Origin of the sequence: Mesorhizobium erdmanii USDA 3471 (assembly GCF_000472705.1) — a bacterium.
In the GTDB taxonomy this organism is placed as follows: Bacteria; Pseudomonadota; Alphaproteobacteria; order Rhizobiales; family Rhizobiaceae; genus Mesorhizobium; species Mesorhizobium erdmanii.
On record NZ_AXAE01000012.1, the window covers coordinates 1 to 51,070 of the forward strand.

The following is a 51,070-nucleotide window of genomic DNA, read 5'->3' on the forward strand; positions in this document are numbered from 1 at the left end:
AATCTACGTCTCGGCCACGCTGGCAGGCGAGCCGATTGCCATCGAAGAGACTGAGAACGGCGAATGGGCGATGCGCTTCTATGCCCATCCGCTCGGCTTCATCGACCACAAGCACATGAAACTGGTTCGCCGAAGCGCCACACCAACCAAACCGCCTGGCGCGGCGGCGAACCCATCATAAGGGGGAGAACTGTTACCCATGTATCCGGTTCAAACTGGTACCCATCTATCGGCTGGACACAGGCGGATGAGGGGCGGCGCCGACGCTTGCCATTCATTCATGTTCTGATCATGCGATTGAAACGAAGCGACCGCACATGGCTTTGTCGCTCTTCTCCTTGCCAAATGGCAAATGCATGCTATATCTCTGCCAATAGGGTGAGCAAAATGCAGCTTGAGGCGATCGTCACAACGCCGGCCACGGTCGGGTCGGCCATTTCGGAAGAAGAGGCGGGCGCGCTCGCGCGCACCACGGTCAATCTGTTCAAGGCGTGGGGTCTCACCGACCTAGAGGCCTGCATCCTGCTCGGCGGCATGTCGGCCCGTACCTGGGCGCGCTGGAAAGAAGGTGGCATCGGCCGGATCGACCGCGACCTGCGCACCCGCATGGCGCATCTGATGGGCATCCACAAAGGTTTGCGCTATCTCTTCACCGAGCCGGCGCGCGGCTATGCCTGGATCCGCAAGCCCAATGCCACTTTCGGCGGCCAGTCGGCGCTCGACCTGATGCTGCGCGGCGAAATTTCTGATCTTGCCGCCATGCGCGAATGGCTCGACGCGGAGCGTGGTGCATGGTGAGTGGGTTCGCGGTGCGGCGCCGCGTCCACTGGCACCAGACCTTCCGCATCATCCGCTCCATCCATCCGCCGATCGACCTGTTCGAGGACATAGCCGATCCGCGCGACTGGGAGGCGCTGGCCGCGGTCGAGGAGAAGACCAACCCGCGCATCCGCCTGGAGATCGGCGACCTCGGCAAGGTCGCGGCGGCAAGGCGGGTGTCCGGCCCGGGCGCCAGCTTCGTCATGGCGCCCTTCGTGCATTGTTCCGTCCTGCGGCCAGGCCGCTTCTCCGATGGCAGCTACGGGCTCTATTATGCCGGCGACAGCGAGGATGTGGCGCTGGCCGAGACCATCCACCACCATCAGAATTTCATGCGTGCCACCAATGAGGATCCCGGCTGGACGGCTGACTTTCGCGTGCTGATCGGCAGCGTCGACCGCGACCTCGATGACGTCAACGCCGTGCCCGGCGTGCTCGACCCCGACGACTACACCGCCTCGCAGGCGGAGGGGCGGGCGCTGCGGGCGCAAGGCAGCGACGGGCTTGTCTGGAACAGCGTGCGCATGCCGGGCCGGCAATGCATCGGCATCTTCTGGCCCGACGTCATCCCCGTCCCGGTGCAGGGCCGGCATTACTCCTATCACTGGGACGGCAAGCGTGTGGATTTCGTGCGCCAGCACGATACGGGCAAGGTGCTGGCAGTCTCCTGACGGGATAGCGGCGCATTCGTTGCAGAGGCCGGCGCCCGGCGGCGCTATTTCCGGCTTCTTGCCGCTCGCAGAGATCAACGTTCTCCAATCGCCCTCAACAATGGCATGGATTTCCTGCCATATCGTCTCTACCCGATCTATATATCTGATAAGATCGATGCAGGGCGAAGATGGACAACGACATCATATTGAAGGCGCTGGCGCATCCGTTTCGGCGCGATGTGCTGGCGTGGCTGAAGGAGCCTGAGAAGCACTTCGCCGCGCAGGCGCATCCGCTCGAGATGGGCGTCTGCGCCAGCCAGTTCGACCATCGGGGCCTGGCGCAGTCCAGTGTCTCGGCGCATCTGGCGACGCTGGCTTCTGCCGACCTCGTGACGACGCGGCGGGTCGGCCAATGGGTGTTCTACAAACGCAACGAAGAAACCATCGCGGCCTTCCAGGCCGCCCTGTCCGGTCTCTGACTATCCTCCCCATCCTCCCCCCAAGTGCATGAAAGGCATTTTCTCATGGCTACCCTTTTTGATCCCCTGCGGGTCGGCGACCTGGCGCTGGCGAACCGCATCGTCATGGCGCCGCTGACGCGCAACCGCTCGCCCAATGCGGTGCCTGGCGACCTGTCAGTAACCTATTACAGCCAGCGCGCCACCGCCGGGCTGATCGTGACCGAGGCGACCGCCATCAGCCATCAGGGCCAGGGCTATGCCAACGTGCCCGGTCTCTACGGGGCCGACCAGCTTGCCGGCTGGAAGCGTGTCACCGACGCCGTTCACAAGGCCGGCGGCAAGATCGTGGTCCAGCTCTGGCATGTCGGGCGCATCTCGCACGATTCGCTGCAGCCGGGCGGCGGCAAGCCGGTGTCGGCGTCCGCGATCAGGGCAAAATCCAAGACTTTCCTCGTCAAGCCGGATGGCAGCGGCGAGTTTGTCGAAACCTCCGAGCCCCGCGCACTTGAGACGGCCGAAATCCCCGGCATCATCGATGACTATCGCCGCGCCGCCAAGGCCGCGATCGAGGTGGCGGGTTTCGACGGCGTGGAGATCCATGGCGCCAATGGCTATCTCATCGACCAGTTCCTCCGTTCGGGCACCAACCATCGCACCGACAATTATGGCGGCTCCATCGAGAACCGGACGCGCTTGCTGTTCGAGGTGGTCGATGCCGTCACGGGCGCGATCGGCGCCGGCAAGACCGGGATCAGGCTGTCGCCGGTGACGCCGGCCAACGACACGTCGGACGCCGATCCGCAGCCGCTGTTCAACCACGTGGTGGCGGGCCTCGGCAGCCGCGGCCTGGCCTTTATCCATGTCGTCGAAGGCGCGACCGGCGGCGCGCGCGACTTCAGCCAGGGCGACAAGCCGTTCTCCTATGCCGAGCTCAAGGACAGCTATCGCAAGGCTGGCGGGCAGGGCGCCTGGCTGGTGAACAATGGCTATGACAAGCAATTGGCTGAGAAGGCTGTCGGCGACGGTTATGCCGACCTTGTCGCGTTCGGCAAGCTGTTCATCGCCAATCCGGACCTCGTCAGCCGCCTGAAGCAGAATGTCGAATTGAACGTTCCGGACAATGCAACGTTCTATGGCGGCAACGCCAAGGGCTATACGGACTACCCGACGGCGGCCTGAGCCGTCCATCCGGGACAGGCGTTCGCCTGCCACAGGAGAAGAGCAGCCGGCTCCCATGCAGGGGGCCGGTTCGGTGTGTTGCCACGCGACCGGATTGAAGATCCGGCCGAGACTTTCCGGCGCGCACCGTGGTCGAGATGAGGCGCGCGGCCACGTTGCTTGCGTGGCGGAATTGGGTCCTGAGCGGATTTCTTTTGCGCTGTGACTTGCGGCGATCAGGAATTTGCCTGATCAAGTCGCCATAAGGCTGACAATCCGCAAGTGTGATCCAGATTCTGCTGACATGATGCTTCATAGGTCTCGGCGCCTGATCATGCCTGCGCGGCGCGCGCTTGGCAGTCTCGCCATTCTGCTTGCACTCGGTGTTCCCGCTTTGGCCGGCAGCCTCGAGGACTGCGCCAACGACAAGCTTGTCACCGCCCAGCGGATTGCCGCCTGCAAGAGCGTCATCGACGACAAGGCGACGACTCCGAGCAACCGGGCCCTGGCCTTCTTCAACCGCGCCAACGCATTGGCGGACAAGGGCGCGTATGATCTTGCCATTGCCGACTATGGCGAGGCGATCAAGCTTGACCCGAAAGACGCCGACGCCTTCAACAACCGTGGCCTGGCCTGGGGCCAGAAGAAGGACTACGACCGCGCCCTGGCCGACTACAGCCAGGCCATCATCCTCAATCCGCAACTCGCTGTCGCCTACGGCAACCGGGGCCTGATCTGGAACGACATCAAGCGCGACTACGTCAAAGCCATCGCCGATCTCGACAAGGCGATCAGCCTCGACCCGGCAAACAGCTCCGCCTACAACAACCGCGGCAATGCGTTTCTGCGAACCGGCGACTACGACCAGGCCATCACCAGTTACAGCCAGGCGATCTTTCTCGATCCGCAATACGCCGATCAATATTTCAACCGTGGACTTGCCTGGGCGCACAAGGGCAATGACGAGCGCGCCATCGCCGACTATGGCCAGGCGATCAGCCTCGACCCTAAGCATGTCAGTGCCTGGCGCCGGCGCGGCGATGCCTGGACCAGGAAGGGCGACCCTGATCGCGCCATCGCCGATTATGGCGAGGCCATCAGGCTCGACCCCAGGGATGGCGAGACCTTGCGACAACGCGGCGGTGTCTGGCGCGACCGCAAGGACTATGATCGCGCCATTGCGGATTACGGCCAGGCCATCGATATCGATGCAAGGGATGCTTTGGCCTATAATGATCGTGGCTGGACGTGGTCGCTGAAGAAGGACCCGGACCGCGCCATAGCGGATTTCGACAAGGCGATCGGCATCGATCCGTCCTATGCCAGGGCCTACAACAATCGTGGCCTGGCGTGGTCCGACAAGGGCGATCTCGACCGTGCCATAGCGGACTACGGCCAGGCGATCGCCATCGATCCCAAATATGCGCAGCCTTACGACAATCGCGGCCTGGCGCTGATGGACAAGGGTGAGTACGACCGTGCGATTGCCGATTACAATGTGGCGATCCTCATCGATGCCGGTTATGCGCGGCCTCACAGGAACCGCGGCGCCGCCTGGGCGCGCAAGGGCCAGTTCGGCTATGCGATGGCGGACTATGACATGGCGATCACGCTCAGCCCGGACTACGCCAGCGCCTATGTCGGCCGCTGCCGCGTCTGGATCTACGAGGCGCGATACAACCGTGCCTTGACCGACTGCGATCAGGCGATCCACCTCGACGCCAACTACGCCACCGCCTATGAGACGCGCGGCCTCGCCAATATCTACAAGAGCGCCTACAGCGACGCTTTCGCCGACTACGATGAAGCGGTGCGCCTCAGCCCGAAATATGCCGGCGCCTATCAGAGCCGGGGCATCGCGCAGTTCTATCTCGGGCCGCCGGCAAGCGCGCAGGCCGACCTCGAAATGGGCGCCCGGATGCGGCCGAAGGATGCCTATTTTGCGATCTGGGCGGATCTTGCGCGGCGTCGCAACGGGCAGCCGAGCGTTCTGCGCGACGCCAAGCTCGACATGACGAAATGGCCGGCGCCGCTGGTGCGCATGCTGCTGGGCGACGAGACGCCCGAGGCGGCGCTCGCCGCCGCCGACAATCCCGACGCGGCGAAGCAGAACGAGCAGGTCTGCGAGGCGAATTTCTACACCGCCGAATTCTTGCGGCTGCAGCACCGCGACGAGGAGTCCCTGCGGCTCTACCGGCTGGCGTTGCGCGACTGTCCCCGGGACTTCATCGAAATCACCGCCGCAACCAATGCGCTGCATGTCATGGGCAAGGCGCCGTAGAGAGGGTTCATTGCTTCGTGAGAACGCACCGCGCCGTGGCATTTGACGAAAGACATGTGGTCGATGGCGCCGTCCAAGGAGAAATGGCAGTGGCAGGCCGTCTTGTCGGCGACTGGAAAGTCCGCCGCACCATGATCGATTTCCTCGCCGGTGCGACTTACCGTTTCAGCGGCGAGGCCGTGGTCACGGCGGACGCTTTCACCGAGCATGGCACGATGCGGAGCGGTTCGCGAGAAATGCCGGCAAGCCGGCGCTATCGGCTCGAGCCGGGCGAGGGGGCGATGCGCATCCTTCATGCCGACGGCCGCGATTTCATCGCGCTCGGACCGGAGGCGGCGCAGACCGTCCGCCATCTCTGCGGCGCCGATCTCTATGTCGGGCGCTTGTTCTTTCGCGGGCCGGATGAATGGGCCGAGGCGTGGCGGGTCAAAGGCCCGCGCAAGAACTACGCAAGCCTTGGCAGGTTTTTCCGCCGGTAAGATTTGCGGCTCGCGATAACCCCGAGATCACCTGGAAGTGGTTGGAAGCAATGTTCGGCCACAGCTAGAAGCTTCAGGCGGGGGCCGGCTGAAGTACTTGGCCGGAATCGGACGGGGAGGTATTAGATGAACAGGGGCGAGTTGGTCGCGCTGGCCCGCAAATGGCGCTGGCCTATCAGGCTGGTGGTCATCGTCGCCGGGGTGGCAATCGCGCGTTTTTTCCCGGCTGACGCGAACTATACCGATTGCATCGGCCAAAAGGTCGACACCGACCGGCAGATCGAGGCCTGCACGCAAGTCATCGCGCACGATGCCGCCGACAGGCGCGGCGTCGCTTATTTTATGCGCGGCAATGTCTGGGAATCAAAGGCGGACTACGACCGGGCCATGGCCGACTTTGACCAGGCGATTGAGCTCGATCCGAAAAACGGCAAGGCGTTCTATGACCGAGGCCTGGCATGGCAGCACAAAGGCGACAATAATCGCGCGATGGCCGACTACGACCACGCAGTCAGCCTCGATCCAAAAATTGTCGATGCCTACAACAATCGAGGCCTGGTGTGGGTTGCCAGGGGTGACAATGATCGCGCCATCGCCGAGTACGACCATGCGATTGGCCTCGATCCGAGGCATGCGATTTCCTATTACAACCGGGGCATCGCATGGGCAAACAAGGGCGACAATGACCATGCTATTGCCGACGATGATCAGGCGATCAGTCTCGATCCGAAATTCGCCGCTGCCTACAGCAATCGGGGTCTGGTCTGGGCCAAGAAGGGCGACTACGATCGCGCCATTGCCGATTACGATCAGGCAATCGACCTCGATAACCGGGATGCCGTCTTCTATACGAACCGGGGCATAGCATGGGGGCGGAAGGGCGACAGCGATTACGCCATCGCCGACTTCGACATGGCGATCGGAATCGATCCGAAATCTTCGCTCGCCTATTTCAACCGCGGCTTGGCGTGGGCACACAAAGGCAACAATGACCGGGCGATTGCCGATTACAGCCAGGCGACCAGCCTCGATCCACGTTCTATAATCGAGGCCTGATCTGGGCTGCCAAGGGCGACCACGATCGCGCCATTGCCGACTATAGCCAGGCCGTGAGCCTCAATCCGAAATTCGCCAACGCCTACAACAATCGAGGCCTTATGTGGGCCACCAAGGGCGACGATGAGCGCGCCACGGCCGATTACGATCAGGCTATCAGCCTCGATCCAAAGCGTGCCATCTTCTATTCGAACCGGGGCCTGGCGTGGGCACGGAAGGGCGACAATGACCACGCCATCGCCGACTACGACAAGGCGATCAGTCTCGATCCTAAATCTTCGCTCCCTTATCTCAACCGGGGCATTGCCTTGGCAAAAAAAGGCGGCAACGACAAAGCCATTGCCGATTTCGACCAGGCGATCAGTCTCGATCCGAAAAATGAAAAAGCATTCTTCAGCCGAGGTCTGATCTGGGCTGCCAAGGGCGACCACGATCGCGCCATTGCCGACTATGGCCAGGCCGTGAGCCTCAATCCGAAATTCGCCAACGCCTACAACAATCGAGGCCTTATGTGGGCTACCAAGGGCGACGATGAGCGCGCCACGGCCGATTTCGATCAGGCGATCAGCTTCGATCCCAAGAATGCCGTCTTCTATTCCAACCGAGGCCTGGCGTGGGCACGGAAGGGCGACAATGACCAAGCCATCGCCGACTACGACAAGGCGATCAGCCTCGATCCTAAATCTTCGCTCTCTTACCTCTACCGGGGCGCGGCCCGGGCACGTAAAGGCGGCAATGACCCGGCGGTTGCTGATTACAGCCGGGCGATCAGCCTGGATCCGAAGAGTGACTCCGCCTATTTCTACCGGGGGACCGTCTATTTCTATTCCGGTGCGCCGGCCAAGGCGCGGGCCGATTTCGAACAGGCGGCCATACTCAAGCCCGACTTTGCCTATTACGCGATCTGGCTGGACCTGGCCCAGCGGCGCAGCGGCGCGGGCAGCCATCTGCAGGGCTGGATCGGCAAGGTCGACATGACGAAATGGCCGGCGCCGGTGATCCGCATGCTGCTTGGCGAGCAGACACCAGCCGATACACTCAAGGCAGCCGAAGATCCTGATGCGTCCACGAAAACCGGACAGGTGTGCGAGGCCAATTTCTATACCGCCGAACTCAGCCGGCTGCAGGGACAAAGCGACGATGCGCTGCGGCTCTACCGGGCCGCCATCAGCGGATGTTCCAAGAAATTCGACGAATACAGCGCGGCCAGGGCCGCGCTGCGCGAGTTGGGCGTATCGCAGTAGTCAACCCATGTTGCACGGTGCCGACCAGGCCGGCGGCCAGCAGCTTTGCCTGCGGCGTCAGGACGTCGAAGCTTCGGGCGCACAGGTTGAGCTGACGTGTCGCCCAGTCGTCCGTCAGCCGCAGGCTGCGCAACGTGCGGGCGGAACGGCGCGCGGCACTTTCGGGCACGATGGCGATGCCGGCGCCTTGCGCGACCAGCCGGCAGACATCGTCGAGGCCGGGCACGCGGATGCGCATGTGCAGATGGCCGCCGAGCCTGGCCGCCTGGTGGGTGACGTGCCCCTGCAGCGGATGACCGAGGCTGGCTTCATCTCACTCGGCGATCGACCTGATAACCCTCGCCGGATTTCCGCCGACAAGCGTGTTCGGGGGAACGTCCTTGGTCACCACCGACCCCGCCGCGACAACCGCGTTTTCGCCGACCGTCACGCCGCCGATGACCGTTGCACCGGCGGCTATCCAGACGTTGCGTTCGATGACGATCGGCCTTGCTGTGGTGAAGGCGCGCCGCCGCGACGGTTCGAGCGGATGGCCCGAGGTGATGAGGCTGACATTGGGCCCGATCAGCACGTCGTCGGCGATGTCGAGCCCGCCGAGATCATAAAAAGTGCAGTTCTGGTTGATGAAGACATTGCGGCCGACGCGGATGTCGGCGCCGCCGGTGGCATAGAAGGGCGGGATCAACAGAAAGCTGCCGTCGACTTGCCTGCCGATGAGTTCGCTGAACAGGGCGCGGACTTTGTCCGCGTCGTTGAACGTCAGGCGGTTGAGACGGGCGGTGATCGTCATCGCCCGTTTGACATCCGCCAGCATGGCGGCCGATTCCGGCGTTCTCCCGGGGATCATCCTGGTGCGATCCGCATACGCCATTCGTGGCTTTCCTCCGGGCACGATCGAACGAATTACCGACACATGCCGGATTCTGCCTCCGACCGCCAGGGTCTGGAGACCCCCAGCAGCGCCGCAGGCGGTTAAAGCGTTGCTATCGCCCTGGCAATCGCCGCGAAAGGCAGGACCAGCGACAGCGGCGCGTCATCGAGGCGGACCGCACCGTAACCCTCATACCAGCTCGCAGCTTGCTCACCCTTGGCATCGATAAGCAAAGCAACGCCGCCGACTTCCTCCGCGACTGCCATGCAGCGCTTCCCGGCGGCGAGCAGCAAACCGCCGCCGAGGCCGCGGCCTTGTATCGTACGATCCACCGCGAGCCGACCCAGACGGTAGACCGGCACGTCATAGCGACCAAGGCCGCGTCTGGCGATTGCCGGTGTCCGGGCGAAGTCGATCGAAGCCGGGCTGAGACAATAGAAGCCGAGGATGTGCGAAGGATCTTGCGCCGTCACGGCAACGAAAGTTTTCGCGCCACCGCTTTCATGGTTTTGGCGGGCGAAGCGCTGCAAATAGGTGTTGAGGTCCGCGTCGCCGCAGTCGAAGGCGACACGGTCATGCTGTTTGCCGATCGGCTCTTCTCGCCAAGTTGTGGCGCTCACGCGAGCGTCTGGCCGGCCTTGGCGGCGCGGATGAGGCGATTCGTCGGGGAAGGCGGGTTTTCGAGCAGATCAAGGATATGCAAGCTGTCCCGTTCCGACAGCGCAAGATGTTCCGCGCGCTCGATCGTGGTCTGGGCGTCACGCAGTGCGGAGCGCGTAATGAATTCGGTCAGGCCGACATTCGACAAGGCCGCCGCACGAGCGATCACGGCTTTCGCTTCGGGCGGAATCCGGAAATCGATTCGACCGTTGTCACCGACGTTGCGGGGCATGGGTATCTCCTTTGCCCTTGATATACAGTACGGATTGAATCCGTACAAGATCAACCCTGTCGCATTGACCATACCGCCATATGACGAGCGCGCCGGGTCAATCCACTACCGCACCACCAGTACCGGGATCGCGGTGTAGGACAGCACTTCCGCCGTCTGGCTGCCGAGAAGCAGCCGGCCCAGTCCGCGGCGGCCATGGGAGGCCATCACGATCAGGTCGCAGCCTCGCGCCTGCGACAGTTCCAGGATCGCTTCGGCGGGGCGTTTGTCCTCGACATGCACAAGCTCGGCGGACACGCCGGCGGCGTCTGCCGATGCCTTGCATTTGGCGAGCACCTCCTTGCCGTATTTGCGCGCCTCTTCCTGGTAGATGGCCAGTTCATCGCCAGCCGCGTAGCCGGCCATGGCGCCGCCCCATGCCAGCGTCGGGAATTGCTCCGAAACGGTGACGAAGGTGACGGTGGCGCCGATGCCTTTTGCCAATGCCAGGCCATGGGCAATGCCCTTGTCGGCCAGTTCCGATCCGTCGGTGGCGATGAGCAGATGTTTGTACATGATGACCTGACCTGTTGTGCGGGCTGCCTGAGCACGGCCCCTTGATGAGTATAGACCAAACATAGGTACGTCCCGCGCGCATTCATTGTGCCAATGCGGAGCGGATCAGGGCCAGCCCGACCGTTAACCGGTATCGCTGATCGGCGCGCTTTGTGGCGCCAGAAGTGTATCGTTTTAATACAATCCCCAATTGGTGGACTCGGGTGACAGATCGGCAGTTAATTTCTCCGTCGGCCGAAAAGGAGGGTGAAGGCCGCGAACCGGGAGGAAAGGATGTCGGTACAGAAAGAAGATTATCGAACGAACAGGGCCGACTTTGCGATAGCTGCAACGCGTGGCCAGGCAGTGTCCGACGATGGCGAGCGCGACGAGCCGCTGGCAATGCGCTACAAGTCGGTCTGGCCTAGAGATCGGCGATCCGCCAGATTGCCCGCAAATCCGGCGAAAAGTTCGTCAGGACCGAGAGCAGGACCGCGCCGTTAGCGCCTGTCATTCGCATGAAACCAGCTGTGCGCATGGAATAGTCCCGCCGACCGAGCACGCGGGGCGCCGCAGCGCGCCGGAGAACACCGCAAAGGTTGTCCTGCCTTACGAATTTGTATGTTCGTGGCGATGCGGCGGTAAGCTCGATATCCGACATTGGCCGCCTTTGATCGAGGCGTCCGACCGAGAATGCAAGCATGACGACTGCCACAGGCGCTCTGCGGCCACCACGGCCAACGGGTTCACAAAAGCGGTCGCCCTCCAGGTTTCGGCGTCAGTTGAACCGATGGGTGCATGCAACCAAGTGGTCGGCGCTTCAGTGGATGTTCCAGCGCGATATTGCCGCCATCCGATCCGCGCTCGGTGCTGAGCCGTTTGCCCCAATCCTTGCCCAGTATCCCAACATTGCGCTGAAGCCCGTTCGCCCGTACCTCGCGACCAGTCTGAAACGTATCCATCGCGCGATTGCCGTCGTTGGTCATTACACCGCGGCGGCGCGTCTCTTGACGGATACCGCCTTGATCGAAAGCCACACTCGGGGTCATCGTCTTTTGGCTCTGCCGACCGTTGCCGGTGAGGTCACGGTGGAACTGACGGGCCAGGCAGGTTTGCACCGAGAGGGGGAGTGGCGCCTTCTCCTCTTCCTGCAAGGCCGTCCTGTTATCGAAATGGGTCTCGCGATCGTGGACCGGCCGCTTCTTCAGCTCGGCGGCAGTGGCGAGGTTCTTTACATTGGCGCTCTGAAGTCGACGTCGACCGGTGCGCAAGGTCTCGAGGATTCCCGGATACTGACCAAGGCCGTGGAAGGTCTGCGACCGAAAACGCTGCTGCTCCTGGTCGCCCAGACGCTGGCATCCTCACTCGAACTCCGTGGCCTTGTCGCGGCATCGAACGCTGGCCACGTCTTTTCGAGCGACTATACCCTGCGCCGCCGCGTCACAGCCGATTACGACAGTTTCTGGGCAGAGTCCGGGGGTCGCCCAGTAGGTAGAACAATGTATGCCTTGCCCCTCGAGAAGGCTCAACGCGATCCGGCCGGCTACAAGCCGAACAAGCGGGCGCTGGTACGCAAGCGTCAGCGCCTCGAGGTCGAAATCGCGCGTCATGTCAGCCAGGCCGTCAGGCCGCTATTGCGGAGCTGAGCGCCTCGGCGGCGTCCTTGATGCCAATCAAAGGCCGCGGGAGGGGGAACTCAAGCCGATATCAGGGCAGTCCTCGATGTCAGGCCGGTCCTCGATATCAGGCCGGTCCTCATGGGCCAGTCAGTCGCAGCCCGCTGTCAGCCGCGCGGTCACCTGTCCGCAAACATTGCCGGACACAAACGATTGGCCGCCGAGCATGCCCGGCGGCCGATCTTGAAACGGCATGACGCCAAAGCGTAGATTAGAACGGTGTCGCGGGCAGCGCCTGGGTGCCTTCGAGTTTCACGGACTGGAGTTCGTTCGCGTTATAGCCAAGAGCCCGCAGGATGGTGGGCGCAACCTGCGTCGTCTGCACCAGGGCTGGCACCGATGCCGACTTGAGCGAAGGACTGCTGATAAGAAGCGCCACGTTGCGATCGTTCGCATTGGCGCCGCCGTGCTCGGCAATCTTGGAACCGGATGTGTAGACCACACCAGGGTTGACCGTGGCTATGAAGTCCGGCGTACGGCTGTCCGTGGCCGGATCCTGATAGGCGAGCGCGAGGGCGTTCGGCGTCTGGATCTGGGCGATGCCTTCGGACTTACTCGATTTCTCGAGATAATCCTGCGCCGCCGAGAGGTTCTTGACCCTGTCTTGCGGTTTGAGCCAGATCAGCGCGGCGTCGTCGGCGATGTGAAAGGCATAGCCCGGCGTCTTCGTGTATGGATCATCGTCCAAAGGCTGGAACGTCGCCGGATCGATGGGCGACTGGCCATGCTTCGAGGCAAGGATGATCAGGGTCGAACTGGCGAGGTGGTTGTCCTTGAGTGCGACCATCAGTTCGCCAAGAGCGCCGTCCACATAGGCGAGTTGCCCGGCGAGACCATTGCCTGGCGCACCGCTGGCATCCAGATAGCCGCCGACCAGGCCGGCCTCGTCGCCAGGGCCAGCCTTGGGAAGCTTTTGCCCCACGCTCACCGCCTGGAAATTCATCCCGAAAAGCGTGGGAACCGCCGCCGCATGCGCGCCGGTGCTGTCGAGGCCCTTGATTTCGTTGATCACCGCCTTGACCCGGGCTTCGTCAAAATCGCGCTCGGCCTTGAAGCTGCCGGTCGTCTTCACCTTCGTGCCGGGAATCAAGCTGTCCTGTTCCAGGGCGTAGAGGTCGTCGACGCCTTTGCCCGAAGGTCCGTTCAGCCATTCGTAGGCCGGATGCTTGTCGGACCAGGCCGTGTGGCCGCCATGAGCTTTCACGATTTCGAAGACGTTGTTGACCCGCACGAAATCATGCGGATAGACCACCGAGCACTTGCCGTTGACAAGCGTCATCGGCAGCTTTGCCGGGTCGATCTGGCTGCGGAAATCGCCTGGCTTGCCGCCGGCATCGAGGCGCTTCGAATCGACGTCGATGTTCTCGGCGAAGGCCACCTCCGCGCCCGCCTCGCCCTTGCAATCCGAAGCCGGCGCGAAATAGGTGCGGTCATAGCTGTCGTCGTAGAACACGCCTGTCGATTTGGGCGTACCGCCGGTCACCTGTGCGACAAAACCGGGGAATGAGTCGGACGGGGCGCTGGTGAGTGCGTTGGGATAGAAAATCCCCGTATGGGCCAGCGCGGCGAACGAGCTTTTCGGATTGGCGGCGACATAGTTCGCCAGATCGAGCGCATGAAGCCCGTCGACGCTGATCAGCAATACGTGCTTGTAGGGTGCGGCGATTGCGCTGGAATCAGACAGCGCGCCAGCCAATGCCGCCGTCAGCGTGCCCGCCGCCAGCGCCAGAGATAGTGTTTTCATTAAGTGTCCCTCGTCTCACAGTTCGCGATGGACAAACGTAGACGTGCGGACATGACAGGTTCATGAAAACGCGATGTCAGGGACCTTACGGATTGGTAAGCCAGCCGGGGGCCTTTCACTGTGCGGTGCGGCCCGTTACAGCTTGGCCAGAGACATCGAAAGGCAGCCCATGAGCAACGCATATCCGCAAATCCACCTGGTCCGGCATGGCGAGACGGCGTGGAGCCTTTCGGGGCAGCACACCGGCCGCACCGACATGCCGCTGACGCCGGCCGGCGAGGCGGCCGCGCGGGGCGTCGCGCAGCGGCTCGAGGGCCTGTCGTTTTCGGCCGTGTGGTCGAGCCCTTCGCAACGCGCCTACAACACCAGCGTGCTGGCCGGCTTCGGTGCGGCAAGCACCAAAATGGACGATCTGCAGGAGTGGGATTACGGCGCCTATGAGGGGCGAACAACCAATGAAATCCTGGCCGAGCGGCCGGGCTGGAACGTCTTTCGCGACGGCTGCCCGCAAGGCGAGATGGCCGCCGATGTCGGCGCCCGCGCCGACAGGATCATCAGGCAGCTTCGCGAAGCCGGCGGCTCGATCCTGATCTTTTCCAGCGCGCATTTCCTGCGCGTGCTCACCGCCCGCTGGCTCGGCCTGCCGCCGGAAGGCGGCGCGCTGTTCGTGCTCGACACGGCCTCCATCAGCGTGCTCGGCTACGAGCATGACCTGAGCGAGCCGGTCGTGCGCAAATGGAACCTGAAATAGGGCGGACGCACATGCATGACATTCAGGCAAAACTTCTGCTTTCCGTGCAGCGTGCGCTGCTCGGCGCCGTTTCGTCCCGGCTTCGGGCGGTCACCTGCGGCTGGGAAGGGGTTGGGATCACGCTTCGCTTCGTGTTTGACGGCGAGCCCGCCGATCTGGATTTTGAAGATGCCGGGATCGTCGCAGCCGAAGTGGCCGCCGACTTCCCGGCACCCTGGACCGTAGACGAGGACATCGCGCGACTGGACTATCCCGATGATCTGCGCCCAGGTGCGCTCGCGCTTTGGGCATTCCGGCGCAAGGAGCGCGCCATGACGGGAAATCCCCGCTGACCGGTTGGCGATGGCTGCGAGACACCAGCATTCTATCTGTCGAACTTCCGGATCGCTTCCGCCGTCACCGGCGTGAAGAAATTCACCAGATTGTCGTCGGGATCGCGGAACAAGAGCGAGCGGTTGCCCCAGGGCATGGTGGTCGGCTGCTGCACAGTCACGTTCCTGATCGTGTCCGACAGCCGGGCGAATTCGGCATCGACATCGGCGACGCGAAATTCGAGGATGGCGGTGTGGTTGTCGGCGGGGCGGGCGATGTCGCCGCCGAACAGCATCAAGGTGCGCGTGCTGCCGATCGCCAGCGTGCAGGAAGGCGTCGACAGTTCCGCGAAGTCCTGCGTGTAGACGGTCACCGGCATGCCGGTGATCTCGCCATAGAAGTGCACGAGGCGCTGAACATCCGAGGTGATGATGCGGACAGAGACGAAATTCATCGCAGGGCTCCTTGATCGCTGAAGCCGCGGCGGGCTTCCCGACCGATCTATAGGCCAGGCCTCCTGCCAGCTTTCTGTCAGGAGAGAGATTTGAGCTTCACGCTTCCGGTTCGGACCATGTGGACGGCAAGCCAAAGGCGGCGAACAGGCCGGCGCCGAGCGGGCCGACATAGACCGTCAGCGAGGCAATGGCGTCATTGGCTGGCTCGATGACGTGCAGCGACTGGGCGCGCCATTCCGGGTCTTGGTGACGCCGCGCATAGATTGCGACGGCAGGCTGGCCATTGGCCCGCGTCGGCACGGCGCGGTAGCCGGCGAAATTGCTCCACACGGTTTGGAAGAAGCCGTGGATGGTCTGGCGTCCCTGGTACCAGTCGCGCCATGGCGGCATGTGGTATGTGGCGTCCTCGCGCAGCAGGGCGATGAAGCCGTCGAGGTTGGCGGCCTGCCAGGTCCTGATATAGCGTTCGAGCAGCAGGCCTTCTTCCGGATTGGGCTGGGATCGCTGCAACGGGCGGCCCCGCGGATAGGCCGCGCCGAGTGTCGCGCGCGCCCGCTGCAAAGCGCTGTTGACCGAGGCGGTCGAGCCGCCCAGCAACTGGGCGGTCTCGGCAGCCGACCAGCCCAGCACGTCGCACAGCAGAAGGGCTGCGCGCTGCCTTGGCGGCAGAAGCTGGATGGCGGCGACGAAGGCCAGCCGCACGGCTTCACCGGTCTCGTAGCGCGCATCCGGGCCGGGCTCGCCATCGGCGATATCAGGCAATTCGGCGTCGGGGTATGGCTCCAGCCAGGAAAGCTCGGCCGCCGGTCCGGCGGCGGCCGTCCCCTCGGTCGGCGGCCGTGTGGGCTCCGCGAGAATGCGATGTGCCGATGAGCGGGATTTGATGGCGTTGAGGCAGGTGTTGGTGGCTATCGTGTAGGGCCAGCCGCGCGGCGAGCCGCGCCCGTCATATTGGGCGCGGCCGCGCCATGCCTTGAGGAACGTATCCTGCACGAGATCGTCGGCCTCATGCAGCGAACCCATCATCCGGTAGCAGTGCAGCTTGAGTTCGCGGCGATGAGCCGCCGTCAGGCGCTCGAAGGCAGGCCGGTCGAGGAACGGCCTGCCTCCCGGGCGCGGCGACTCAAGCGGGCCGGGAGCGTCTGTCATGTCGAGCCCACCATGCTCAGTTCGGCTGTCGATTTCTGCCGGCATCCTGCGCGCCTCATGCCGCTGCGGCAAGGCCGCTGCCGCTGACCGTGAAGGCGGTGCCTTGCGCCTTGCCGCCGGCGAGCGCGACCACCGCGCGCCCGACATCGGCGGGCGTCTGCACATCGGTCATGCTGCCAGGAAGTCCGCCGGGCTGATGCCGAGATAGGCCGATATGCTGGATATGCCACGCTGGCCGACGCCGGTCCCGGTCATGATGCGCATCGGCGCCAGCGCCATGAAGCGCAGGCCAAGGCCAAGCCGGTCGGCTTCTTTCTGGCTGTGGGCGGCAAGGAACATCTGCGTGCGCTTGGCGCCGGAATAGCCGCCGGAGTTCGGCGGGCCGCCACTGAATGCCGCGCCGCTGGAGATCAGCACCACGCGGCTGCCCGGTTTCATCAGGCCCCGGAGGGCGGCCCTGCAGAACAGGAACGATGCCTTGACGTCCGTCTCCCAATTCGTCGAGAAGTCTTCCCAGCTCTGGTCCTGAATGGACGCCGACGGCGCGAAAGCGCCCGCGCAGATTACCAGCACGTCCGGCTGCATGGCGGCAAACACCGCGTCGGGCGCGGTGTCCTGCGTGGCATCGGCGGCAAGCGTCTTCACGCCCGACGCCTCCCAGGCGAGCTCCTTCAAGGCTTCCGTGCCACGAGCGACGGCAAGCACGGTTGCTCCCTCGCCCAAAGCAGCTTCCACGATCGAACGGCCGACACCCCGGCTGCCTCCGACCACGACGACCTTTTGACCTTGCAACGATCCCATGGATCACCTCGCTTCTTCCGGCCCGGAGGATTCCGGCGCCTATGGATGAGGACAGCGGGAGTGGGTGGAAATCATCGGTGCGCGGTGAAGAATCTTTCTCGGTCCGCCCGTCAGGGCGCTCTCCATAAGACGCTGCGCGTTACCCCGGCTATGACCGCTGGTGTCACTGACAAGCTTTGGGAGATCGCGGATATTGTTGCGCTGATCGAAGCCAAGGAAGCTGAGAAGCCAGCTATTCGTGGCACATACCGGAAGAAAGGCGTCTCAATTGATTGATCCTAAACCCGTCACAAACGAAAATATTCTGATGGCTCTCGGCATCGCTCTTGTCGAAATTCGCGCGACCGATGATCTAGCCAGAGCACAGATGCTCGCCGACTCATTTCACAACGCGCCGGCTATGATCGCCCGTGGCGCTGATCCGCAAGCTACGTGGACCAGCGTTCTCAGCACCGCTCGCAAGCTTGAGATGGAACGATACGTCGTCTCACTGTTAAGCCACGTTCAGACGCGTCAAATTTCAAACTGACCCACTACCCATTCGTTTGACCATTTGTCAAAGACATGAACGGAGCGATAGACTGGACGGCCCATCGCCGATCTCTTGGGCGCAACCTGGGAGGAATGGAAGATGACGACTTTGTTCGTGAGACATACCGTGTCCGACTACAAGGCCTGGCGCAAAATCTATGACGGATTCGCTCCGGTGCAAAAGGCCGGCGGCGTGAAGGCCGAGACCGTCTATCAGGCGGCGGACAATCCCAACGACGTCACCGTGACGCATGATTTCGGCAATGTCGCCGAGGCGCAGGCCTTCATCCAAAACCCGAAATTGAAAGAGGCGATGGCGAGCGCCGGCGTGGTCGGCGCGCCAAGCATGTGGATCACCAACAAGGCCTGATCGCCCGCTCTGGCCGCGCGTTCCGCGATGAATGGCCAGGCCACTTCGGGCCTGGCGGGCGGGACGGTTGGTCAGTCCGCGAGCAGCGCCAGTTCCTCAGCCGTCAAATGCCGCGCCGTGCCCTTGGCCAGATCGGCGAGCGGCAGGCGGCCGATGGCGATGCGGATAAGGCGCTTGACCTCGATGCCGTGCGCGGCGAGCAGGCGGCGGATGTGGCGGTTGCGGCCCTCGTCGAGCACGATCTCCAGCCAGGCGGTGCGGCCGCCGCTGCGCAAAAGCGCGATGGAGTTGGCCGTCAGGGTTTCCCCGTCGACGGTGACGCCCGCGCGCAGCGCCTCCAGCATCGCCGCGTCGGGCACCATGCCGACCTGGACATGATAGGTCTTGGGCAGATGCGAGGCCGGGTCCATCAACCGGTTGGCGAAATGCGTGTCGTTGGTCATCAACAGCAGGCCTTCGCTCGCCTTGTCCAACCGGCCGACCGGCGAGACGAAGGGCAGATCGAACCCTTCCAGGCAGGTGTAGACGGTGTCGCGCTGCTGCGGGTCGTCGCGTGTGGTGACCAGCCCACGCGGCTTGTTCAACATGAGATAGACCTTGCGCTCGGCCACCACCGGTTTGTCGTCGACGACGATGCGGTCGCGGTTCAGGTCGACGCGCAGTGAGACATCGCGCACCACCTTGCCATTTACGCGCACGCGGCCCTCGGCGATCAGCACCTGCGCCTGCGTGCGCGAGCACAGGCCGAGTTTCGACAGCGCGCGGTTCAGGCTGACGCCCAATGACTTGCCAATGGGGGGCTTGCCAGTGGGAGGAAGGCTGGTACTTCGTGGCTGGCGTCGCGTCATGTCCTGCTTTGTCGTTCCGGATCGCTTGTCCGGCGTGCCGGCGAGCGTGCCGCCGGCACATTGCCTGATGGGTGGGGCGAACTGTTCGCCCGGGATTGCCTTGGCTATCATGCGCATCCGATGCTGCTCAAGCTCCAGGGGCGGTCTATCTGATGGCGGCGGCGACCAGCATTTCGCATGGCCCTTCGAACTGTCCATCATGTTCGAACTGGCCAAGCGCGGCCTCGATTTCCGCCCAGGCGTCATCCTGCTCGCTGGGCGACAAGCCGGCCAGCATCTGGTGCAGCGCGCCGAAGGATTCCTGCTCGAACTGCAGGCATTCGAGCGCCGACCGAAGGCGCACCGGCGCGTTGACCTTCTCGATGCGCACGTCATGGAAACCGGCATCGGTCAGGCGCTTGGCGAGCACTGCGGGGTCACCCAGGCTGAACGGTCCGGGCTGGCCGGGCAGCGGCGCGGGCAGGGCGGCACGGCGACGGATGATGCCGACCGGAACCGAGAAGAACGGGTTCCTGTCGGCGGTGGAATAGACGATGGCGCCAACCTTGCCGCCTGGCTTGAGATGGCCGCGCATGCCGCCCAGCGCCCGGTTCTGGTCGGGAAAATAGATCAGCCCGACGCGCGAGATCACCGCGTCGAACGGTTCGGCCGATATAGCGTCCAGCATTTCGCCGTCGGCCGCGGCGGTATCGACATTGGCATAACCGGCCAGCTTCGCGTTATCGGCGGCGAAGGCGAGAATGCCCGCCGAGATGTCGGTGGCCAGCACATAGCCCGTCGGCCCGACACGCCGCGCGGCGGTCAGCGTCTGTTCGCCGGCGCCGGCGGCGACATCGAGAACGCGGCTACCCTTGCCGACATCAGTCATATCAAGCATCAGTTCGGTGGCGGGTCCGAGCCAGCGGGTCAGGAGCGGACCCCAGCGGTTCCAGGCTTCGGCGGCGCTGTCCCATTGCTTGCGCGTGGTTTCCTTGAACTTTGCCGGATCGAAAATCGGTTGCTGCACGGTCATGGCGTTCTCCCCTAAAGGCACTATTGCCTTGCCGGAAACCCTAGGGATCGCGTAATTCTGGTGCCATTCTCGAAATCTCGACGCCCATTTTGCAAAATTGCACGGATCGGGGTCCAGGATGCATTGGGATGACTTGCGGATTTTCCTGGCCGTCGCGCGCGACGGCTCGATCAGCGGCGCCGCAAAACGCATGAACATCCAGCATTCCACCGTGTCGCGCCGTATCCGGCTGCTGGAGACGCAACTCGGAACCCGGCTGATCGAGCGCAAGAAATCCGGCTACGAGCTGACGCCCGCCGGCGACGAGCTGCGGATGGCGGCCGGCAAGATGGAGCTGGAGGTGCTCGAGGTCGAAGGCGCGCTCGGCGGTCAGGAAGACCGCGTCGCCGGCGAGCTCAGGGTGTCGGCGATCAACAACATGGCTTCATCCGTGCTGATGCCGATCTTCGCCGGCTTCAGCGAGGCCTACCCGGATATCCGGCTGCATGTGCAGGTTTCCAACAAATATGTCAGCCTGGCGGAACGCCATGCCGACATCGCCATCCGGCTGACCAACACGCCGCTCGACACGCTGGTCGGCACACGGCTCACCAATGTCGCCTCGGCCGTCTACGGAGAGCGGCGCTATCTCGGGGGCTTGCGCGCCAGCGGCGCCCAGCCGCTCTGGATCGGGGTCGAGTGCTGCGCCTTCCACCAATCCTGGACCCATGCGGCCTGCCCGGATCACCGCCATAGTTTCTTCGTCGACGACACGCTGTTGACGCTCGCCGCGCTGAAACAGGGGCTGGGCCTTGCCTATCTGCCTTGCTTCATGGGCGACAGCGCCAGCGAACTTGAGCGCTTTCGCCAACCGGACCCGGTCCATGATCTCGGGCTGTGGCTGCTCTACCATCCGGATCTCAAGCGAACCAAGCGCGTCAGAGTGTTTCGCGAACACATGGTGGCGGCCGTCCGCGACCGGAGCGCGCTGTTCGAAGGCCGCCTGCCGCAGCCATCAGGATCGGCTTTCTAATGCATCTCGCCCAGAAGTGACCTCGGTTCTGGGAGAACGACATGCATAAAAACAAGGACCTAAAGCTCGTCGCATGAATCCGTTTCGACGCGACGCGCTTTGGGAACCTGGCAGGCCGCCTACACCGCCGTGCCGACCAGCGCGCCGATGCCGGCGGTGAGCGCCATGGCCAAGGCGCCCCAGAAAGTGACGCGCAGCGTTGCGCGAAGGATGTCGGCGCCGCCGGCCTTGGCGCCGATGGCGCCCAGCAAGCCGAGGAAAAGCAGGGAGGCTACCGACACCGCCAGCACCAGCGTGGTGCGAGGCGAGACCAGCACCATGATGAGCGGCATCGCCGCGCCCACGCTGAAGGTTGCCGCCGAGGTCAGCGCCGCCTGGATCGGCCGCGCCGTGGTCATTTCCGAAATGCCGAGTTCGTCATGGGCATGCGCGGCCAGAGCATCCCTAGCCATCAGCTGATCGGCGACCTGGCGCGCCAGGCCCGTCTCCAGACCGCGCTTGACGTAGATCTGGGCGAGTTCCTCGCGCTCGAATTCNGGCTGGGTCCTGAGTTCCTCGCGTTCGCGGGCGAGGTCGGCNTTCTCGGTGTCCGACTGGGAACTGACNGAGACATATTCGCCGGCAGCCATCGACATGGCGCCCGCGACCAGCCCGGCGATGCCCGCGACCAGAACCTGCGAGGTCGGGGCGGCGGCCGACGCCACGCCGACGATCAGGCTCGCGGTCGAGACGATGCCGTCATTGGCTCCCAGAACGGCGGCGCGCAGCCAACCGATGCGCGACACCAGATGGTTTTCGACATGCAGGCGGCTCATGCTTCTCTCCTGATCGTGCCTTCGAGTTCCGGCCGCCGCGACTCTAGCAGCCTTTAACGAAGCGAAGTTGATCCAGGTCAGAATCAGGCCGCCTGTTCCCGATCACGTGCCCGGCACCCCGGCTGGTTGCGGTGCCGACGGACCGTGAAGGCGCTGTCGTGTTAACCGGGTTGCTCAGCCATCACGATGACGTTGCCGCAGGTGTCATCAAAGAAGGCGGCGCTGACCGGGCCCATCCGCCGCGGCGGTCCGAGAAATTTCACGCCGCGCCCGGCGAGGCGGTCGTAGTCGGCCTGGATATCGCGGCACGTGATCAGCGCCGCCGGGAAGTGAGCGTCATGGAGCGCTTTCTGCGCGGCACGCGCTGGCGCATCGCGGTTGGGCTCAAGCACCAGTTCAGCGCCGTCGGCCTGGTCCGGAGACACCACCGTCAGCCAGCGGGCCTGGCCACCATCGTAGTCGCGCTTTTTTACAAAGCCGAGGACCGAGGTGTAGAAGGCCAGCGCCTTGTCCTGGTCGTCAACCTTGATGAGGATATGGCGAAGCTGCATCAAAGAATTTCCTTTTTCTACTTCGGGTTATCGACCGCGCCTAACCTCGCTCGTTGAAGAACTCCGTCAGCACGGGCGCGTGCGCGGCGGGTTTCAGCATGTGGTTCTGGCCCGCCAATGTCCGGTGGCGGGCATTGGGCAGAGCCTGTGCCAAGGCCTCGTTGCCGTGTTGCATCCATGGCGGGCTCTTGCCGCCATCGGTCACCAGCGTCTGCACTTTCACCGAGGCCCAGCGGGCGGGATCGAGCGGCTTGCCGAGCTGATCGCCGGCGACGATGGCGCCGTCATAAGGCAGCGTGTGCGCCACCGCCTTGAGCTTGCGCCAGATCGGCATCAGCTTCATGAGGACGATGAGCAGGCCGGGCATGCCGACCGATTTGAGAAAGGCGCTCACGGCGTCGCCGCGCCGGCCTTCGGCGATGGCCTGCCGGATCGTTGCCCAGTCGCCTTGCGTGGTCGCCCGGCTGTCGTCGACGATCAGCGGCGCTTCGTAGAGCGCGAGTTTCCTGATGCCGGGCAGGCGGCTTGCGGCCATCAGTGCCAGCATGGCGCCTGACGACATGCCCCAGAGATAGGCCTCGCCACCCGCCGCCTGCAGCACCGCCTCGATGTCGTCGACTTCGCGCTCGACCGCGTAGGGCAAGGTGTCGCCGCTGTCGCCACGGCCGCGGCGGTCGTAGCGAAACACGGTGAAGCTGCTTTCCAGCGCCTTGGCCAGCGGGCCGCTCGGACCCATGGTGCGCGAGCAGAGCGCGCCGTCGACGAGAATGAGCGGATGGCCCTGGCCGCGGCGCTCGCAGGCGATCGGCGTCCCATCCCGCGACAGCACGGCCTGCGTGGTGGGTTTCGCATTCTCAGCCAGCATGGTTGGACTCCTTGGCTATCAGCTGCTCCAGCCGCTCGAAGCTCTGCATCCAGCCGCCGCGCATGCCGAGCGCCAGCAGGCGCTCGCGGTCGGCGGCACTGGCCAGCGTCACCTCGAAATGGACATGGGTGCGCTTGCCGTGCGGCGTGAAGGTCACGGTATGGCGGCTTTGGCCTGGCGGCTTGCCGGCCCATTCGCGGATTTCAGGATCCGGTTCGTCGCGGTAGCTCAGCCGGACATTCTCGACCACTTCGAGATAGCTGCCCTGGTTGCGGTAAAGCGTGCCGCCGGCGGTCAGCATGTCGATGCGCCAGCGGCCGCCGACGCGCACGTCGAGCGCGCAAAGGGGAATGGTGCAGTCCTTGATGCCCCACCACCCGGCCACCAGCGCCGGATCGGTCCACAGCCGGAAGACGCGCTCGACAGGAGCATTGAAGATCCGTTCGATGGCGAAGCTGCGGTCGGTCGTTGCGGGCGCGCTCATTCCGGCCTGTCCGCGTTGCGCCGCAGCAAATCCTCCATGCGGTCGAAACGGTCTTCCCAGAGTTTGCGGTAATCGTCGAGCCAGCGGTCAATATCGCGCAGCGGCTTGAGTTCGATGCGGCTCAGATGCTTCTGCGCCGCCCGGCTGCGGGTGACGAGACCGGCCTGTTCCAGCACGCCGACATGTTTAGAGACGGCGCGCACGGTGAGCGCGAAGGGTTGCGCCAGTTCGGCGACCGATGCCTCGCCGTCGAGCAGGCGGGCCAGGATCGCCCGGCGCGTCGGGTCGGCAAGTGCGGCGAATGTGTCGTCGAGGGAGATTTCAGCTACCATTATGGAACCATATAGTTCTGGAACTAATTGGTTCTATAAAGGCATCAGGCGACTACGTCAATGGGTGACGCTTATAGCGTTGCGAGCGCGATGCGTCCCTTTGCCGGGCGAAGCTGTCGCCCGGCAAAGGGGCTCGAAATGCATCAGACGGCCCGGCTGGCTTCGCCGGCGATGCCGTTCAGCACGGCGATCGCGTTAGCCGGCAGGTCCAGCTCCGCCGCCGCCAGGTTTTCGCGGAGGTGATCGACCGAGGAGGTGCCCGGGATGAGCAGGATGTTTGGCGCGCGCCGCAGCAGCCAGGCGAGCGCCACCTGCATCGGGGTCGCGCCAAGCTTTTGCGCGACATTGGCCAGCGTGTCCGACTGCAGCGGGCTGAAGCCGCCGAGCGGGAAGAACGGCACATAGGCGATGCCGTCAGCGGCCAGCTCGTCGATCAGCGCGTCATCCTCGCGGTGAGCAATGTTGTACTGGTTCTGCACGCAGACGATGTCGGCGATGCCGCGTCCCTGCGCGATCTGGGCGCGGGTGACGTTGCTCAGGCCGATATGGCGCACCAGGCCCTGGCGCTGCAATTCGGCCAGCGTGTTCAATTGCGGCTCGAGCGAACCTTCGGCGGGGCCGTGGATGCCATGCATGGAGCGCAGGTTCACCACCTCGATCACGTCCAGCCCGAGATTGCGCAAATTGTCATGCACGGCCTGCGTCAACTCCTTGGGCGACATGGCGGGAAGCCATGCGCCCTTGTCGTCGCGCCTGGCGCTGATCTTGGTGACGATGGTGAGGTTGGCGGGGTAGGGATGCAGCGCCTCGCGGATGATCTGGTTGGTGACGTGCGGGCCATAGAAATCCGAGGTGTCGATGTGGTCGACGCCGCTGGCGATCGCCTCGCGCAGCACGGCAAGAGCGGCGTCGCGGTCCTTCGGCGGACCGAAGACGCCGGGTCCAGCCAGCTGCATGGCGCCATAGCCGAGGCGCTTCACGGTGCGGTCGCCGAGTTTATAGGTTCCGGCCTTGCTGATGTCGGTCATGGTCTCATCTCCTTTGGATCGGGCCAATGTAGACATAGCGCGGCTGCGCGATAATATGGTGTAATCGGCACACCCCGTGCGGGAAGGCGAACAATGGCGACAGATCTGGGGGACCTCCAGGCATTCATGGCGGTGGCACGCGCCGGCGGTTTTCGCGAGGCGGCCAGAACGGGCGGCGTCAGCGCTTCCAGCCTGTCGGAGACCGTGCGGCGGCTGGAGACCGGGCTCGGCGTGCGGCTCCTCAACCGCACGACGCGCAGCGTCGCGCCGACCGAAGCCGGCGCACGCTTGCTGGAGCGGCTTGGCCCGGCGCTCGGCGAGGTCGAGGCGGCGCTCGACGTGGTCAACGGCTTTCGCGGCCGCCCGGCCGGCACGCTGCGGCTCAACGTGCCTGTCGTCGCGGCGAAACTGGTGCTGCCGAGGCTGTTGCCGCCCTTCCTTGCCGCCTATCCGGAGATCCGCATGGAAGTGACCGCCGAGGACAGTTTCGTCGACATACTGGCGAGCGGCTGCGATGCCGGCATCCGCTATGACGAGCGGCTCGAGCAGGACATGATCGCCGTGCCGATCGGTCCGCGCCGCCAGCGCTTTGCCACCGCCGCCGCACCGGCCTATCTCGACAAGCGTGGCCGGCCGGGGCATCCGCGCGACCTGCTCGACCACGCCTGCCTGCGCGGCCGCTTCGCCAGCGGACTGACGCCGCCCTGGGAGTTCGAACGCGATGGCGAGGTGGTGAGCGTAGAGCCGACCGGCCCGCTGCTGGTCAGCACCGGCACGGCGATGGCGCTGGCGCTCGAAGTGTCGGTCGCCGGCGGCGGCATCGTCTCCCTGTTCGAGGACTGGCTGCGCCCCTATTTCGACGACGGCCGGCTGGAACCGGTGCTGGAACCCTGGTGGCAGGAGTTCTCCGGCCCATACCTCTATTATCCCGGCCGCCGCCTGACGCCGGCGCCGCTCAGGGCGTTCATCGATTTCGTCGGCGCGATGCGCTGGGGGTGATTTGGTAGCGGAGCGCCTCGATGTGCAAACGTAGATCCTGCAATATCACCTCGATGTTGTCGGCTACCTCGTGGGCTACGAATTCTGCCTGCGCTCAGATTGCGCCTGTGCCGCCATTGGCACCAAACACGCTTCCGTCCGTATAGGTGATTTCGCCCGAAGCAAGCAGCACGAAAAGCGCCGCAAGCTCTGCCGGCTGACCTGCTCGGCCGAGGGGAGTATCCTGGCCGAACTCCTCCAATTTCCCCGGCAACTGGCCTCCAGCAACCTGCAACGGCGTCCACACTGGCCCCGGCGCGACGGCGTTGACGCGTATGCCCCGTTTGGCAAGCTGCTTTGCTAGGCCTTTGGTGAAGATGGCAATGCCGCCTTTCGTCGTCGCGTAGTCGAGCAGTTCCTCACCGGGATTGAAGGAATTGACGGACGCCGTGTTGATGATCGCCGCGCCCGGCTTCATCAGCGGAATTGCTGTCTTCGTAATCCAGAACATCGCGTAGAGATTGGTCTTCAGGGTGCGGTCGAACTGCTCGAAACTGATGTCGTCGATCGATGGCTTGGACTGCTGATAGGCGGCGTTGTTTACCAGAATGTCGAGGCCGCCAAGTTCGCGGTGCGCCCGCTCGACGAGCTCAACGCAGAATTTCTGGTCCGTCAGGTCTCCCGGGATCAGGACGGCTTTTTTCCCCTCTGCGCGGATCAGCTCGGCCACGTCCTGCGCGTCCGGCTCTTCGCTGGGAAAGTAGTTTATCGCCACGTCGGCACCTTCTCGCGCGAACGCAATGACGGCGGCGCGTCCGATCCCAGAGTCGCCCCCGGTCACAAGAGCCTTGCGGCCTGCCAGCCGGTCTGATCCCCGATAGCTCGTCTCGCCGCAGTCGGGAACCGGATCCATGGCGCGCTGAAGAGCCGGCCATTCCTGACGCTGCTCCTTGAATGGCTCGCTCGTGTATTTCGTCGCGGGATCGGACATATGTGCCTCCGATAGAAATTGGGGTCTTTGGTCAGAGCTCGACCTTGGCATTGTCGCCGACATTCGGCTTGGAGCCGGTGACAGCCGCAAACACCATCTTTGCGGTTGCCACGATAAGTCCTGGGCTGTCCCACAGTTCGCCTTCGTCGGGCGTGACCGTTATCAGACGAATTTCGGGATCCTCGGCATTGTCCCACCATGCCGCGTCGGTCTTCTCCCACAACTTCGCGATCCTTCGTCTGTCGTTGGTCACCACGGCGGGGCCAGAGATCGTGACGTATTTGTAATGGCTGCTGTCACTCCAGGCCAAGGTCACCTTCGGATAGGTAGACAGTTGCTTGTTCTTGGCGCTGTCGTCATTCACGAGAAAATAGATCGCGTTTTCTTCGCGGAACACACGCGCGGATAGCGGCCTGGCGCGGTTGTATTCGCCGTCCCACGTCACAAACATGCAGATGTCGATTTCCTTGGCGAGCTCCCAGATACGATCGGTCGCTTCGGCTGGAGTGAGATCCGTCTGTTGCTCTTGACGCTTGGCCATAACTGTCCTCCGGGGATTGGATTGCGCTGGTACAACTCGCGTCCGGCCGCGACGTTCCCTTGGAAATCTTGTTGAGTGGTGGGAGCACAGAAATCGGCCGGCAGCCTGAGATCGACGGATAATCCCTGCTGCGATCGTGAAAGCACGCCGGGTCGAAATAGATTCAATTGGCGTGCGCAAGTGCCTGTTTTTATACGGGAATGCATGTCGTTGCGGCAAACCGCAACCTGTCGATCGCGATCCTGGTTATCCCAGGGGAGCCATATCGGAACAATCCAAACGCGATCTGTAACGGTTTGTTTCCACGCCGGTCGTATCCACGAGAGGCCGCGTCGCGCATGGCCGACGCATCGTGGACAGGTGAAGCATGGGTTCGCCCTGGTCCGAATTGTTGGCCAATCTGGCGGTCGTGGCGATGTTCGTTTCGGCCTGGATCCACACGCATGTGTGGCTGGACCGCCTGCCGGTCCCGGTCAAGGCGGTGGCCTTCGGCGTGCTGATGGGCGCCGGCGCCATCATCCTGATGCTGACGCCGATGCAGCTGCAGCCGGGCGTGCTGGTCGATCTCCGTGCGACGATGATTGCCGTTGCCGGCTTCTTCGGCGGTCCTGTCGCCGGTATCGTCGCGGGCGTCATGGCCGGAGCTTTCCGGGTCTTCGAGGGCGGCATCGGTGCCTTCGCCGGCGCGGTGGGGATCGCCGCCACCATGCTGGTCGGCATTGCCGGCAATCTCGCGCTGAGGGGCCGTTCGCCCGGCATGGCCGATATCATGATCCTGGGTGCGGCGGCGGCCTGTGGATCCTTGCTTGGCCTCAGCGTCCTGCCGCAGCCGGTCGTCCAGACGGTTCTGCCCGAGGTGGTGTTCCCGTCCAGCCTGTTGATTTTCGTCTCCGTGGCGATGTCGGGGCTGGCTCTTCACCAGGAGCGGCGGCGCATCGAGGCATTGCAATCGCGGCGTATCTTCAAGGCGGTGGTCGAGACCTTGCCCGATTGCCTCAACGTCAAGGACCTCGACGGGCGCTTCATCGCCGCCAATCCGGCAACGGCCGAATTGATGCAGGCGGCCAATGCCAAGGCGCTGATCGGCAAGACCGATTTCGACTTCTATCCCAGCGAAACGGCGCGAGAATTCCGCGACGACGAGCTTGCCGTGCTGGCGTCGGGTGTCTCCACCACCATCGAACAGCACCTGCACCATGAGGACGGCACCGATGCCTGGCTGGCGACGCTGAAGGCGCCGTTTCGCGACAAGGCCGGCACTGTCATCGGACTGATCACGCACAATCGCGACATCACGCAGCGCAAGCAATTGGAGAGCGAACTGGCGGAAAGCCAGGCAAGGCTCGGAGACGCGTTGACGCACATGGCCGACGGCCTGGTGATGTTCGATCCCGACGGCAGGCTGGTGCTGTGCAACGGCCAGTACCGCGCCATGTTTGCCAAGACGGCCGACATCAGAGTGCCCGGGGCCGACCACCGCGACATCCTGCGCACTTCCGTGGCGCGCGGCGAAAGCGTCACGCCGCCGGACGCCGTCGAAACGTGGATCGCCGAAATCATGGCCCTGCAGACGATAGCCAGCCACCGCCAGATCCGGCTAGCCGACGGGCGCTGGCTCGATGTGCGGACGCGGCCGACCGGCGACGGCGGCAGCCTCAGCGTCTATTCCGACATCACCGAGGCCAAGCAGGTGGAGGCTGAATTGCTTTCGGCCAACCAGAAGCTGAACCTTCTGGCGCACCGCGACGGGCTGACGGAACTGTTGACGCGACGGGCCTTCGACGACGCGCTGGCGCGCGAATTCGCCCGCGCCCGGCGCAACGCGATGCCGCTCAGCCTGCTGCTGATCGACGTCGACTGGTTCAAGCGCTTCAACGACCTTTACGGCCATCCGGCGGGCGATGCATGCCTGCGCGCGGTCAGCCGTTGCATCGAGGCGACGGCACGGAGGCCAGCCGACGCGGCGGCGCGTTATGGCGGCGAGGAGTTCGCGCTCATCCTGCCCGAAACCGACGCGCGGGGCGCCTTCGTCATCGCCGAAAGCCTGAGAGGCAAGGTGCGCGACCTCGCTCTGGCGCATGCCGGCAGCGAAAAGGGCATCGTCACCGTCAGCATCGGGGTCGGCACCGTCGACGGCGGCGCCGCGATCGAGATCGCCGATCTGCTGCGGCGCGCCGACGAGGCGCTCTATGGCGCCAAGGCCGCGGGACGTGACCGCGTGCATGGCTGGCGTCCGCATCTCAGCGAACCGCGCCCGGGCGCTTCCCATCGCAAAGCGTGAGCCCTGGCTGTCATGGCCCCGTCATGGTTTATTGCTACCAATCCATAAATCCGGATGAATGGATATATGGACAAGACAACAGCATTGCTGGCGCTCGCAGCACTCGGCCAGGAAACCCGGCTGGAGGTGTTCCGGCTGCTGGTCCGTGCCGGGGCCGAGGGTGTGCCGGCAGGCGAGATCGCGGCGCGGCTGGGCGCGGTGCAGAACACCATGTCGGCGCATTTGAAGACCCTCGGCCAAGCCGGACTGGTGCATGCCGAACGCGAAGGCCGCAGCATCCGCTACACGGCCGACATGACCGGGTTCCGCGATCTCCTGGCCTATCTGATGGAGGATTGCTGCAATGGTGCACCGGAGCTCTGCCAGCCGATCATCCAGGCCGTGACCTGCAAATGTTGAGGTGGGCGGCTCGCCTTGCGGAAGCGGCTGGACGAGTTCGGCCGCAAACTGCCCAAGGCCGACCGCGCCAAGAGGAGTGACAATGTCGGATCACATTCTGAATGGGGGCGAGACGGCGCGGCCGAGCATCGGCTTCGTCGAGAAATACCTGACGGTGTGGGTGGCGCTGTGCATCGTCGCGGGTGTTGCCCTGGGTCATTTGCTGCCGGGCGTGTTCGGCGCCATCGCGTCCGCCGAGATCGCCAAGGTCAACATTCCCGTCGCGGTGCTGATCTGGCTGATGATCGTGCCCATGCTGCTGCGTGTCGATTTCGCTTCGCTGGCCAGCGTCGGCACCTATTGGCGAGGGATCGGGGTCACTCTTTTCATAAACTGGGCGGTGAAGCCGTTTTCCATGGCGCTGCTGGGCTGGCTCTTCATCGGCTGGCTGTTCCGGTCCTGGTTGCCCGCGGCGCAAATCGATTCCTACATTGCCGGGCTGATCATACTCGCGGCCGCGCCTTGCACGGCCATGGTGTTCGTCTGGTCTAACCTGACACGCGGCGAGCCGAACTTCACGCTGTCGCAGGTGGCGCTCAACGACGCGATCATGATCGTTGCCTTCGCGCCCATCGTCGGGCTGCTGCTTGGGCTGTCGGCGATCACCGTGCCATGGGGCACGCTGGTGCTGTCGGTTGCCCTTTACATCATTCTGCCGGTGCTCCTTGCCCAATTTATCCGCGGGCGCCTGCTGGCGGCCAAGGGGCAGGGCGGGCTCGATGCACTGCTGGCCGCGATGCAGCCCTTGTCGCTGATTGCCCTGCTGGCGACGCTGGTGCTGTTGTTCGGCTTCCAGGGCGAGCAGATCATTGCCCAGCCGATGGTTATCGCGTTGCTGGCGGTACCGATCCTGATCCAGGTCTATTTCAACTCCGGTCTCGCCTATGTGCTCAACCGGCTCTCCGGTGAGCGGCATTGCGTGGCCGGACCATCGGCCCTGATCGGCGCGTCCAACTTCTTCGAGTTGGCGGTCGCGGCGGCGATCGCGCTTTTCGGGCTGAATTCCGGTGCGGCGCTCGCAACCGTGGTGGGCGTGCTGATCGAGGTTCCCATCATGCTTTCCGTGGTGTGGATCGTGAACCGAAGCAAAGGCTGGTACGAGCGGGGAGCCGCCGTCCGCCACGCCGCATCCATCGGGAGGACCCCGCAATGACCATCACCATCTATCACAACCCCGCCTGCGGCACGTCGCGCAACACGCTGGCGATCATCCGCCAGTCCGGCGAGGAGCCGGAGGTGATCGAATATCTGAAGACGCCGCCGTCGCGCGAGAAGCTCGTCGAACTGATCGCGGCAATGGCGATGACCCCGCGCCAGCTTTTGCGCGAGAAGGGCACGCCCTATGCCGAGCTCGGCCCTGGCGATGCCAAATGGAGCGACGACAAAATCCTCGATTTCATGCTGGCGCATCCGATCCTGATCAACCGCCCGATCGTGGTGAGCCCACTCGGCGTCGTGCTGGCCCGGCCATCCGAGGCGGTGCTCGATATCCTGCCCAACCCGGATATCGGCCCGTTCACCAAGGAGGACGGCGAGGTGGTCGTGGACGCCGGTCGCAAGCGGGTGGTCTGAGGGTTATTTCGATATTTTTCGAAATATAGCTTGACGGCGCCCGTCGCTGGCAGCATCCTATTTCCATGAAACTCGAACAAGCAGCCAAGCAGCTGGAAGCGCTCGGCAATCCGACGCGGCTGAACCTCTATCGCATCCTGGTCAGGGCCGGCGAGGCGGGCCGGCCGGTCGGCACTTTGCAGGAGAGCCTCGGTATCGCCGCCTCGACGCTGTCGCACCATCTGCACCGCCTGATCCTGACCGGGCTGGTCAGCCAGGAGCGGCAGGCAACGACGCTGATCTGCCGCGCCAACTATCCCGTCATGAACGATCTCATCGGCTTCCTGGCCGACGAATGCTGCGCCGATGCGGCTTGCAATCGCTCCGCGAGCGACGCGGCCGCCTGATTTCTTTTGCCTGTTATTTCGATAATACCGGAAGGATAGAAAGTATGGCCATGCAAAACGATCTGCCAATCGCCGTCATCGGCGCCGGCCCCGTTGGCCTGGCCGCCGCCGTTCACCTGATCGCCCGGGGTCTGCCGGTAAAACTCTATGAAGCCGGCAGCGGCGTCGCGGCCAATCTGCGCGATTGGGGCCATGTCCGGGTGTTCACGCCGTGGCGCTACTGCGTCGACCAGGCGGCCGGAAGGCTGCTCGAACGCCATGGCTGGCGGATGCCGGATCCGGAGGCGTTTCCGACCGCCGACGAACTCGTCGCGCACTATCTCGAGCCGCTGGCCAGTTTGCCGGACCTTTCGTCGTTGATCGAAACCAGCGCGCGTGTCGTTGCAATATCGCGCTGGGGCGCCGACAAGGTGCGCGGCCAACACCGCGACATCAGGCCATTCATGCTCGTGGTCGAAACCGCCGACGGCATCAGGCGCGACAGCGCCCGCGCGGTCATCGACGCTTCGGGGACGTGGCGCACGCCCAACCCGCTCGGCGCCGGTGGCATCGCGGCGGCGGGCGAGGCGGATTTTGCCGATCGCATCGCCTACGGCATCCCCGATATTCTGGGCCGCGACCGCGCGCTTTACGCAGGCCGCACGACGCTGGTTGCCGGTTCCGGCCATTCGGCCGCCAACGCCTTGCTCGACCTTGCCCGGCTGGCGGATGCCGAGCCCGGCACGGCCTTCATCTGGGCGGTGCGCGGAACCGACCTCGTGCGCATCTATGGCGGCGGCGACGCGGACCAACTGCCGGCGCGCGGCGAACTCGGCGCCGATGTGCGCGACCTCGCCGAAAGCGGCCGCGTCAGGCTGGTGACGGGCTTTGCGACGCTTGCCATCAGCGAGCGGGACGGCCGGCTGATCGTCGAGGGGCAAGGCGAGGAGGGCTTGCTGCAACTCGGCCCCGTCGACCGCATCATCGCGGCGACCGGGCAGCGCCCGGACCTGTCGCTGACCAGGGAACTCAGGCTCGATCTCGATCCGTGGCTGGAAAGCGTCAAGGCGCTCGGTCCGCTCATCGATCCCAACCAGCATTCCTGTGGCGACGTGCCGCCGCATGGCCACCGCGAGCTTGCCCATCCGGAGCCCGGCTTCTACACGGTCGGCATCAAGAGCTATGGCCGCGCGCCGACTTTCCTGCTGTTGACCGGCTACGAGCAGGTCCGCTCGGTCGCGGCGGCGATCGCCGGCGACATGGCGGCCGCCGATGCGGTGCAACTGGTGCTGCCCGAAACCGGCGTTTGCACGGTGCCGGCGGGCCGCGCCTCGCAGGGTTGTTGCGGAGGCCCCGCGGCAGCCGAGATCGATGCCTGCTGCGTGGCGGATGCCGACGCCAAGGCTGCCGGCAAAAGCGGTTGCGGCTGCGTCGGCAAGATGGAAGCGGCCGAGTGAACGACGCCAAGATTCCGGCCTCCGCCATCTGGGCGCTGGGCGCCACCCAGATCATCGGCTACGGCACCCTCTACTACAGCTACAGCATCCTGGCCCCGGCGATGGCAGCGGAACTCGCCTGGTCGCAGCAATGGGTGTTCGCCGTGCTATCGGTGTCGCTGCTGGCGAGCGCTGTCCTGGCGCCGTTCGCGGGCAGCCTCGCGGACCGGGTCGGGGCAGGGCGCCTGATGGTGCCGGGATCGCTGGCGGCGGCCGGTGCCCTGCTTATCTGCGCGCTGGCGCCGGGGCGTGCCGGCTTTGCGCTCGGCGTGCTGGCCATGGAGCTCGCCTCCTGCTTCGTGCTCTACAGCACGGCCTTCGTCGCCATCGTGCAGCTCGGCGGCGCGCGTCGCGGCATCACCCATCTCACCTTGATCGCCGGCTTCGCCTCGACCCTGTTCTGGCCGTTGACGACGCTGCTGCACCAGCACCTCGGCTGGCGCGAGGTCCTCATTCTCTTCGCCGCGCTCAACGCCTTCGTCTGCCTGCCGATCCATTGGTGGCTGGCCCGGCTTTCGGGCCGCATCGGCAAGGCGCGCGAGAGGATCATCCCGGCGACATCAGGCATGTCGGCGACCACGGCAGGCCGGCGATGGTCGCCGTTGTTCGTCCTGGTGCTGGCCGGATTTGCCATAGAGGGCTTCATGCTTTCGGCTGTCCTGGTGCAGATGGTGCCCTTGCTTTCCCTGGTCGGGCTTGGCGGGGCCTCCGTGCTGGTGGCAAGCCTGTTTGGCCCGTCGCAAGTGGCGAGCCGGCTGGTCAACATGCTGTTTGGCCGCGGCCTCACGCAAACATCGCTGGCGCTCGGCGCGACCGCCGCGCTGGCCGGCGGCCTTGCGGTTCTGCTCGTGGTGGCGCCTTCCGTACCCGGCGACATGCTGTTCGCCGTGCTGTTCGGGTTCGGCTCGGGCCTGATGAGCATTGTCGGCGGCACGCTGCCGCTCGAATTGTTCGGGCAAGAACGCTACGGCTCCTATGTCGGCTGGATCACGGCGGCGCGGCAGTTCAGCTCCGCCTTCGCCCCGTTCGGCCTCACCTTGATGATATCGGGCCTCGGCGTTTTCCCGGCCTTGTGGCTCAATGTCGTGGTCGGGCTGTTCGGCATCGCGGCCTTCGCCGCCGTTGCGCTGATCGGCCGGCAATCGGGCAGGGGTGAAAGGAGCGGCACCACCGATCCGGCCGCGTCGCACGCGGCTGGATGACCGTTTCCGTCGAGCGCTGCCGGTTCTCAGAACTTGCGCGGATCGATGCCCTTGGTGCCCGGGCCATAGGGGCTTGGATAGATTTCGCCGATGGTCATCAATTCGATCTCGCCGTCGAGCGTCGAGCCGATGATCTTTACCTGCGGATCATCGCAGCAGAACTCCCAGATCACTTGCCGGCATTCGGCGCATGGCACGCCCGAATAGGGGCCATGGCAGACGATCGCCTCGATCTGGCGCTCGCCGGCGGCCGCCATCTGCATCACCGCGTTGCGCTCGGCATGGACTGATTGCTGAAGAGTGACGACTTCGACATTGCAGGCGGCGAACACCCGGCCCGATGCCGTTCGCACGGCCGAGCCGACCTTATGGTTGGAGTAGGGCGTGTAGGCCTTTTCGCGCGCCTCGGTGGCCGCGTTGACAAGGGCCTGGTCGGCGCTCGAAAGCCTGTCGAAGCTGGTCTTCTGCATCGGGTTCTCCGCATCGGGGCTCCATCCCGAATTGATTCAGGATGGAGCTATCTCATTGCTTTTTGTTGTCTTTCCGTGGCTTAGGCCAGCTGCCTTTGCGATCGCGTGGCAAGCCCCGCGACGAAGGGAACGACCGAGAGGAGGAAGCCGATCAGCGAGGCCGGAATGCCGCCGGGCTCGCCCATCAGCACCAGGATGGCCGTCGAGCCGGCGCCGAGCACAATGGTCGCCAGCATCGACCAGGACGGAATGCGCCAGCCGAAAGTGGCCGACAGCACCGGCAGCAGCAGACCCGGCACATAGACCGAGAAACCGAGCATCAGGATGGTGACGATGCCGGGCACGCTGAGCGCCACGACCAGCGCCACCAGGCCGAGCACGAGCAGCAGGATGCGGCTGGTCCACAGCCTTTCGCGGTCGCTGGCATCGGGGCGCAGCCGCGAGATCACATCGCGCTGCAGCGTGGTGGCGGTGATCAGCAGCGTCGTGCTGGCCGTCGACATCGCCACCGACAGGAAGGCGGCAACCAGCACGCCGATGACACCATGCGGCAGGAGCTGCACCATCAGGTCGGGCATGGCATTGACCGGATTGGCGTCGGCCGGCAGCAGCGCCTTGGCGGCGACGCCGAGGAAGGTGAGGATGACGCCGAACACCGCCATGATGACGAAGCCGTTGATGAGGCCCTTGCGCGCCGTGTCCGGCGAGTTGGCGGAAAAGACGCGCTGGAAGCCGATCGTGTCGATGAAGCCGGCGGGCAAGAGCAGGAACCAGACGAACAGCGTCGCCGGCGGCACGTTGGCGAACAGATGATAGAAGCCCGGAATGTCCTTGGTCGCTTCATAGATGCGCGGGACGCCAGGCCCCAAAATGACGAACAAGGGCGCCACCACGCCGATGACGACGAGGAAGATAACGGCCTGCAGCACGTCGGTCGCCACCACGGCCAGGAAGCCGCCAAGCATGGTGTAGACGATGACGACGAGGGAGGCGACGATGGCGCCGGTCTTCGGATCCATGCCCGAAAACAGGGTAAACACCATGGAGATGCCGAAGACCTGCGCCGCCGCCCAGGCAAGATAGTTCCAGCTGGTCACCAGCGAGGCGGCGACGCGCACGGAACCCGGATAATCCTGCGCGACGATGTCCGGCGTCGTCACATGCATGCGCTGGCGCACGATTTTTGCGAGAAAGATGCCCATCAGCAAAAGGCCGATCGGGAAGGTGAACCACCACCAAGTCCCGGCTATGCCGTAGCGGACCACCATTTCGGGCGTGCCGAACAGACCGGCCAGACCCGTCCAGGAGGCGAAGGCCGAGATGGTCAGCCAGAGCGGCCCCATGCGCCGGCCGGCGACGATGTAGTCTTCTTCGGTTTTGATCGAGCGGGCGAAGAACAGCCCGATGCCGGTAACCGCCACGAGATAGATGGCGACGACAGCTATATCCAGATTTCCCATTTCATACCCCTTCACATGCAAGCCGATAGCGCGCCGTACGCCTTTGGGCGCGCCGCGCGGTCCTGTTTCGTTGCCCTCTTGATGGGGGCTTGACGACCCTCTGCAAGATTTGTCACATGCAAAAAACTTTTTTGCAAGTGCTGAATCTTGATCGTGATTGGAGACTTCGAATGACCCAAGCCCAGGCCAATCCGGCGCTTCCCGAGGCGGTCGAGCGCGGCCGCGCCCGTGTCGCCTGGATCCGTTCGCGCATGGCATTGCTGGCGGGGTTGCGCGAGGAGTTCGGCCAGATGCGGCCCTTCGCCGGCCGGCGCATCGGCGTGTCGCTGCATGTCGAGCCCAAGACGGCGGTGCTGCTCGAGGTGCTGGCCGAAGGCGGCGCCGAGATCGTCGGCACTGGCAATCACGGCTCGACGCAGGACGATGTCGTGGCCTTCCTGCAGAGCCAGGGCATCGGCATTTTCGGCCGCCGCGCCGACTCGCTCGCCGACCATCACGCCAATCTGGCGCGGGTGCTGGACGCGGAGCCCGACATGCTGCTCGACAATGGCGCCGACCTTGCCGCCGGCATCGTCGAGCGGGGCAGGGCGGCGTCCATACTGGGCGGCACCGAGGAGACGACCTCGGGTGGCGACCGGCTGCGCGGCGAACTGGCCGGCAAGGTGCCGTTCCCCTCAATCGTCATCAATGACAGCCCACTGAAGGCGATCGGCGAGAACAAGCACGCGGTCGGCCAGTCCGTGGTGGAAAGCTTCATGCGCATCACCAATCTTATGATCCCCGGCCGGCGCTTCTGCGTCATCGGCTACGGCTGGTGCGGGCGCGGCATCGCGCAGTATTTGCGGGCGCTCGGCGGCCGCGTGGCTGTGATCGAGGTCGACGAGATCAAGGCGCTCGAGGCGGCCCTCGACGGCTATCGCGTGGCCTCGCTGGCGGACCTCGCGCCGTGGGGTGAAGTCTTCATCACCGCCACCGGCCGCGCCGGCGTGCTGCCGGCGCAAGCGATCGCCGTCATGCGGGACGGCGCTTTGCTGGCCAATTCCGGACATTTCCCGTGGGAGATAGACACCGAAGGTCTCGACGCCCTGACCACGTCCGCCACCGATCTGGACGGCACGTTGCGGCGGCTCGACCTTGCCAATGGAAGGCATGTCGTCCTAGTCGCCGAGGGGCGCATGTTCAACCTTGCCGGCGTCGAGCCGAAGGGCAATTCGATCGAATCCATGGATATCGGCTTCATGCTGCAGGCGCTGTCGCTGGAGCGGGTGGTGAAAGGCGGGGGCGTTGACGGAGAAAATTTGGCGTCGGGCGCGCAGCCGGTGCCCGACGACATCAATCGCCGCATCGCCCGGTTGATGATGGCTACGATGGGGGCGGCCTTGTAACTATACTAAGCCCCTGATTCTCTGTTTTGACGCAGTTTCCGCAGGAAAACCGTTCACCCTTTTCCTGGAATTGCTTTGGTCCTGAAGGATTGTGGGGCATGGCTGGCAAGACCGCGGAAGCGCCGGATTATTCGGTACCGGCCCTGGAAAAGGCGTTCGACATCATCGAACTCCTGGCCGAACAGAAGGACGGCCTGAACCAGGGTCAGATTTCCGAGGCGGTCGGCCGCTCCATCCACCAGATCTACCGCGTGCTACAGGCGCTTGAGCGGCGCGGCTACATTTTCCGCGACCGTCCGGCCGGGCTTTATTTCCTGTCGCCGCGCCTGTTCGAGCTCGCACACCGGCACGAGCCGTTGCGTGGCCTCGTCCAGGCGGCGCTGCCGTCGATGCGGCGGCTCGCCGACGCTATCCAGCAATCTTGCAACCTTGGGGTCCACAACGCCGGAAGGGTGCTGATCGTCGCGCAGGTGGAAAGCCCGGCGGCGTTCGGCTTCCGTGTCCGCGTCGGCGCCGAGTTTCCGCTGTTCGGCACCGCGACGGGCCGCACGCTGATGGCGTTCCAGCCGCAAGACAGAGTCAACCAGTGGCTGCAAGCCTCTGATATTTCTGACGAAAAATCCGAGATTCGCGACGCGCTTGCCCGCATCCGGTCGGCTGGCCACGAGGAGGTGGCCGATGGGTTGCAGCCGGGCGTCATCGATCTTGCCTTTCCGGTGATCGGCCCCTTCGGCCACTCGGTCGCGGCCCTCACCGTGCCCTATTTGGCGACCACCTACAGCATGCTCGACCTTGCCACCGTGCGCCGCCATGCCGCGCAGGCGGCCCAGGAGATCGCGCTGGTGCTGGCGCCGGAGCCATCAGGCCAAAGCGGGTCGTGACCGATCCTTCCGCGCCGATCGTCAAGACCATAGCCATCGATGCCGAACCAGCCACGGTCTGGCGGGTGCTGACGACGCCCGGGATGATTGCGAGATGGATGTCGGACGAGGAACTTACCGTCAGCCTGGAAGGGCATGCCGGTGGCGCGATCGTGATGCGCGGGCTGCTGCACGGCATGGCGTTCGAGAACCACGGCACGGTGCGGGCGTTCGAGCCGGAGAGGCGGTTCGCCTATAGCTACTGGAGCACGCTGTCGGCCTCGCGCCTCGCGGATTTGTCGGAAAACCACACGCTGGTCAGCTTCGCGCTAGCGCCGACGGAGGAGGGGACGCTGCTGACGCTGACGCTCAGCGACTTCGCCGAACCGGCGATCCGCCCGCATGCCGATCTCTATTGGGGGCCGACCCTGCGGATCCTGAAGGCGGTGTGCGAGCGCTCTTGAAGATGGGCGTTATCGCAGCGGGTGGTCACCCGACCTTTGGCCTTTGTCTTGCCAGTGCGCGAATGCGGTCGGCGACATCGCTGTCTACCGGGTTGTAGACGGTCAGGTTCAAATCCGGCCGGCCGTCGACCGCGAAGGACGAGTATTCCAGCTCGATGTCGCCCAGTTCCGGGTGCTTCAGGCGCTTGGTTCCGTCGCCGTGGGCGAGAACGTCGTTCTCTTGCCACAGGGTGGCGAATTCGGGGCTGCCGCTGCACAGTTCCTCCACAAGCTGGGTGACCTCGGACACCGCGCCGGCGCGCGCCGCATCGGCGCGGAAGGCGCCGACCACGAAGCGGGCGAGGTTTTGCCAATCGTGCTGCTTGGCGCGGATATGGGGCGTGAGGAACATGAAGCGCAGGACGTTGCGCCGGCCGGCGGGGATGGTGCCATAGTCGGTCAGCACGATCTCGGCGGCGCGGTTCCAGGCAACGACGTCCCAGGTCGCCGTCTTGATCAGGGCAGGGCTGGCATCGAGCGTGTCGATGAGGCGTTGCAGCCGGGGGCTGACGCCCTCGTCGCCACGGTAGCGCACCTCGGGCGGGCGCCCGAGCCCAAGCATGAAGAGATGTTCGCGCTCCGCTTCGGTCAAAAGCAGCCCCTTGGCTATGCGGTTCAGCACGTCCGCCGAAGGCGCGCCGCCACGACCCTGCTCCAGCCATGTGTACCAGGTCGGGCTGATGTTGGCGCGCTGGGCGACCTCCTCGCGGCGCAGTCCCGGCGTGCGCCGGCGCCCGGAAAAGCCGAACGAGGCGGGATCGAGCCGGGTGCGCCTGTCTTTCAGGAAAGCCGCGAGCGTGCCGGGGGAAATGGTGGGCATCCTGTCAGCCATCCTGTTAAGAATTATACCATGATAAGCTCACTACTTTAATGGGATAATAGACCGTCGATATTACGCAGGCAACCGCAGGAGATTTGCATGCGTATCTTTCTCACCGGCGCGACCGGTTTCATCGGCTCGGCCATCGTTCCCGAACTCATCCAGGCCGGCCATCAGGTGGTCGGCGTCACCCGCTCTGATGCCGGCGCCGAGGCGCTCGTCGCCGCGGGCGCCGAGGTGCATCGCGGAACGTTGGAGGATCCCGACAGCCTGCGCAGCGGCGCGGAGAAGGCGGATGCCGTGATCCACACCGCGTTCGACCACGATTTCTCGCGCTTTGCCGAGAATTGCGAAAAGGACAGCCGTGTCATCGCGGCGCTTGGCCAGGCACTCACCGGTTCCGACCGGCCGCTGGTGATCACCTCGGGCGTCGGCATGGGCAGCCCCGGACATGGCGAACTGGCGGTCGAGGACGTCTTCAACCCCAGCCATCCCAACCCGCGCATCGCCTCGGAACTGGCCGGCAATGCCTTGCTGGAGGCCGGCGTCAATGTGTCTGTCGTACGCCTGCCGCAGGTCCACAATCCGGTCAAGCAGGGGCTCATCTCGCCGCTCATCGAAATCGCACGCCAGAAAGGCGTCTCGGCCTATGTCGGCGAAGGCCGCAACCGCTATTCGGCGGGGCATGTCCTGGACGCGGCGCGGCTCTACCGCCTGGCCGTGGAAAAGCGCCAGGCCGGCGCGCGCTACCACGCGGTCGGCGAGGAAGGCGTCGAGGTACGCGCCATCGCCGAGGCGCTTGGCCGCGGCCTCAACCTGCCGGTCGTTTCGATCGCGGCGGACAAGGCGGTGGAGCATTTCGGCTGGATGGGACTGTTCGCGCCCATGGACCTGCCTGCCTCCAGCGCGCTGACCCAGGCTCGGCTCGACTGGCATCCGACCGGCCCGACGCTGATCGCCGATCTGGACGCGATGCGGTATTGAGTGCTGATAAAGCGGCCTCAGCTGGCTTGTCAGCGGTCAGGATTTCGTCGTTCGTCTCGGTGGGGCAACATTCGAAATTGACCGAAGCCCCTAAACTTCGTCATCCTAGGGCGAAGCAGGAGCGAAGCTCCGTCACCCTGGGATCCATTCCGTGACATTCGCCGAAGGGCGTGGCGGAGCAAACTCTGCACCGTGGCGGTGCTTAGGAGTCCCGGCATGGATCCTATGGTCTGCGCTGCGTCGCTTCGCTCCTTGCTCCGCCATAGGATGACGAAGCGATGAAGGCATGCAGTCCGTCAATGCAAGCGCATCCGGCTCGTCAGACTTCTGATCATGCGGGGCTGACGGCATAGCGCAGATGGACAGCCCCATGCGCCAGCGTTTGGCAAGACGTCAGCGACAGCCGCATCTTGCCCGCCAAGCCGGTCTCGCCGAACTCGACAAAACCCTGGTTGCCCGCCCGTGCATCGAGCGCGGGCGCGACGAGCAGGCTGAGCTCGTCGACAAGCCCGGCGGCGAAGAAGGAGCCGTTGATGTCGGCGCCGCCTTCGAGCAGCAGCCGGCGGATGCCGAGCTCGCGCCCGAGCACATCGAGCATCGCGGCCAGGTCGATCTCCGCCGTCTCCGAGACGATGTAGGAGACGCCGTCGCCGGCTAGCTCGGCCAGATGGCTGTCGGCGACGTCACGCCCGAGCAGCACGACGACGGGGTCGCCGCCGACATCCGGTTTGGAAAAGTGCAGCTTGCCCGAGGCATCGAGCGCCACGGCATGGGTGCCTGCGTCGCGTCGGGCGAAATGGTGCGGCCGCTCGACCTTGCCGGCATGCGCCGGCGGGTGCGCCGCGGCCTTGCTCATCTCGGCCATGGTGACGCGGCCGACGATCCAGGCATCGCCTTCGAGATCCTCGTGGATCTGCTCATAGAGGCTCGACCACTCGGCACGTGTCCCTCCGGGCTCGTGGTGTAGCGGCTCGGATGAAGGCTGCCGTCGAGCGAGGCGAGCATATGGCAGACGATGTGCGGCTTCATGGGTTCTCCAGCTCAATCTCTACTGAGCTTCATCAGGCCACTTCGAGGTCCATCACTTTCTCAGCCGCCTTCGCGAGAAACCCGGATCGAGTATAGCCATGGGCTTCGGCAAAGGCATCGATCCGCCGCAGGACGTCGTCGGGCAACGTCACGTTGATACGCACTGCCTTCCTGGTGTCGGTCTTGGCCGCGACCAAGATCGCAACACCGTCACGATTGTTGGCGTCCGCCATCACAGCCTCCAGACTCGAAGGCTCCGGAATAGCATCGCCATCCTCGACCAGCCCTTCGACGTGGAGGGCGAGGGCCTCTTCTGCCATGGACCGCGCGTCATCCAGATCCTTGCCGGCGGTAATCACGCCTGGGAAATCAGGGAAGGACACACCGAAGTCGCTGCCGGCATCCTTATGGATAAGTCCGATATACTGCTTCATGTCCGTCACCTCAGTTTCAGTCCAGATTGCTTTTCGATGCTGCGCAGAGTGCCTATTGGGATATCGCGCCTGGGATGAGGAACAGTGACCCGCCCTTGCTTATCGCGGTGTTTGAATTGTGCATGGCTGCCCTTTCGGGCAACTTCGAACCAACCATCAGCTTGCAACAGGCGGATAATATCAGCGCTATTCATGTGTATTTATACACACTGATAGGTTATCCTTCAACCAAAATGTGAAAGCCGGCCTGAGTCAATACGCCAGCCAGATCGGCGAAGCGCCGCGCTTATCGCGCCGGCCAGGATGCCTGCATCCAAAATTCCGACAATTCCGATAATTGGCAGTCCAACACTGTTATATCGATGTTGCACAAATGGTTGACCCTGGGCTAGCATCCTTTTGTTGACGCTGCTCGGAGGAGTTTAGGCGGTGCCAACTGGAGCGGCAGGCGGCTTCGGGCACGCGGATGCTCCAACACTTTGAACCGACGCATGATCCTTCCTGAAACCGGCCCGGTTTCCGGGGCCGTGCGTTTTCGTGGAGGAGGATCAACCATGAACAGACGTGAATTCCTGATGACGTCCGTGGCCGCGGGCGCGATGGTGCTGGCCGCGCGTTCGGCATTCGCCGAGGACAAGCTCACCATACTGGGCTCGGTGCCCAACCTCGGCTTTCCGTTCTTCGTGCACATGCTGAACGAGATCAAGGCGGAAGCGCAAGCGCAAGGCGTCAACCTGACCGAAAGCGACGGCCAGAACTCGGCCACCAAGCAGACCGCCGACATCGAGGCGGCGCTGGTGCAGAAGGTCAACGCCATCGTGATTTCGCCGCTCGACGTCAACGCGCTGGCGCCGGCGATCGAGGAAGCGGTCAAGGCCGGCGTTCCCGTGGTGACGATCGACCGCCGCGTCGACGGCGTCCAGGGCATCCTCGCCCATGTCGGCGCCGACAATGTGAAGGGCGGCGAGGCGGAGGCGAACGCCATGGTGGCGGCGTTCCCCAACGGCGCCAAGCTGTTCCACCTGCAAGGCCAGCCGGGTGCCGGTCCGGCGATCGACCGCAACAAGGGCGTGCACAATGTGCTCGATCCGCTGAAGGACAAGTACCAGATCATCTATGAGCAGACCGCCAATTTCGCCCGCGCCGAGGCGTTGACGGTGACGGAAGCCGGCCTTGCCGCCAACGGCAAGCCGGACGCCATCATCTGCGCCAATGACGACATGGCGCTCGGCGCGCTCGAGGCGTGTGCCGCGCGCAACTTCACCGACGTCAAGATCTACGGCTTCGACGCGCTGCCGGAAGCGCTGGTCGCGGTCCGCGACGGCAAGCTCGCCGGTACGGTCGAACAGTTCCCCGGCCAGCAGTCGCGCACCGCCGTGCAGATCGCGGTTGCCTACGCCAAGAACAAGACCGAGCCGAAGGAGAAGCTGGTGCTGTTGACGCCGATCGTCATCGGCAAGGACAATCTCGACAAGGCGGAGAGGCTGAGCGAGACGAAGTAGGGCTTGGCAGAGAAAGGCTCATTGGCAAGGCTGGTGGGGCACGCCCCCCTCTGGCCTGCCGGCCATCTCCCCCACTTGGGGGGAGATTAGCAGTTTTGCCGACAGGGCGTCTTCTGTCGGGTTGATAACTGGCGAAAGCGGAGACAACGGCCGATCTCCCCCCTTGTGGGGGAGATGTCCGGCAGGACAGAGGGGGGCGTGCCCCGCTGCCTGCCACAAACCGGGAGCCATCCTTGCCAGTTGAAGCCGCACCCGCCCTGCTTGCCGTCGACGGCGTCACCAAGCATTTCGCCGGCGTGACGGCGCTCAGCGATGTCGCGCTCGACATCCGCGCCGGCGAAATCCTCGGCCTGCTCGGCGAGAACGGCGCCGGAAAATCGACGCTGCTGAAAATCCTGTCGGGCGTCATGCCGCCCTCCAGCGGGCGCATCACTTTCGACGGCGCCGACTACGCGCCCTCCAGCCCGCAGGATGCCAAGCGGGCGGGCATCGTCACCATCTACCAGGAGCTCAGCCTGATCCCGACGCTGACGGTGGCGGAGAATATTTTCATCGGCCGCGCGCCGACCGGGCCGCTGGGATTGGTGAGTTGGAAGCGCATGGAGCGGGACTCCCGCGATATCATCGCCCGCGTCGGCCTTTCCATCGACCCGATGACGCCGGTCTCGGCGCTCTCGGTGGCTGAGCAGCAGCTGGTCGAGATCGCCCGCGCGCTGTCGCTGAAAAGCCGGCTGATCATCATGGACGAGCCGACATCGGCGCTGACCGAGACCGAGGTGCAGCGGCTTTTGTCGATCATGGACCGGCTGCGCCGTGACAAGGTCGCCATCATGTTCGTCACCCACCGGCTGGAGGAGGCGTCCGCCATCTGCGACCGCATGACGGTGCTGCGCGACGGCAGGCTGGCCGGGCATCTCGACCGTCAGGGCGGGCCGATCCAGCTGCCGCGTATCATCGAGAAAATGGTCGGCCGCGCGGCGTCCGAACTTTACGCGCGGCCGGCCCAGCGCGCGGTCGCCGGCGATGTGGTGCTGTCGGTGCGGGCCTTGCGCACCGTGCGCGATCCCGAGGCGCCGCATGCCATCGTGCTCGACGGCGTCGACATCGACCTCAAGGCCGGCGAAATCCTCGGTGTCGCCGGGCTCGTCGGCTCCGGCCGTACGGAACTGGCGCGCGCCATTTTCGGCGCCGACCGCATCGCGGCCGGGACCATCACGCTCGACGGCCAGCCGATCGCGCCGGCCTCGCCGGCCGATGCCATCGCGCTCGGCATTGGGCTGGTGCCGGAGGACCGCAAGCACCAGGCGATCTTTGCCGCGCTCGGCATATTGCCGAATTTCTCCGTCGCCTCGCTCGGGCGTTTCAGCAACGGCTTCGGCTTCATGGCCGAGCGGCGCGAGCGCGACGCGCTGTCCGGCTTCCGCAAGATGCTGTCTATCCGCATGGCTTCGGCCGAGCAGGCGATCGAGGGCCTGTCGGGCGGCAACCAGCAGAAGGTGATCCTGGCGCGCTGGCTGGCGCGCGATCCGAAGGTGCTGATCGTCGACGAGCCGACACGCGGCGTCGATGTCGGCGCCAAGGCCGAGGTGCATCAGATCCTGGTGCAATTGGCAGCGCGCGGCATCGCGGTGATGATGATCTCGTCGGAACTGCCGGAAGTGCTGGCTGTATCGGACCGCATCGTCACCATGCGCCGGGGCCGCATCACGGGCGAGATGCCGGGCGTCGAGGCGAACGAGGAGAAACTGATGGAACTGATGGCGCTCGACAAGCAGGATACACTTGGGCAAGACGCGCAGGGCCGGGACGCAGAGAGGCAGGCACGATGAGCGTGACGGAACAGAGCGAGCGTGGCGGCGGCATCAATTTCGCGCGGCTGCTGATGAGTTTCGGGCCGCTGCTGTTCCTGGCGGCGCTGGTCGTCGTCTTCACCGTGCTGAAGCCGAGCTTCATCGACCCGATCAATCTGTTCAACATCACCCGCCAGATCTCGATCACCGGGCTGATCGCGCTCGGCATGACCTTCGTCATCCTCACCGCCGGCATCGACCTGTCGGTTGGCTCGCTGCTCGCTTTCTGCGGCATGGTCGCCGCCGTCGTCGCCAAGGGCGGCGCCGCCAACACGCTGTCGCTGTCGACGTCAGGCACGCAGGGCTATGGCTGGTTCGCGGCGCTGCTGGCCGCCGTCATCGTGGGTGCGGCCGCCGGCGGCGTGCAGGGGCTCGCCATCACCAGGCTGAAAGTGCCGCCCTTCGTCGTCACGCTGGGCGGGCTGACGGTGTTTCGCGGGCTGACGCTGACCATCTCCAATGGCGGCCCGATCTCCGGCTTCGACGCCTCGATGCGCTGGTTCGGCACCGGCCTGATCGGCCCGGTGCCGGTGCCGGCGATCATCTTCGCCATCGCCGCCATCCTGTGCCATATCGTGCTGCGCTACACGCGCTACGGCCGTGCCGTCTATGCCGTCGGCGGCAATGCCGAAGCCGCACGGTTGTCGGGCCTGCGCGTCGACCGCATCCTGGTCTCGGTCTATGTCATCGTCGGCTTCTTCGCCGGGCTCGCCGCCTTCGTCCTTTCGGCGCGGCTCAATTCTTCCGAAGCGGTCGCCGGCATCGGCTACGAGCTGACGGTGATTTCCGCCGTCGTCATCGGCGGCACCTCGCTTTTCGGCGGCATCGGCTCGGTCGGCGGCACGGTGGTGGGGGCGGCGCTGATCGGCGTGCTGCAGAACGGGCTGCAGTTCAACAACGTCTCGTCCTACACGCAGAGCATCGTCATCGGCCTGATCCTGATCCTGGCGGTGGCGTTCGATCGCTGGCTGAAGTCGCGGGTGAGACGGTAGACCGAGAGGGTCCGCGCTCGCGCCAACGGACCACAGTGATGTCCGTTACGCTCTCAGCGTTGTGCACCTGGGGCGAATGTCAACTCTACCCCGCCAACTTCACCTCGACGATGCGCGCCGAGCCTGGCACCAATTGCCCCTGATGGTCGAAGCGCAGCACCACCACCCAATTGAACTCGTCGCCGGGCCATGTGCCGTTCGGCAGCAGCGCCTTGGGGTCGGCGCCGAAGGCCTTGATGAGCTTGCCCAGCTGGCCGTGATGCCAGGCGATCAGGATCGATTTGCCGTGGCTTTCGGTCGCCAGCGCGGCGACCAGGTTCTGGACTTCCCTGTCGGCGAAGCGCTGGTCGATGGGCAGTTTCAAGGCTTCGGAGAGCGGCGTCAGCGTCAGCCGTTCGCGCGCGCTGTTCTTGGAATCGGTGCTGGCCACCAGCATGTCGGGCCGGAAGGCGACGCCGTCGAGCATGAAGGGCTGGAAATAAGCGACATAGGCCTGCGCGCGGGCCTGGCCTTGCGGCGACAGGCCTGGGCCGCTGTCGGGCTTTTCGCCGTGGCGCACGATCAGCACCGTGGTGTCGGCAAGCCCTGATGTGGTGTCGCCGGCGGCATGGGCGGACAGAGCGAGCGCCATCATCCACAGGGCGGCGAGAACAAGGCGTTTCATGGCGGGTCCTTCGGGCGATCGGCGATGTCCTCCAATCAGCGCATCATTCCGACGGAATCAGGGCCGGTCGGCATCTTCTGTCCCGGCAAAGGGGAAGGGATGCGCGCGCCGTCCACTGCTTGCAAAACAATCGTGCCTTGCTAGAAAGGCCCGGGGCGGGTGGCATCGTGAGAGAACCTCATGGTTGCCGACATCATCAGACCGATCAGCTTGAGTTTTTCGCTGCTGCGCCGCTTCTGGCCGCAGCTCGTCGCGCTCGTGCTGGCCGGGGTGCTGGCCGGCGATCTCCTGCTGCAACTCGCGGCCAAGGTGGCGCTCGCAAACCATTTCGCCGGGCTCGCCATGCTGACGCTGGTGGCGCTGGCGCAACTGGTGGTGACGGTGGCGATGTTCCATGTGCTGCAGCCCGGCCTTCCGCATCTGTTGGCCGCGCAGCGCGGCGCGGACAAGGCCGAAGGGCCTGCGACGGACCAGCAGGGCTCGCGGCTGGTGCGCATGATCACCATCGCGCTGTTGCCCTTCTTCGCCTATTACGCCGCCTGGGGCTTCCTCGGCGACATCGTGCGGCAATATTCGCGCGAAACGCTCGACCAGGCCGATTTCGGCCAGAGCGCCAACGTGCTCGACGTGCTCGATTCGCGCTGGCTGCTGGTATCGGTCGCGGTGTCCTGGCTGATCCGGCGGCTGGCCAAGTTCATGCAGACCCGGACAAAAACCGCGTCGTTCTGGCAGATCGTCGTTGTGATCTGCGAAACCAACTGGATTTTCGTCGGTCTCTACGTGATCAGCCGCTGGAAGGACTCGGCGCTGCAATGGCTGATGAGCCGCAGTTTCTGGCCGACCCTGCAGGCGGCGGCCGACGGGCTGGCGAGCCCGGTGCCGGTGGCCGCGGCCACCCCCATGGTGCCGGTCGAGATCACCTCGATCGCGCCGTCGACGGTGGCCGTCAACCTGTTCTTCTACATGCTCTTGCCGCTGATCTGGCTGGTCATGGCGGCGCTGATCTACGGTTATGACGTGCGCGACGATGCCGCGCTGAGACGCGTGCACAACCGGGTGGAGCGGTTCGGCCAGCGCTATGCCGGGCTGCCGAAATTCCTGCGCGATTTCGTCGAGCATTTCATCGCCGGCTACCGCTCGCGCTATCTGCCGATCGCCAATGGCGTGCGGCTGACGGTGAGTTCGAGCCTTCTGCTTCTGTGCACGCTGATTGTCGGCTACCGCCTCATCGACTGGGGCGCGGCCTGGCTGTGGCTCGGCGCGACGCGGCTGATCGGCCCGCATGAGCTCGATGTCTGGCAGCTCTTCTCACGCGGTGTGACGCTGCTGTTCGGCAGCCCGTTCCAGGATTCTTCCACCGGCATTTTGATCGAGCCGATAAGGATATGTTTTCTCGCCGCCGTGCTGGAGACAGCGTTTTCGCTGACGAAAGGGACGGAGGCTGCGGCATAAGGCGGGGTGTTGGAGCGCGTCCCTCTCCCCGCAGAACGGGGAGAAGAACGCTGTCATTTCGGCGGCCTTTGGAAACGCAGATACCATGGCCGCTCGCTGCCGAGCCCGACCGCCGGGCGGATGGTTTTCACGGCATCCTCCGGGATGATGAAAATATCGCCGACGGTAACGACATCGCCCTTCTTGGCGCCGGAAAAGATCGCCGCGCCGCAGTTCATGACGCCGCCCGGCAGGCTGACGCCGACGATTGAATCCGGCAGCCAGCGGCGCCCAGTGGCGTCGGTCAGCATCAGCTTGCAGCCCAGCCACTGCTTTTGCAGGTCGGGGTCGCCAATGGCGACGGAGAAGGTGGCGATGACGGCGAAGGCGTGGTCAGGCAGGCGGCCGGCCTTGCCGCCGCGCAGATCGGCCAGTTTCCAGTCGCTACCGCCGAACGGCACGGACTGGCCGAAATCGACATCCCTGGCGACGAGGTCCTCGCCATGCAGCCATTCGCGAAGGCTGTCGTAGCCGGTCTCGGCCAGCGTCAACGGCAGCAGGATGGCGAGAGCGACAAGGCTGTGCCGGCGCCATTTTTTCTCTGCCTGCCGGTCAGCCGCCAGCTCCAGGCCTGACGAAACGTCGGTCATGATTTGCCCTGCGGTGGCGGCGCATCGAGGTCGTATTGCGGCAGCACGTCGATTGGCTGGTCGTCGGCGGCTGTCGGCACCCCGTCGAGGCTGATGCGCGCCTGGGCGTCGAGCGGGCCAAACTGACGTTCGGCGATCAGCAGCCTGGCGCCGCTGATCTGGTCGGGCGGCACTTCGAACACGAACAGGCCGCGTTTTTCCAGACCCGGATCGACGCCATGCGGCGGCATGTCGGGGCTGTAGCCCAGTCGCTCCGTCTGGTGGTAGCGCAGCCCGGTCGGGCCTTGCCAGGTGCCGAGGGCGACCGTGGTGGAGGCAACGGTGGCGGTGAGATTGGTCGTAACCACCGCCCAAAGGCCGCTGGTGGTCAAGAGCTTCTCCTGGCCGAACTGGCTGGTTTTCAACGCGCGGGCAAAGACCACCTTGTCCAGCCTGACATCGAAGCTGCGCGCGTGCAGCGTGTCGTGCATGGCGCCATCGACTGGGATCGGCGCGGTGAGGTCGGCATAATGCGGTTTCGACACCTGCATGCCGTAGCTCAACGCCACGGTCGCGCAGAGGATGGCGAGATTGCCGAGGACATGCATTTTCATGAGCCGGTTCCCGGGGCCTGTCCATCGGCGACCGGCAAGGTGATGGTGCCGAGCCTATAAGGATTGAACCAGCCGGGCATGCCGTAGAGATTGTCGCGCGGCTTGAAGATTTCGGCGGTGATGCCGAAGCTCACGCTGGCCGGCACGACGGCGTCACCGGCGAGCGGCCAGACATAGGCCATGCGCTCGGTCATGCCTGGATGCAGTTCCGGCGTCAGCGTCGCATCGCGGGTTAGCGCGATCATCGGCATGGGGTCGGGCAGGGCGATGCCGTCCGGCTTGAAGACATCGAAATAGGCCTTGTCGGACTGCGCGGTGCGGTTGGTCATGTCGGCCTCCAGCACCAGCGCCTTCTGGCCAGGCTTCAACAGCACGCCATAGACCCCGGCATGGCT

General features: G+C 64.5%; 58 protein-coding genes and 3 pseudogenes (1 of these 61 cut by a window edge). 32 read left to right on the forward strand and 29 right to left on the reverse strand.

Annotated features, from left to right (window positions below; translation table 11 throughout):
* The 9 genes and pseudogenes from A3AU_RS01000000135005 to A3AU_RS1000000137225 form a co-directional block, all read left to right on the forward strand.
* Window positions 1-181, forward strand: a pseudogene (locus A3AU_RS01000000135005) (integrase); the annotation flags it as partial.
* Between the two features lie 206 nt (window positions 182-387).
* Window positions 388-798, forward strand: a complete 411-nt coding sequence (locus tag A3AU_RS0107195) for an MbcA/ParS/Xre antitoxin family protein (RefSeq protein ID WP_027052197.1) — start codon at window positions 388-390, stop codon at window positions 796-798.
* A complete protein-coding gene (locus tag A3AU_RS0107200; RefSeq protein WP_027052198.1) occupies window positions 792-1,490 on the forward strand; it encodes an RES family NAD+ phosphorylase in 699 nt (232 codons plus the stop codon). Before A3AU_RS0107195 ends, A3AU_RS0107200 begins: the two co-directional genes overlap by 7 nt.
* Window positions 1,491-1,660: 170 nt before the next feature.
* The gene (locus A3AU_RS0107205; protein WP_027052199.1) at window positions 1,661-1,951 is read left to right on the forward strand and encodes an ArsR/SmtB family transcription factor; all 291 of its coding nucleotides are present in this window, start codon (window positions 1,661-1,663) and stop codon (window positions 1,949-1,951) included.
* Window positions 1,952-1,996: 45 nt separating this feature from the next.
* Window positions 1,997-3,112, forward strand: coding sequence for an alkene reductase (locus tag A3AU_RS0107210; RefSeq protein WP_027052200.1), 1,116 nt, complete (start codon window positions 1,997-1,999; stop codon window positions 3,110-3,112).
* Between the two features lie 313 nt (window positions 3,113-3,425).
* A complete protein-coding gene (locus A3AU_RS01000000135010; RefSeq protein ID WP_161633496.1) occupies window positions 3,426-5,372 on the forward strand; it encodes a tetratricopeptide repeat protein in 1,947 nt (648 codons plus the stop codon).
* Between the two features lie 89 nt (window positions 5,373-5,461).
* Window positions 5,462-5,851 carry a DUF6314 family protein gene (locus A3AU_RS01000000135015; protein WP_154674537.1) on the forward strand — a complete coding sequence of 130 codons (390 nt, stop codon included), beginning with the start codon at window positions 5,462-5,464 and terminating at the stop codon, window positions 5,849-5,851.
* A 183-nt stretch (window positions 5,852-6,034) separates the two neighbouring features.
* The gene (locus A3AU_RS1000000137220) at window positions 6,035-6,907 is read left to right on the forward strand and encodes a tetratricopeptide repeat protein (RefSeq protein WP_161633497.1); all 873 of its coding nucleotides are present in this window, start codon (window positions 6,035-6,037) and stop codon (window positions 6,905-6,907) included.
* On the forward strand, window positions 6,907-8,151 hold the full coding sequence (locus tag A3AU_RS1000000137225) for a tetratricopeptide repeat protein (protein ID WP_272481085.1): 1,245 nt from the start codon (window positions 6,907-6,909) through the stop codon (window positions 8,149-8,151). The genes A3AU_RS1000000137220 and A3AU_RS1000000137225 overlap by 1 nt, the downstream gene beginning before the upstream one ends.
* Here the strand turns inward: A3AU_RS1000000137225 and A3AU_RS1000000137645 are convergent.
* The 5 genes from A3AU_RS1000000137645 to A3AU_RS0107245 all read right to left on the reverse strand — a co-directional run bounded on the left by A3AU_RS1000000137645 (window position 8,075) and on the right by A3AU_RS0107245 (window position 10,469).
* A complete protein-coding gene (locus A3AU_RS1000000137645; protein ID WP_272481086.1) occupies window positions 8,075-8,440 on the reverse strand; it encodes a LysR substrate-binding domain-containing protein in 366 nt (121 codons plus the stop codon). The genes A3AU_RS1000000137225 and A3AU_RS1000000137645 overlap by 77 nt on opposite strands.
* A gap of 24 nt (window positions 8,441-8,464) precedes the next feature.
* Entirely contained in the window at window positions 8,465-9,022 is a 558-nt protein-coding gene (locus A3AU_RS0107230) for a sugar O-acetyltransferase (protein ID WP_027052201.1), read from the reverse strand.
* Window positions 9,023-9,123: 101 nt separating this feature from the next.
* Window positions 9,124-9,642 (reverse strand): hypothetical protein, encoded by a 519-nt coding sequence (locus A3AU_RS0107235; protein ID WP_027052202.1) that lies wholly within the window; start codon window positions 9,640-9,642, stop codon window positions 9,124-9,126.
* Window positions 9,639-9,914 (reverse strand): type II toxin-antitoxin system TacA family antitoxin, encoded by a 276-nt coding sequence (locus tag A3AU_RS0107240; RefSeq protein ID WP_027052203.1) that lies wholly within the window; start codon window positions 9,912-9,914, stop codon window positions 9,639-9,641. Before A3AU_RS0107240 ends, A3AU_RS0107235 begins: the two co-directional genes overlap by 4 nt.
* A 105-nt stretch (window positions 9,915-10,019) precedes the next feature.
* On the reverse strand, window positions 10,020-10,469 hold the full coding sequence (locus A3AU_RS0107245) for a universal stress protein (RefSeq protein WP_027052204.1): 450 nt from the start codon (window positions 10,467-10,469) through the stop codon (window positions 10,020-10,022).
* A gap of 680 nt (window positions 10,470-11,149) precedes the next feature.
* On the opposite strand from A3AU_RS0107245, the gene A3AU_RS0107255 reads away from it, so the two are divergent.
* Window positions 11,150-12,094 carry a VirK/YbjX family protein gene (locus A3AU_RS0107255; RefSeq protein ID WP_081709457.1) on the forward strand — a complete coding sequence of 315 codons (945 nt, stop codon included), beginning with the start codon at window positions 11,150-11,152 and terminating at the stop codon, window positions 12,092-12,094.
* Window positions 12,095-12,335: 241 nt separating this feature from the next.
* Here A3AU_RS0107255 and A3AU_RS0107265 read toward each other — a convergent pair whose 3' ends face one another.
* Entirely contained in the window at window positions 12,336-13,868 is a 1,533-nt protein-coding gene (locus tag A3AU_RS0107265) for an alkaline phosphatase family protein (RefSeq protein WP_027052207.1), read from the reverse strand.
* 169 nt (window positions 13,869-14,037) lie between these two features.
* On the opposite strand from A3AU_RS0107265, the gene A3AU_RS0107270 reads away from it, so the two are divergent.
* The gene (locus tag A3AU_RS0107270; RefSeq protein ID WP_027052208.1) at window positions 14,038-14,619 is read left to right on the forward strand and encodes a histidine phosphatase family protein; all 582 of its coding nucleotides are present in this window, start codon (window positions 14,038-14,040) and stop codon (window positions 14,617-14,619) included.
* Between the two features lie 11 nt (window positions 14,620-14,630).
* Window positions 14,631-14,951, forward strand: coding sequence for a MafI2 family immunity protein (locus A3AU_RS0107275; RefSeq protein ID WP_032916968.1), 321 nt, complete (start codon window positions 14,631-14,633; stop codon window positions 14,949-14,951).
* Window positions 14,952-14,983: 32 nt separating this feature from the next.
* Here A3AU_RS0107275 and A3AU_RS0107280 read toward each other — a convergent pair whose 3' ends face one another.
* The 3 genes from A3AU_RS0107280 to A3AU_RS1000000136790 form a co-directional block, all read right to left on the reverse strand.
* Window positions 14,984-15,385: a VOC family protein gene (locus A3AU_RS0107280; RefSeq protein WP_027052210.1), complete on the reverse strand. Its 402-nt coding sequence runs from the start codon at window positions 15,383-15,385 to the stop codon at window positions 14,984-14,986.
* Between the two features lie 97 nt (window positions 15,386-15,482).
* Window positions 15,483-16,535: a sigma-70 family RNA polymerase sigma factor gene (locus tag A3AU_RS0107285; RefSeq protein WP_027052211.1), complete on the reverse strand. Its 1,053-nt coding sequence runs from the start codon at window positions 16,533-16,535 to the stop codon at window positions 15,483-15,485.
* A 168-nt stretch (window positions 16,536-16,703) separates the two neighbouring features.
* Window positions 16,704-17,336 (reverse strand): SDR family NAD(P)-dependent oxidoreductase, encoded by a 633-nt coding sequence (locus A3AU_RS1000000136790; RefSeq protein ID WP_245235430.1) that lies wholly within the window; start codon window positions 17,334-17,336, stop codon window positions 16,704-16,706.
* Window positions 17,337-17,456: 120 nt separating this feature from the next.
* On the opposite strand from A3AU_RS1000000136790, the pseudogene A3AU_RS1000000140095 reads away from it, so the two are divergent.
* The 3 genes and pseudogenes from A3AU_RS1000000140095 to A3AU_RS0107305 all read left to right on the forward strand — a co-directional run.
* A pseudogene (locus tag A3AU_RS1000000140095) lies at window positions 17,457-17,612 on the forward strand (IS1 family transposase); the annotation flags it as partial.
* The gene (locus A3AU_RS0107300) at window positions 17,605-17,865 is read left to right on the forward strand and encodes a hypothetical protein (RefSeq protein WP_154674539.1); all 261 of its coding nucleotides are present in this window, start codon (window positions 17,605-17,607) and stop codon (window positions 17,863-17,865) included. The pseudogene A3AU_RS1000000140095 and the gene A3AU_RS0107300, both read left to right, overlap by 8 nt.
* A gap of 102 nt (window positions 17,866-17,967) precedes the next feature.
* Window positions 17,968-18,237, forward strand: coding sequence for a hypothetical protein (locus tag A3AU_RS0107305; protein ID WP_027052214.1), 270 nt, complete (start codon window positions 17,968-17,970; stop codon window positions 18,235-18,237).
* Between the two features lie 71 nt (window positions 18,238-18,308).
* On the opposite strand, the gene A3AU_RS0107310 is transcribed toward A3AU_RS0107305, so the two are convergent.
* Window positions 18,309-19,085: a pseudouridine synthase gene (locus A3AU_RS0107310; RefSeq protein WP_027052215.1), complete on the reverse strand. Its 777-nt coding sequence runs from the start codon at window positions 19,083-19,085 to the stop codon at window positions 18,309-18,311.
* A 145-nt stretch (window positions 19,086-19,230) separates the two neighbouring features.
* Window positions 19,231-20,097 (reverse strand): class I SAM-dependent methyltransferase, encoded by an 867-nt coding sequence (locus A3AU_RS0107315; RefSeq protein WP_027052216.1) that lies wholly within the window; start codon window positions 20,095-20,097, stop codon window positions 19,231-19,233.
* A gap of 118 nt (window positions 20,098-20,215) precedes the next feature.
* On the opposite strand from A3AU_RS0107315, the gene A3AU_RS0107320 reads away from it, so the two are divergent.
* Window positions 20,216-21,109, forward strand: a complete 894-nt coding sequence (locus A3AU_RS0107320; RefSeq protein WP_027052217.1) for a LysR family transcriptional regulator — start codon at window positions 20,216-20,218, stop codon at window positions 21,107-21,109.
* Window positions 21,110-21,228: 119 nt separating this feature from the next.
* On the opposite strand, the gene A3AU_RS0107325 is transcribed toward A3AU_RS0107320, so the two are convergent.
* The 6 genes from A3AU_RS0107325 to A3AU_RS0107350 all read right to left on the reverse strand — a co-directional run bounded on the left by A3AU_RS0107325 (window position 21,229) and on the right by A3AU_RS0107350 (window position 25,184).
* On the reverse strand, window positions 21,229-21,924 hold the full coding sequence (locus tag A3AU_RS0107325) for a VIT1/CCC1 transporter family protein (RefSeq protein WP_027052218.1): 696 nt from the start codon (window positions 21,922-21,924) through the stop codon (window positions 21,229-21,231).
* A 161-nt stretch (window positions 21,925-22,085) separates the two neighbouring features.
* Entirely contained in the window at window positions 22,086-22,475 is a 390-nt protein-coding gene (locus tag A3AU_RS0107330) for a VOC family protein (RefSeq protein ID WP_027052219.1), read from the reverse strand.
* A gap of 40 nt (window positions 22,476-22,515) precedes the next feature.
* Window positions 22,516-23,340 carry an alpha/beta fold hydrolase gene (locus tag A3AU_RS0107335; RefSeq protein ID WP_051355300.1) on the reverse strand — a complete coding sequence of 275 codons (825 nt, stop codon included), beginning with the start codon at window positions 23,338-23,340 and terminating at the stop codon, window positions 22,516-22,518.
* On the reverse strand, window positions 23,330-23,824 hold the full coding sequence (locus A3AU_RS0107340) for an SRPBCC family protein (protein ID WP_027052221.1): 495 nt from the start codon (window positions 23,822-23,824) through the stop codon (window positions 23,330-23,332). Before A3AU_RS0107340 ends, A3AU_RS0107335 begins: the two co-directional genes overlap by 11 nt.
* Complete coding sequence (locus tag A3AU_RS0107345) at window positions 23,821-24,156, reverse strand: ArsR/SmtB family transcription factor (protein WP_027052222.1); 336 nt, start codon at window positions 24,154-24,156, stop codon at window positions 23,821-23,823. Before A3AU_RS0107345 ends, A3AU_RS0107340 begins: the two co-directional genes overlap by 4 nt.
* Before the next feature lie 143 nt (window positions 24,157-24,299).
* Window positions 24,300-25,184 (reverse strand): aldo/keto reductase family oxidoreductase, encoded by an 885-nt coding sequence (locus A3AU_RS0107350; RefSeq protein WP_027052223.1) that lies wholly within the window; start codon window positions 25,182-25,184, stop codon window positions 24,300-24,302.
* Window positions 25,185-25,277: 93 nt separating this feature from the next.
* On the opposite strand from A3AU_RS0107350, the gene A3AU_RS0107355 reads away from it, so the two are divergent.
* Window positions 25,278-26,183 carry a LysR family transcriptional regulator gene (locus A3AU_RS0107355; protein WP_027052224.1) on the forward strand — a complete coding sequence of 302 codons (906 nt, stop codon included), beginning with the start codon at window positions 25,278-25,280 and terminating at the stop codon, window positions 26,181-26,183.
* Between the two features lie 94 nt (window positions 26,184-26,277).
* On the opposite strand, the gene A3AU_RS01000000135030 is transcribed toward A3AU_RS0107355, so the two are convergent.
* Both A3AU_RS01000000135030 and A3AU_RS0107365 read right to left on the reverse strand, forming a co-directional pair.
* Window positions 26,278-27,153 (reverse strand): SDR family oxidoreductase, encoded by an 876-nt coding sequence (locus A3AU_RS01000000135030; RefSeq protein WP_032916971.1) that lies wholly within the window; start codon window positions 27,151-27,153, stop codon window positions 26,278-26,280.
* A gap of 31 nt (window positions 27,154-27,184) precedes the next feature.
* Window positions 27,185-27,694, reverse strand: coding sequence for a pyridoxamine 5'-phosphate oxidase family protein (locus A3AU_RS0107365; RefSeq protein ID WP_051355302.1), 510 nt, complete (start codon window positions 27,692-27,694; stop codon window positions 27,185-27,187).
* Between the two features lie 367 nt (window positions 27,695-28,061).
* On the opposite strand from A3AU_RS0107365, the gene A3AU_RS0107370 reads away from it, so the two are divergent.
* The 7 genes from A3AU_RS0107370 to arsK all read left to right on the forward strand — a co-directional run bounded on the left by A3AU_RS0107370 (window position 28,062) and on the right by arsK (window position 35,048).
* Window positions 28,062-29,975, forward strand: a complete 1,914-nt coding sequence (locus A3AU_RS0107370) for a diguanylate cyclase (RefSeq protein WP_027052226.1) — start codon at window positions 28,062-28,064, stop codon at window positions 29,973-29,975.
* 66 nt (window positions 29,976-30,041) lie between these two features.
* Window positions 30,042-30,374: an ArsR/SmtB family transcription factor gene (locus tag A3AU_RS0107375; protein ID WP_027052227.1), complete on the forward strand. Its 333-nt coding sequence runs from the start codon at window positions 30,042-30,044 to the stop codon at window positions 30,372-30,374.
* An 82-nt stretch (window positions 30,375-30,456) separates the two neighbouring features.
* Window positions 30,457-31,566 carry an ACR3 family arsenite efflux transporter gene (arsB, locus tag A3AU_RS0107380; RefSeq protein WP_027052228.1) on the forward strand — a complete coding sequence of 370 codons (1,110 nt, stop codon included), beginning with the start codon at window positions 30,457-30,459 and terminating at the stop codon, window positions 31,564-31,566.
* Window positions 31,563-31,985, forward strand: coding sequence for an arsenate reductase (glutaredoxin) (arsC, locus tag A3AU_RS0107385; protein WP_027052229.1), 423 nt, complete (start codon window positions 31,563-31,565; stop codon window positions 31,983-31,985). The genes arsB and arsC overlap by 4 nt, the downstream gene beginning before the upstream one ends.
* Before the next feature lie 65 nt (window positions 31,986-32,050).
* Window positions 32,051-32,371 (forward strand): ArsR/SmtB family transcription factor, encoded by a 321-nt coding sequence (locus A3AU_RS0107390; RefSeq protein WP_027052230.1) that lies wholly within the window; start codon window positions 32,051-32,053, stop codon window positions 32,369-32,371.
* 44 nt (window positions 32,372-32,415) lie between these two features.
* Window positions 32,416-33,807, forward strand: a complete 1,392-nt coding sequence (locus tag A3AU_RS0107395; RefSeq protein ID WP_027052231.1) for an NAD(P)/FAD-dependent oxidoreductase — start codon at window positions 32,416-32,418, stop codon at window positions 33,805-33,807.
* Window positions 33,804-35,048, forward strand: a complete 1,245-nt coding sequence (gene arsK / locus A3AU_RS0107400; RefSeq protein WP_027052232.1) for an arsenite efflux MFS transporter ArsK — start codon at window positions 33,804-33,806, stop codon at window positions 35,046-35,048. Before A3AU_RS0107395 ends, arsK begins: the two co-directional genes overlap by 4 nt.
* Before the next feature lie 26 nt (window positions 35,049-35,074).
* Here arsK and A3AU_RS01000000135035 read toward each other — a convergent pair whose 3' ends face one another.
* Together A3AU_RS01000000135035 and A3AU_RS0107410 are read right to left on the reverse strand one after the other, a co-directional pair.
* Window positions 35,075-35,518 (reverse strand): cytidine deaminase, encoded by a 444-nt coding sequence (locus A3AU_RS01000000135035; RefSeq protein WP_051355303.1) that lies wholly within the window; start codon window positions 35,516-35,518, stop codon window positions 35,075-35,077.
* Window positions 35,519-35,598: 80 nt separating this feature from the next.
* Window positions 35,599-36,978, reverse strand: a complete 1,380-nt coding sequence (locus A3AU_RS0107410; RefSeq protein ID WP_027052233.1) for a sodium:solute symporter family protein — start codon at window positions 36,976-36,978, stop codon at window positions 35,599-35,601.
* A 170-nt stretch (window positions 36,979-37,148) separates the two neighbouring features.
* Between A3AU_RS0107410 and A3AU_RS0107415 the strand changes: the two genes are divergently transcribed.
* The 3 genes from A3AU_RS0107415 to A3AU_RS0107425 all read left to right on the forward strand — a co-directional run bounded on the left by A3AU_RS0107415 (window position 37,149) and on the right by A3AU_RS0107425 (window position 39,687).
* Window positions 37,149-38,363 (forward strand): adenosylhomocysteinase, encoded by a 1,215-nt coding sequence (locus tag A3AU_RS0107415; RefSeq protein ID WP_027052234.1) that lies wholly within the window; start codon window positions 37,149-37,151, stop codon window positions 38,361-38,363.
* 98 nt (window positions 38,364-38,461) lie between these two features.
* On the forward strand, window positions 38,462-39,244 hold the full coding sequence (locus A3AU_RS01000000135040) for an IclR family transcriptional regulator (protein ID WP_032916973.1): 783 nt from the start codon (window positions 38,462-38,464) through the stop codon (window positions 39,242-39,244).
* Window positions 39,241-39,687, forward strand: coding sequence for an SRPBCC family protein (locus tag A3AU_RS0107425; RefSeq protein WP_027052235.1), 447 nt, complete (start codon window positions 39,241-39,243; stop codon window positions 39,685-39,687). Before A3AU_RS01000000135040 ends, A3AU_RS0107425 begins: the two co-directional genes overlap by 4 nt.
* A gap of 25 nt (window positions 39,688-39,712) precedes the next feature.
* Here A3AU_RS0107425 and A3AU_RS0107430 read toward each other — a convergent pair whose 3' ends face one another.
* Window positions 39,713-40,558: a helix-turn-helix transcriptional regulator gene (locus tag A3AU_RS0107430; protein ID WP_081709460.1), complete on the reverse strand. Its 846-nt coding sequence runs from the start codon at window positions 40,556-40,558 to the stop codon at window positions 39,713-39,715.
* Window positions 40,559-40,645: 87 nt separating this feature from the next.
* Between A3AU_RS0107430 and A3AU_RS0107435 the strand changes: the two genes are divergently transcribed.
* Window positions 40,646-41,530 (forward strand): SDR family oxidoreductase, encoded by an 885-nt coding sequence (locus A3AU_RS0107435; RefSeq protein WP_027052237.1) that lies wholly within the window; start codon window positions 40,646-40,648, stop codon window positions 41,528-41,530.
* Between the two features lie 331 nt (window positions 41,531-41,861).
* Here the strand turns inward: A3AU_RS0107435 and A3AU_RS1000000136795 are convergent.
* The 3 genes and pseudogenes from A3AU_RS1000000136795 to A3AU_RS1000000137655 form a co-directional block, all read right to left on the reverse strand.
* Window positions 41,862-42,559 (reverse strand): annotated as a pseudogene (locus A3AU_RS1000000136795) (RibD family protein).
* A 32-nt stretch (window positions 42,560-42,591) separates the two neighbouring features.
* Window positions 42,592-42,993, reverse strand: coding sequence for a type II toxin-antitoxin system HicB family antitoxin (locus A3AU_RS0107445; protein WP_027052238.1), 402 nt, complete (start codon window positions 42,991-42,993; stop codon window positions 42,592-42,594).
* A gap of 5 nt (window positions 42,994-42,998) precedes the next feature.
* Entirely contained in the window at window positions 42,999-43,187 is a 189-nt protein-coding gene (locus A3AU_RS1000000137655) for a type II toxin-antitoxin system HicA family toxin (protein ID WP_081294017.1), read from the reverse strand.
* 360 nt (window positions 43,188-43,547) lie between these two features.
* Here A3AU_RS1000000137655 and A3AU_RS0107455 point away from each other — a divergent pair, with 360 nt between their 5' ends.
* The 3 genes from A3AU_RS0107455 to A3AU_RS0107465 all read left to right on the forward strand — a co-directional run bounded on the left by A3AU_RS0107455 (window position 43,548) and on the right by A3AU_RS0107465 (window position 47,337).
* Window positions 43,548-44,495: a substrate-binding domain-containing protein gene (locus A3AU_RS0107455; RefSeq protein ID WP_027052239.1), complete on the forward strand. Its 948-nt coding sequence runs from the start codon at window positions 43,548-43,550 to the stop codon at window positions 44,493-44,495.
* 233 nt (window positions 44,496-44,728) lie between these two features.
* A complete protein-coding gene (locus A3AU_RS0107460; RefSeq protein WP_027052240.1) occupies window positions 44,729-46,324 on the forward strand; it encodes a sugar ABC transporter ATP-binding protein in 1,596 nt (531 codons plus the stop codon).
* Window positions 46,321-47,337 (forward strand): ABC transporter permease, encoded by a 1,017-nt coding sequence (locus A3AU_RS0107465; protein ID WP_027052241.1) that lies wholly within the window; start codon window positions 46,321-46,323, stop codon window positions 47,335-47,337. Before A3AU_RS0107460 ends, A3AU_RS0107465 begins: the two co-directional genes overlap by 4 nt.
* A gap of 85 nt (window positions 47,338-47,422) precedes the next feature.
* On the opposite strand, the gene A3AU_RS0107470 is transcribed toward A3AU_RS0107465, so the two are convergent.
* The gene (locus tag A3AU_RS0107470; RefSeq protein WP_027052242.1) at window positions 47,423-48,001 is read right to left on the reverse strand and encodes a flagellar basal body-associated protein FliL; all 579 of its coding nucleotides are present in this window, start codon (window positions 47,999-48,001) and stop codon (window positions 47,423-47,425) included.
* Between the two features lie 180 nt (window positions 48,002-48,181).
* Between A3AU_RS0107470 and A3AU_RS0107475 the strand changes: the two genes are divergently transcribed.
* On the forward strand, window positions 48,182-49,453 hold the full coding sequence (locus A3AU_RS0107475) for a hypothetical protein (protein WP_027052243.1): 1,272 nt from the start codon (window positions 48,182-48,184) through the stop codon (window positions 49,451-49,453).
* A 53-nt stretch (window positions 49,454-49,506) separates the two neighbouring features.
* Here A3AU_RS0107475 and A3AU_RS0107480 read toward each other — a convergent pair whose 3' ends face one another.
* The 3 genes in view from A3AU_RS0107480 to A3AU_RS0107490 are tightly spaced (each overlapping or abutting the next) and all read right to left on the reverse strand, a layout consistent with a single transcriptional unit that may run on beyond the window.
* Window positions 49,507-50,082: a hypothetical protein gene (locus A3AU_RS0107480; RefSeq protein ID WP_027052244.1), complete on the reverse strand. Its 576-nt coding sequence runs from the start codon at window positions 50,080-50,082 to the stop codon at window positions 49,507-49,509.
* A complete protein-coding gene (locus A3AU_RS0107485; protein ID WP_027052245.1) occupies window positions 50,079-50,675 on the reverse strand; it encodes a hypothetical protein in 597 nt (198 codons plus the stop codon). Before A3AU_RS0107485 ends, A3AU_RS0107480 begins: the two co-directional genes overlap by 4 nt.
* Window positions 50,672-51,070: the 3' portion of a hypothetical protein gene (locus tag A3AU_RS0107490; RefSeq protein WP_027052246.1), read on the reverse strand. The gene runs 189 nt beyond the window's last position; the window shows 399 of its 588 coding nt (coding positions 190-588); the start codon falls outside the window, past its right edge; its stop codon occupies window positions 50,672-50,674. Before A3AU_RS0107490 ends, A3AU_RS0107485 begins: the two co-directional genes overlap by 4 nt.

Excerpts from the sequence above, each read along its gene's own strand:
- A3AU_RS0107195 (WP_027052197.1), top strand. The coding sequence starts at position 388 with ATGCAGCTTGAGGCGATCGTCACAACGCCGGCCACGGTCGGGTCGGCC.
- A3AU_RS0107200 (WP_027052198.1), top strand. The coding sequence starts at position 792 with ATGGTGAGTGGGTTCGCGGTGCGGCGCCGCGTCCACTGGCACCAGACC.
- A3AU_RS0107205 (WP_027052199.1), top strand. The coding sequence starts at position 1,661 with ATGGACAACGACATCATATTGAAGGCGCTGGCGCATCCGTTTCGGCGC.
- A3AU_RS0107210 (WP_027052200.1), top strand. The coding sequence starts at position 1,997 with ATGGCTACCCTTTTTGATCCCCTGCGGGTCGGCGACCTGGCGCTGGCG.
- A3AU_RS01000000135010 (WP_161633496.1), top strand. The coding sequence starts at position 3,426 with ATGCCTGCGCGGCGCGCGCTTGGCAGTCTCGCCATTCTGCTTGCACTC.
- A3AU_RS0107230 (WP_027052201.1), bottom strand. The coding sequence starts at position 9,022 with ATGGCGTATGCGGATCGCACCAGGATGATCCCCGGGAGAACGCCGGAA.
- A3AU_RS0107240 (WP_027052203.1), bottom strand. The coding sequence starts at position 9,914 with ATGCCCCGCAACGTCGGTGACAACGGTCGAATCGATTTCCGGATTCCG.
- A3AU_RS0107245 (WP_027052204.1), bottom strand. The coding sequence starts at position 10,469 with ATGTACAAACATCTGCTCATCGCCACCGACGGATCGGAACTGGCCGAC.
- A3AU_RS0107255 (WP_081709457.1), top strand. The coding sequence starts at position 11,150 with ATGACGACTGCCACAGGCGCTCTGCGGCCACCACGGCCAACGGGTTCA.
- A3AU_RS0107265 (WP_027052207.1), bottom strand. The coding sequence starts at position 13,868 with ATGAAAACACTATCTCTGGCGCTGGCGGCGGGCACGCTGACGGCGGCA.
- A3AU_RS0107270 (WP_027052208.1), top strand. The coding sequence starts at position 14,038 with ATGAGCAACGCATATCCGCAAATCCACCTGGTCCGGCATGGCGAGACG.
- A3AU_RS0107275 (WP_032916968.1), top strand. The coding sequence starts at position 14,631 with ATGCATGACATTCAGGCAAAACTTCTGCTTTCCGTGCAGCGTGCGCTG.
- A3AU_RS0107280 (WP_027052210.1), bottom strand. The coding sequence starts at position 15,385 with ATGAATTTCGTCTCTGTCCGCATCATCACCTCGGATGTTCAGCGCCTC.
- A3AU_RS0107285 (WP_027052211.1), bottom strand. The coding sequence starts at position 16,535 with ATGACAGACGCTCCCGGCCCGCTTGAGTCGCCGCGCCCGGGAGGCAGG.
- A3AU_RS1000000136790 (WP_245235430.1), bottom strand. The coding sequence starts at position 17,336 with ATGGGATCGTTGCAAGGTCAAAAGGTCGTCGTGGTCGGAGGCAGCCGG.
- A3AU_RS0107305 (WP_027052214.1), top strand. The coding sequence starts at position 17,968 with ATGACGACTTTGTTCGTGAGACATACCGTGTCCGACTACAAGGCCTGG.
- A3AU_RS0107310 (WP_027052215.1), bottom strand. The coding sequence starts at position 19,085 with ATGACGCGACGCCAGCCACGAAGTACCAGCCTTCCTCCCACTGGCAAG.
- A3AU_RS0107315 (WP_027052216.1), bottom strand. The coding sequence starts at position 20,097 with ATGACCGTGCAGCAACCGATTTTCGATCCGGCAAAGTTCAAGGAAACC.
- A3AU_RS0107320 (WP_027052217.1), top strand. The coding sequence starts at position 20,216 with ATGCATTGGGATGACTTGCGGATTTTCCTGGCCGTCGCGCGCGACGGC.
- A3AU_RS0107330 (WP_027052219.1), bottom strand. The coding sequence starts at position 22,475 with ATGCAGCTTCGCCATATCCTCATCAAGGTTGACGACCAGGACAAGGCG.
- A3AU_RS0107335 (WP_051355300.1), bottom strand. The coding sequence starts at position 23,340 with ATGCTGGCTGAGAATGCGAAACCCACCACGCAGGCCGTGCTGTCGCGG.
- A3AU_RS0107340 (WP_027052221.1), bottom strand. The coding sequence starts at position 23,824 with ATGAGCGCGCCCGCAACGACCGACCGCAGCTTCGCCATCGAACGGATC.
- A3AU_RS0107345 (WP_027052222.1), bottom strand. The coding sequence starts at position 24,156 with ATGGTAGCTGAAATCTCCCTCGACGACACATTCGCCGCACTTGCCGAC.
- A3AU_RS0107350 (WP_027052223.1), bottom strand. The coding sequence starts at position 25,184 with ATGACCGACATCAGCAAGGCCGGAACCTATAAACTCGGCGACCGCACC.
- A3AU_RS0107355 (WP_027052224.1), top strand. The coding sequence starts at position 25,278 with ATGGCGACAGATCTGGGGGACCTCCAGGCATTCATGGCGGTGGCACGC.
- A3AU_RS01000000135030 (WP_032916971.1), bottom strand. The coding sequence starts at position 27,153 with ATGTCCGATCCCGCGACGAAATACACGAGCGAGCCATTCAAGGAGCAG.
- A3AU_RS0107365 (WP_051355302.1), bottom strand. The coding sequence starts at position 27,694 with ATGGCCAAGCGTCAAGAGCAACAGACGGATCTCACTCCAGCCGAAGCG.
- A3AU_RS0107370 (WP_027052226.1), top strand. The coding sequence starts at position 28,062 with ATGGGTTCGCCCTGGTCCGAATTGTTGGCCAATCTGGCGGTCGTGGCG.
- A3AU_RS0107375 (WP_027052227.1), top strand. The coding sequence starts at position 30,042 with ATGGACAAGACAACAGCATTGCTGGCGCTCGCAGCACTCGGCCAGGAA.
- arsB (WP_027052228.1), top strand. The coding sequence starts at position 30,457 with ATGTCGGATCACATTCTGAATGGGGGCGAGACGGCGCGGCCGAGCATC.
- arsC (WP_027052229.1), top strand. The coding sequence starts at position 31,563 with ATGACCATCACCATCTATCACAACCCCGCCTGCGGCACGTCGCGCAAC.
- A3AU_RS0107390 (WP_027052230.1), top strand. The coding sequence starts at position 32,051 with ATGAAACTCGAACAAGCAGCCAAGCAGCTGGAAGCGCTCGGCAATCCG.
- A3AU_RS0107395 (WP_027052231.1), top strand. The coding sequence starts at position 32,416 with ATGGCCATGCAAAACGATCTGCCAATCGCCGTCATCGGCGCCGGCCCC.
- A3AU_RS01000000135035 (WP_051355303.1), bottom strand. The coding sequence starts at position 35,518 with ATGCAGAAGACCAGCTTCGACAGGCTTTCGAGCGCCGACCAGGCCCTT.
- A3AU_RS0107410 (WP_027052233.1), bottom strand. The coding sequence starts at position 36,978 with ATGGGAAATCTGGATATAGCTGTCGTCGCCATCTATCTCGTGGCGGTT.
- A3AU_RS0107415 (WP_027052234.1), top strand. The coding sequence starts at position 37,149 with ATGACCCAAGCCCAGGCCAATCCGGCGCTTCCCGAGGCGGTCGAGCGC.
- A3AU_RS01000000135040 (WP_032916973.1), top strand. The coding sequence starts at position 38,462 with ATGGCTGGCAAGACCGCGGAAGCGCCGGATTATTCGGTACCGGCCCTG.
- A3AU_RS0107430 (WP_081709460.1), bottom strand. The coding sequence starts at position 40,558 with ATGGCTGACAGGATGCCCACCATTTCCCCCGGCACGCTCGCGGCTTTC.
- A3AU_RS0107435 (WP_027052237.1), top strand. The coding sequence starts at position 40,646 with ATGCGTATCTTTCTCACCGGCGCGACCGGTTTCATCGGCTCGGCCATC.
- A3AU_RS0107445 (WP_027052238.1), bottom strand. The coding sequence starts at position 42,993 with ATGAAGCAGTATATCGGACTTATCCATAAGGATGCCGGCAGCGACTTC.
- A3AU_RS1000000137655 (WP_081294017.1), bottom strand. The coding sequence starts at position 43,187 with ATGAATAGCGCTGATATTATCCGCCTGTTGCAAGCTGATGGTTGGTTC.
- A3AU_RS0107455 (WP_027052239.1), top strand. The coding sequence starts at position 43,548 with ATGAACAGACGTGAATTCCTGATGACGTCCGTGGCCGCGGGCGCGATG.
- A3AU_RS0107465 (WP_027052241.1), top strand. The coding sequence starts at position 46,321 with ATGAGCGTGACGGAACAGAGCGAGCGTGGCGGCGGCATCAATTTCGCG.
- A3AU_RS0107470 (WP_027052242.1), bottom strand. The coding sequence starts at position 48,001 with ATGAAACGCCTTGTTCTCGCCGCCCTGTGGATGATGGCGCTCGCTCTG.
- A3AU_RS0107475 (WP_027052243.1), top strand. The coding sequence starts at position 48,182 with ATGGTTGCCGACATCATCAGACCGATCAGCTTGAGTTTTTCGCTGCTG.
- A3AU_RS0107480 (WP_027052244.1), bottom strand. The coding sequence starts at position 50,082 with ATGACCGACGTTTCGTCAGGCCTGGAGCTGGCGGCTGACCGGCAGGCA.
- A3AU_RS0107485 (WP_027052245.1), bottom strand. The coding sequence starts at position 50,675 with ATGAAAATGCATGTCCTCGGCAATCTCGCCATCCTCTGCGCGACCGTG.